Annotated in this window: 50 protein-coding genes (1 of these 50 only partly in view); 11 read left to right on the top strand and 39 right to left on the bottom strand. The window is 65.3% G+C overall.

The features are described 5' to 3' along the window. Together AC1EJR_RS22145 and AC1EJR_RS22140 are read right to left on the bottom strand one after the other, a co-directional pair. Nucleotides 1-1,260, bottom strand: a 1,260-nt coding sequence (locus AC1EJR_RS22145; RefSeq protein WP_441645153.1) for a phospholipase D-like domain-containing protein, incomplete at its 3' end; no start/stop codon positions are given. A gap of 140 nt (nt 1,261-1,400) precedes the next feature. Then, nucleotides 1,401-1,835, bottom strand: a complete 435-nt coding sequence (locus tag AC1EJR_RS22140) for a PaaI family thioesterase (protein ID WP_092297739.1) — start codon at nt 1,833-1,835, stop codon at nt 1,401-1,403. Between the two features lie 188 nt (nt 1,836-2,023). On the opposite strand from AC1EJR_RS22140, the gene AC1EJR_RS22135 reads away from it, so the two are divergent. Beyond that, nucleotides 2,024-2,248: a DUF1289 domain-containing protein gene (locus tag AC1EJR_RS22135; RefSeq protein ID WP_092297733.1), complete on the top strand. Its 225-nt coding sequence runs from the start codon at nt 2,024-2,026 to the stop codon at nt 2,246-2,248. Here AC1EJR_RS22135 and AC1EJR_RS22130 read toward each other — a convergent pair. The 4 genes from AC1EJR_RS22130 to AC1EJR_RS22115 form a co-directional block, all read right to left on the bottom strand. Further along, nucleotides 2,235-2,969, bottom strand: a complete 735-nt coding sequence (locus AC1EJR_RS22130; protein ID WP_477113714.1) for an MOSC domain-containing protein — start codon at nt 2,967-2,969, stop codon at nt 2,235-2,237. The genes AC1EJR_RS22135 and AC1EJR_RS22130 overlap by 14 nt on opposite strands. Then, nucleotides 2,966-3,679 (bottom strand): glutamine amidotransferase, encoded by a 714-nt coding sequence (locus tag AC1EJR_RS22125; protein ID WP_092297728.1) that lies wholly within the window; start codon nt 3,677-3,679, stop codon nt 2,966-2,968. Before AC1EJR_RS22125 ends, AC1EJR_RS22130 begins: the two co-directional genes overlap by 4 nt. A gap of 18 nt (nt 3,680-3,697) precedes the next feature. Beyond that, the gene (locus AC1EJR_RS22120) at nt 3,698-6,160 is read right to left on the bottom strand and encodes a penicillin acylase family protein (RefSeq protein ID WP_477147551.1); all 2,463 of its coding nucleotides are present in this window, start codon (nt 6,158-6,160) and stop codon (nt 3,698-3,700) included. Between the two features lie 132 nt (nt 6,161-6,292). Next, nucleotides 6,293-7,723 (bottom strand): aldehyde dehydrogenase family protein, encoded by a 1,431-nt coding sequence (locus AC1EJR_RS22115; protein WP_092297722.1) that lies wholly within the window; start codon nt 7,721-7,723, stop codon nt 6,293-6,295. Between the two features lie 147 nt (nt 7,724-7,870). On the opposite strand from AC1EJR_RS22115, the gene AC1EJR_RS22110 reads away from it, so the two are divergent. Beyond that, nucleotides 7,871-8,488 (top strand): hypothetical protein, encoded by a 618-nt coding sequence (locus tag AC1EJR_RS22110; RefSeq protein ID WP_477147550.1) that lies wholly within the window; start codon nt 7,871-7,873, stop codon nt 8,486-8,488. Nucleotides 8,489-8,527: 39 nt separating this feature from the next. On the opposite strand, the gene AC1EJR_RS22105 is transcribed toward AC1EJR_RS22110, so the two are convergent. The 6 genes from AC1EJR_RS22105 to AC1EJR_RS22080 all read right to left on the bottom strand — a co-directional run bounded on the left by AC1EJR_RS22105 (nt 8,528) and on the right by AC1EJR_RS22080 (nt 13,959). After that, entirely contained in the window at nt 8,528-10,150 is a 1,623-nt protein-coding gene (locus tag AC1EJR_RS22105) for an ABC-F family ATPase (RefSeq protein WP_092297716.1), read from the bottom strand. A gap of 240 nt (nt 10,151-10,390) precedes the next feature. Continuing rightward, a complete protein-coding gene (ldcA, locus tag AC1EJR_RS22100) occupies nt 10,391-11,314 on the bottom strand; it encodes a muramoyltetrapeptide carboxypeptidase (RefSeq protein WP_092297713.1) in 924 nt (307 codons plus the stop codon). After that, on the bottom strand, nt 11,311-11,862 hold the full coding sequence (gene tadA, locus AC1EJR_RS22095; protein ID WP_441590827.1) for a tRNA adenosine(34) deaminase TadA: 552 nt from the start codon (nt 11,860-11,862) through the stop codon (nt 11,311-11,313). The genes ldcA and tadA overlap by 4 nt, the downstream gene beginning before the upstream one ends. A 9-nt stretch (nt 11,863-11,871) precedes the next feature. Then, a complete protein-coding gene (locus tag AC1EJR_RS22090) occupies nt 11,872-12,348 on the bottom strand; it encodes a 6-pyruvoyl trahydropterin synthase family protein (protein ID WP_092297707.1) in 477 nt (158 codons plus the stop codon). Between the two features lie 3 nt (nt 12,349-12,351). Then, a complete protein-coding gene (queE, locus tag AC1EJR_RS22085) occupies nt 12,352-12,996 on the bottom strand; it encodes a 7-carboxy-7-deazaguanine synthase (RefSeq protein ID WP_441590825.1) in 645 nt (214 codons plus the stop codon). A 75-nt stretch (nt 12,997-13,071) separates the two neighbouring features. Then, nucleotides 13,072-13,959, bottom strand: coding sequence for a LysR substrate-binding domain-containing protein (locus tag AC1EJR_RS22080; RefSeq protein ID WP_092297701.1), 888 nt, complete (start codon nt 13,957-13,959; stop codon nt 13,072-13,074). A 105-nt stretch (nt 13,960-14,064) separates the two neighbouring features. Between AC1EJR_RS22080 and AC1EJR_RS22075 the strand changes: the two genes are divergently transcribed. Together AC1EJR_RS22075 and dkgB are read left to right on the top strand one after the other, a co-directional pair. Beyond that, nucleotides 14,065-15,273, top strand: a complete 1,209-nt coding sequence (locus AC1EJR_RS22075) for an MFS transporter (protein WP_092297947.1) — start codon at nt 14,065-14,067, stop codon at nt 15,271-15,273. Nucleotides 15,274-15,307: 34 nt separating this feature from the next. Beyond that, nucleotides 15,308-16,108 (top strand): 2,5-didehydrogluconate reductase DkgB, encoded by an 801-nt coding sequence (gene dkgB, locus AC1EJR_RS22070; RefSeq protein WP_092297698.1) that lies wholly within the window; start codon nt 15,308-15,310, stop codon nt 16,106-16,108. A gap of 7 nt (nt 16,109-16,115) precedes the next feature. Here dkgB and AC1EJR_RS22065 read toward each other — a convergent pair whose 3' ends face one another. The 6 genes from AC1EJR_RS22065 to guaB all read right to left on the bottom strand — a co-directional run bounded on the left by AC1EJR_RS22065 (nt 16,116) and on the right by guaB (nt 24,200). Beyond that, the gene (locus tag AC1EJR_RS22065) at nt 16,116-16,622 is read right to left on the bottom strand and encodes a DUF1993 domain-containing protein (RefSeq protein ID WP_092297696.1); all 507 of its coding nucleotides are present in this window, start codon (nt 16,620-16,622) and stop codon (nt 16,116-16,118) included. A 145-nt stretch (nt 16,623-16,767) separates the two neighbouring features. Then, nucleotides 16,768-17,811, bottom strand: coding sequence for an endonuclease/exonuclease/phosphatase family protein (locus AC1EJR_RS22060; RefSeq protein WP_092297693.1), 1,044 nt, complete (start codon nt 17,809-17,811; stop codon nt 16,768-16,770). A gap of 142 nt (nt 17,812-17,953) precedes the next feature. Then, nucleotides 17,954-20,122, bottom strand: coding sequence for a TonB-dependent siderophore receptor (locus AC1EJR_RS22055; protein WP_477113711.1), 2,169 nt, complete (start codon nt 20,120-20,122; stop codon nt 17,954-17,956). A gap of 235 nt (nt 20,123-20,357) precedes the next feature. After that, nucleotides 20,358-21,977, bottom strand: coding sequence for a glutamine-hydrolyzing GMP synthase (guaA, locus tag AC1EJR_RS22050; protein WP_441590820.1), 1,620 nt, complete (start codon nt 21,975-21,977; stop codon nt 20,358-20,360). Further along, complete coding sequence (locus AC1EJR_RS22045; protein WP_092297684.1) at nt 21,952-22,629, bottom strand: hypothetical protein; 678 nt, start codon at nt 22,627-22,629, stop codon at nt 21,952-21,954. The genes guaA and AC1EJR_RS22045 overlap by 26 nt, the downstream gene beginning before the upstream one ends. Before the next feature lie 107 nt (nt 22,630-22,736). Next, nucleotides 22,737-24,200, bottom strand: a complete 1,464-nt coding sequence (gene guaB / locus AC1EJR_RS22040; protein ID WP_441590818.1) for an IMP dehydrogenase — start codon at nt 24,198-24,200, stop codon at nt 22,737-22,739. A gap of 115 nt (nt 24,201-24,315) precedes the next feature. On the opposite strand from guaB, the gene AC1EJR_RS22035 reads away from it, so the two are divergent. Further along, nucleotides 24,316-25,275, top strand: a complete 960-nt coding sequence (locus AC1EJR_RS22035; protein WP_477113710.1) for a DMT family transporter — start codon at nt 24,316-24,318, stop codon at nt 25,273-25,275. Nucleotides 25,276-25,380: 105 nt separating this feature from the next. Continuing rightward, nucleotides 25,381-25,941: a DUF4124 domain-containing protein gene (locus AC1EJR_RS22030; protein ID WP_477113709.1), complete on the top strand. Its 561-nt coding sequence runs from the start codon at nt 25,381-25,383 to the stop codon at nt 25,939-25,941. Between the two features lie 36 nt (nt 25,942-25,977). On the opposite strand, the gene AC1EJR_RS22025 is transcribed toward AC1EJR_RS22030, so the two are convergent. Beyond that, nucleotides 25,978-26,337, bottom strand: a complete 360-nt coding sequence (locus AC1EJR_RS22025) for an RnfH family protein (protein WP_454757119.1) — start codon at nt 26,335-26,337, stop codon at nt 25,978-25,980. Then, a complete protein-coding gene (locus AC1EJR_RS22020) occupies nt 26,321-26,761 on the bottom strand; it encodes a type II toxin-antitoxin system RatA family toxin (RefSeq protein WP_092297669.1) in 441 nt (146 codons plus the stop codon). Before AC1EJR_RS22020 ends, AC1EJR_RS22025 begins: the two co-directional genes overlap by 17 nt. Nucleotides 26,762-26,947: 186 nt before the next feature. Here AC1EJR_RS22020 and smpB point away from each other — a divergent pair, with 186 nt between their 5' ends. Then, on the top strand, nt 26,948-27,400 hold the full coding sequence (gene smpB / locus AC1EJR_RS22015; protein ID WP_092297666.1) for an SsrA-binding protein SmpB: 453 nt from the start codon (nt 26,948-26,950) through the stop codon (nt 27,398-27,400). Between the two features lie 60 nt (nt 27,401-27,460). Here the strand turns inward: smpB and AC1EJR_RS22010 are convergent, their stop codons facing one another. From AC1EJR_RS22010 to ppsA, 3 genes are all read right to left on the bottom strand, one after another. After that, entirely contained in the window at nt 27,461-28,390 is a 930-nt protein-coding gene (locus tag AC1EJR_RS22010) for an SPFH domain-containing protein (protein WP_092297664.1), read from the bottom strand. Nucleotides 28,391-28,447: 57 nt separating this feature from the next. Further along, on the bottom strand, nt 28,448-28,873 hold the full coding sequence (locus AC1EJR_RS22005; RefSeq protein WP_477113708.1) for an NfeD family protein: 426 nt from the start codon (nt 28,871-28,873) through the stop codon (nt 28,448-28,450). Nucleotides 28,874-29,025: 152 nt separating this feature from the next. Further along, entirely contained in the window at nt 29,026-31,410 is a 2,385-nt protein-coding gene (gene ppsA / locus AC1EJR_RS22000; protein ID WP_092297658.1) for a phosphoenolpyruvate synthase, read from the bottom strand. A 246-nt stretch (nt 31,411-31,656) separates the two neighbouring features. Between ppsA and ppsR the strand changes: the two genes are divergently transcribed. Beyond that, nucleotides 31,657-32,592, top strand: coding sequence for a posphoenolpyruvate synthetase regulatory kinase/phosphorylase PpsR (ppsR, locus tag AC1EJR_RS21995; RefSeq protein WP_255370907.1), 936 nt, complete (start codon nt 31,657-31,659; stop codon nt 32,590-32,592). 78 nt (nt 32,593-32,670) lie between these two features. Further along, complete coding sequence (locus AC1EJR_RS21990) at nt 32,671-33,153, top strand: hypothetical protein (RefSeq protein ID WP_477113706.1); 483 nt, start codon at nt 32,671-32,673, stop codon at nt 33,151-33,153. Between the two features lie 2 nt (nt 33,154-33,155). Here the strand turns inward: AC1EJR_RS21990 and AC1EJR_RS21985 are convergent, their stop codons facing one another. The 16 genes from AC1EJR_RS21985 to rpsB all read right to left on the bottom strand — a co-directional run bounded on the left by AC1EJR_RS21985 (nt 33,156) and on the right by rpsB (nt 49,318). Further along, nucleotides 33,156-33,944, bottom strand: coding sequence for a TrmH family RNA methyltransferase (locus AC1EJR_RS21985; RefSeq protein ID WP_092297652.1), 789 nt, complete (start codon nt 33,942-33,944; stop codon nt 33,156-33,158). A gap of 9 nt (nt 33,945-33,953) precedes the next feature. Next, nucleotides 33,954-34,616, bottom strand: a complete 663-nt coding sequence (rnhB, locus tag AC1EJR_RS21980; RefSeq protein WP_441590808.1) for a ribonuclease HII — start codon at nt 34,614-34,616, stop codon at nt 33,954-33,956. Beyond that, nucleotides 34,616-35,749 (bottom strand): lipid-A-disaccharide synthase, encoded by a 1,134-nt coding sequence (gene lpxB / locus AC1EJR_RS21975; protein WP_477108109.1) that lies wholly within the window; start codon nt 35,747-35,749, stop codon nt 34,616-34,618. Before lpxB ends, rnhB begins: the two co-directional genes overlap by 1 nt. Before the next feature lie 87 nt (nt 35,750-35,836). Further along, nucleotides 35,837-36,640 carry an acyl-ACP--UDP-N-acetylglucosamine O-acyltransferase gene (lpxA, locus tag AC1EJR_RS21970; protein WP_092297646.1) on the bottom strand — a complete coding sequence of 268 codons (804 nt, stop codon included), beginning with the start codon at nt 36,638-36,640 and terminating at the stop codon, nt 35,837-35,839. An 85-nt stretch (nt 36,641-36,725) separates the two neighbouring features. Then, entirely contained in the window at nt 36,726-37,178 is a 453-nt protein-coding gene (gene fabZ, locus AC1EJR_RS21965; RefSeq protein WP_092297643.1) for a 3-hydroxyacyl-ACP dehydratase FabZ, read from the bottom strand. Then, entirely contained in the window at nt 37,175-38,281 is a 1,107-nt protein-coding gene (gene lpxD / locus AC1EJR_RS21960) for a UDP-3-O-(3-hydroxymyristoyl)glucosamine N-acyltransferase (RefSeq protein WP_092297640.1), read from the bottom strand. Before lpxD ends, fabZ begins: the two co-directional genes overlap by 4 nt. Before the next feature lie 49 nt (nt 38,282-38,330). Continuing rightward, nucleotides 38,331-38,858 carry an OmpH/Skp family outer membrane protein gene (locus AC1EJR_RS21955; protein ID WP_092297637.1) on the bottom strand — a complete coding sequence of 176 codons (528 nt, stop codon included), beginning with the start codon at nt 38,856-38,858 and terminating at the stop codon, nt 38,331-38,333. Nucleotides 38,859-38,879: 21 nt separating this feature from the next. Beyond that, nucleotides 38,880-41,219 carry an outer membrane protein assembly factor BamA gene (gene bamA, locus AC1EJR_RS21950; protein WP_369823500.1) on the bottom strand — a complete coding sequence of 780 codons (2,340 nt, stop codon included), beginning with the start codon at nt 41,217-41,219 and terminating at the stop codon, nt 38,880-38,882. Nucleotides 41,220-41,363: 144 nt separating this feature from the next. Beyond that, on the bottom strand, nt 41,364-42,767 hold the full coding sequence (gene rseP / locus AC1EJR_RS21945) for an RIP metalloprotease RseP (protein ID WP_092297631.1): 1,404 nt from the start codon (nt 42,765-42,767) through the stop codon (nt 41,364-41,366). 54 nt (nt 42,768-42,821) lie between these two features. Continuing rightward, nucleotides 42,822-44,000, bottom strand: coding sequence for a 1-deoxy-D-xylulose-5-phosphate reductoisomerase (ispC, locus tag AC1EJR_RS21940; RefSeq protein WP_092297628.1), 1,179 nt, complete (start codon nt 43,998-44,000; stop codon nt 42,822-42,824). Nucleotides 44,001-44,030: 30 nt separating this feature from the next. Then, nucleotides 44,031-44,852 (bottom strand): phosphatidate cytidylyltransferase, encoded by an 822-nt coding sequence (locus tag AC1EJR_RS21935; protein WP_441590804.1) that lies wholly within the window; start codon nt 44,850-44,852, stop codon nt 44,031-44,033. Between the two features lie 55 nt (nt 44,853-44,907). After that, nucleotides 44,908-45,678: an isoprenyl transferase gene (locus AC1EJR_RS21930; RefSeq protein WP_092297622.1), complete on the bottom strand. Its 771-nt coding sequence runs from the start codon at nt 45,676-45,678 to the stop codon at nt 44,908-44,910. 48 nt (nt 45,679-45,726) lie between these two features. After that, the gene (frr, locus tag AC1EJR_RS21925; RefSeq protein WP_092297619.1) at nt 45,727-46,287 is read right to left on the bottom strand and encodes a ribosome recycling factor; all 561 of its coding nucleotides are present in this window, start codon (nt 46,285-46,287) and stop codon (nt 45,727-45,729) included. 108 nt (nt 46,288-46,395) lie between these two features. Continuing rightward, entirely contained in the window at nt 46,396-47,106 is a 711-nt protein-coding gene (gene pyrH, locus AC1EJR_RS21920; protein ID WP_092297616.1) for a UMP kinase, read from the bottom strand. Nucleotides 47,107-47,442: 336 nt separating this feature from the next. Continuing rightward, on the bottom strand, nt 47,443-48,321 hold the full coding sequence (gene tsf / locus AC1EJR_RS21915) for a translation elongation factor Ts (protein WP_092297613.1): 879 nt from the start codon (nt 48,319-48,321) through the stop codon (nt 47,443-47,445). A gap of 253 nt (nt 48,322-48,574) precedes the next feature. Further along, nucleotides 48,575-49,318 carry a 30S ribosomal protein S2 gene (rpsB, locus tag AC1EJR_RS21910; RefSeq protein ID WP_092297610.1) on the bottom strand — a complete coding sequence of 248 codons (744 nt, stop codon included), beginning with the start codon at nt 49,316-49,318 and terminating at the stop codon, nt 48,575-48,577. A gap of 334 nt (nt 49,319-49,652) precedes the next feature. Here rpsB and map point away from each other — a divergent pair, with 334 nt between their 5' ends. Both map and AC1EJR_RS21900 read left to right on the top strand, forming a co-directional pair. Then, a complete protein-coding gene (gene map, locus AC1EJR_RS21905; protein ID WP_092297607.1) occupies nt 49,653-50,471 on the top strand; it encodes a type I methionyl aminopeptidase in 819 nt (272 codons plus the stop codon). A gap of 79 nt (nt 50,472-50,550) precedes the next feature. Next, nucleotides 50,551-51,719 carry the start of a [protein-PII] uridylyltransferase gene (locus tag AC1EJR_RS21900; RefSeq protein WP_092297604.1) on the top strand. It continues 1,405 nt past the right edge of the window, so only the first 1,169 of its 2,574 coding nucleotides appear in the window; the start codon lies at nt 50,551-50,553; its stop codon lies beyond the right edge, outside the window.

Below are 51,719 nucleotides of genomic sequence, written 5' to 3'. Positions count from 1 at the left end.
GATGCCCTCGTCGCTCGCATTGGTGACGACAAACAGGTGGATGGGGCCATGCTCGCCCGGGTCGCGGCCCCAGGCTATCTGCTTTGCGGCGGCCGCCTTGATTTGCTCGGCCAATGGCGGAAAGCGGAAATACTGATTCTCGATATAGATAAAGCTGCAGGCGTTGTTGACCACCTGCAAATACATTTTCTCGATATCGAACTTGCCGTGTTCCGGCTGAGTGCGCAGCACCTGGGCCATGACCCGCACGCCGGTTTTTGGCAGCATTTTGAGCGCCGTCGCGGCAGGTTTTCGGGTGGTTTGCAGCGCTTCGCCGGTGGCGCGGTCCCATGCCTCGCAGAAGTTCTGGTTCAGATATCGGAGAATCGAGCCGGTGACCCGGCTTGAAATGTCCTGCCGTGGTGTCGCGCCATTCCGACCCTGATCGCCCGTCAGGCGGACCGCGCTGTGGTCGTCCTTGTCCCAGTACGGGTCGAGCATGTTGTGGCCCATGACATAGCCAACTGCCCGGTCAGGCAATTCATAATCGACCAGCACCATTTTCTGGTGGTGCGTCGGCACGATCGCGCCCATGATCGCGCCGGCTTGGGCCTTGTTGCCGGCAGAGCGCGTATCGTCGGTCCCCCACAAGGCGGTGCGAAATGCGATTTCCAGCCGGTTGGACAGGCCAAAATCCCGCACGACAAATTCGACATTGACCAGCTTCGGCAGCCCCAGCAATGCCGGCAACTTTTCCATGATCTGCGATGGAACCGGTCCCTTTAATATCTTGGCGGTGGGTGAGGTGCGTGCGGCCCGCCAATGCCAGTACCGGTTGAAGTCCGTGGGATTGACGCGGGGATTGGGCGGGCGGGAGAACCATGGATGCTGATGCATGCGGTCAGGCAGGTTCGGCTCGTCGCCCATTTCCGTCATGCCGGGAATGCCGAATACTTCGCCGCCCCAACTCAGCAGGCGGACCTTTACCCCGCGCTTTCCCGCTGCTTCGAGCAGGTCGCCAATACAGGGCGTGCCGCGTTCCCGGGCGCCGCGCTTGAAGAACATCGATGGCTGGAAGCCCCAGCAGATAATGTCGACACTCTTCTGCGCGGCGGCAATGGTGTCATGGAGATCGCCGAATGCCTCTTCACCATTCACGAGGGGATGAAAGGTGCAGGGCTGGGGCGCATATTCGACGCGCTGGACGAACCACGGCAGCGTAATGACTGCCGAACTTCTACGCGAAAGCGCGATGGGCGTGGTGATGGTTTGTCGGGTCATGCCTGAGCAGCTCCAGTGCCGGTGCAGCCCTGAAAAAGCTGCGAACTCGGCATACTAGGAGCGGCAATCAGCGCCCAACAATCGTACTAGTTCGAAAATGCGTGGTAATCGTTCACCGCCCGAGGATCTCTCAGACGCTGTCAGAACAGCGCCGTGGTCATCAGCGCCTTGGCCACCAGCGGCCCCTCGTTAGCACCGTCGGCGTAGACCGACACTTCGAGCGACACCTGCCGCTTGCCCCGACGGATCACCTCCGCTACCGCGCGTAACGCCACGCCATCGGCGGGCGCCAGGTACTGGATCGACAGCGCCCCGGTGGCGCCGCCGCGTACCACCTCCAGATCCACGTTCGAGAACGCCGCCGCCGCGCCGGCCACATCGATCAGCGTGGCGATCACCCCGCCATGCACGACCTTCCGCACCGTCACGTTGTTCGGGCTGAACGGCAGCACCAGCTCCACGCGGTCCACCGCCAGCGCATCCAGGCGGATGCCCAGCGTGCGCGCCACCGGCGATTCCATCAGGACGGACGCCACCATCGCGGCCAGGCGCGGGTCCACAGTCGATTCAGGCATAGGAAGGCTCCAGAACATACGGCATGGGACGAATTCGATTCCACCCAGCCTAGCTGGCACCGCCCATTCGCTCAATGACCTGCGGGGTAGTTGAACCTCCTGAGCCTCCTGCGGCACACCAAACCGCCGGGGCGCCGGCCGGTATAATGGCCACCCAAACGTTCCAGCCGTCCCCGCCCCACCCCTGCATGCCTGCCGAACCGTCCGACATTACCGAAGCCCAGGGTCTCAGTGACCGGCCCGACAGCCCCTGCATCGGCATCTGCTCCACCTTGTTCGATGAGATCTGCCAGGGTTGCGGCCGCACCGCCGTCGAGGTCAGTAACTGGGTGTTCTACTCCGATGCCGAAAAGCAGGTGATCTGGGACCGCATCACGCGCGAGGGCACTGCGCGCCGCTTCAGCCAGGGCTGAGGGATCCGGGGATGACCCCGGTCAGCCGCTTCTCCATATCCTCGACTTCGCGCCGCGCCACGCGCTCGCGGGCGAGTTTTCGCCAGCTTTCCGCCAGCGGCGCCAGTTCCGCCATCTCGGCCAGCGCTGCATGGTTGAGGCGGTCGACATAGAGCACGTGCAGCAGCCGCTGCAGGCTCCATTGCGGGTAAGGCCGTGCGGCCAGCACCAGCCGGTCCCCGGCGCGCACCTCGCCTTCCTCGATCACCCGGTAATACCAGCCCGTGCGCTGGCTCTGCTGCACCGCGCGCGACATGCCCGCGTAGCCAAAGCGGTGATTGAGCTTCCAGCATGGCTGGCGCGCCTGCGAGACCTCCACCAGCGCCGAACCGAGCCGGAACTGGTCGCCGATGCACACGTCCGCTTCCGTCAAACCCCGGGTGCTCAGGTTCTCGCCGAAGGCACCGGGGCGCGACAGGACATCGGTCACGCCATCTTCCCGCGCCAGTTCCGCCGCCCAGGCCGGGTAGTGATCGCGCGGATAGTGATGGACGGCCTTTTCCCGGCCGCCGTGATGGCGCGGATCGCCCTGCTCGTCCCCAGCCAGCCCGAGCGTGGTCACACGCAGCGATCCGTCCTGCAACTGCTTGTCGATGCCGCTCGGCACCCCCTTCGGGCCGAACGGGCGCACCTTGCCCGCGAGCAAGGCGTCGATGGCGATATCGATGTCCGGCACGGTCACAGCCCGGCCTCGTCGAGCCAGCGCATGAACATGCGCTCCCCGGCGGCGGCCACGGTGGCGCCGATCTCGGCGGTGCGGCGGCGGATGGTGCGCGGGTCGATGCCGGCCTTGGCCAGTTCCACGGTATGGCCGATCAGCCAGGTCTCGATGTCGCCGGGCAGCACCTCGGGGTGGAATTGCAGCGCCAGCACGTGCTGGCCGATCGCGTACGCCTGATGCGGCGTGCCGGCCGTGGAGGCCAGCAGTTCGGCGCCAGGCGGCAGGTCGAAGGTGTCGCCGTGCCAGTGCAGCACCTGCCAGTCGGCGTCCGCCAGCGCCGCGAGTGGCGAGCGCAGGCCGGCCTCGGTCGGCGTAACTGGCCCCCAGCCAATCTCGCGCGTGCCCGGATAGACGCGCGCGCCAGATGCCGCCGCGATCAGCTGCGCGCCCAGGCAGGCGCCGATCATCGGCCGCCGCGTGCCGAGCCGCTCGCGGATCACCGCGATCTCCGCCTCCAGCCACGGATAGGCCTCGGTTTCATAGACCCCGATCGGCCCGCCCAGCACCACCAGCAAATCTGCCGGATCGGCCGCGACCAGCGTCAGGTCGTCCACGCCGGCCTGGAACACGCGGATCTCGTGCCCGCGGTCGCGCACGGCATTCGCAATCACACCGGCATGCTCGAACGGCACATGCTGGATCACGTCGGTGCGGCGTCGGGTCTCGGTCATCGTCAATTCTCCTGATGCTTAGGGTGCGCCGGCTGGCCGGAGCACCAATGTGTCGAACGCGTCGCCGCCGGGATTGCGGCGTGGCGCGCCAATCGTAATGAACTGTACTGCCGCCCAGCGCTCGGTCCAGTCGCGGTAGTGCGGAGATAAGGCATTGCCCGATTGTCCCGTCGAGGTCATGAAGCGGGAATGGGACAAATCTGAAAGGTCGTAAATCGCGCGCAGGCTGGCCGCGTGCACGCTCTCGAACGGCGCGGCCTCGTCGCGGAGGGCGTGACGGCCGACATCCACCGTATACGTATCACCGCCAGTCGGCACGCGCACGTTGAAAAACCCTGACAAGTACGAAACCTTGCCGAATGGCTTGTGCTCGGCGCGCGCCGTATGGGCCCGGCCCCAGCGCCATTTTTCCGGATTGCTGCCATAGCGGGTGTCCAGGTCGGCGATGGCCCGCTGCCAGGCCAGGCCGATGGTCTCCGCGCAGGTCTCGCGCGTCGGCGTACGAGTGTTGTCGCACCAGAACGCGCCGGCGCCGTTCGGGGCGCGCAGCGCGTTGAGCATCGGCAACTGCACGTTGCGCTGGTCCCAGAGCCGGTTGAACTGGGTTTCGTCCAGCTTGTCCTCGAACAGCAGCCGCGACAGCTCGCGCAGCCACGCGGTGGCGACCAGCGGCTCGGCGCGGTCCGCCGCCATGTTGGCATCCCACTTGCGCAGGGCATCGAACAAGGCGCGCTCGCGGTCCGGGCGCTTGGCGTCGCTGGCCACCGGGGCGGCCAGCAGCAGCGGCAAGGCGTCGCGCACGGCCAGCGAGAGCACGTCCTTCTGGATGGCCGCGAAGGTGTCCGGCGTATGGCGCGGGGTGGCCTCCAGCAGCGCCCGGATGCGGTCGTGGCGGTACGGCACCGTCCACTCGCTGGTGATGAAGTACGGGTAGTCGTCGGCCACGATCTTCTGGTTAGCCGTCACGATCATGCCGTCCGGCGGGTTGAAGCGGCGCGGCAGCGCGTCGAACGGCACGAAGCCGGTCCAGTCGTAGCGCGCATCCCAGCCCGGCGCCGGCGCGAGGCCCTTCAGGTCGTTGTCCGCCCGGCGCAGCGGCACCCGGCCCGGCGCGATATAGCCGATATTCCCGTCCACATCGGCATAGACGATGTTCTGCTGCGGCGCGTGGAGGTCCCGCATCGCCGCCAGGAAGGTGTTCCAGTCGCGCGCGCCGGCCAGCTTCAGGCCGCCTTCGAAGGTCTTGTCGTCCGGGCGTAGCGCGGTCCACTGAAACGCCACCACGTACTGCGCGCCCAGCGGCTTGGCGGCGATGGTCAGCGGCTCGGCCACATCGGAAAGCACCGGGCCGTGGCGCGTGGCCCGGACGGTCAGGTTCACGTCCGGCGCGCCTTTCACGCGGATGGTCTCGGTGCGGGTCTCGAACTCCGCCCAGCCGTCCGGCGTCTGGTAGCGGGTGGGGTGCGCGGGATCGATCCGTTCTATATAGAGGTCCTGCACGTCCGGCGCGGTATTGGTGAAGCCCCAGGCAATGCGCGCGTTGTGGCCGAGCACGACCAGCGGAATGCCGGGCAGCGTGGCGCCCGTTACGTCGAGCCCCGGCGCCTGCATCTGGGCGAAGTACCAGAGCGACGGCGCCTGCAAGCCCAGGTGTGGGTCATTGGCCAGCAAGGGCTTGCCGCTGACCGTGTGGGCGCCCGAGACCACCCAGTTGTTCGATCCCATGCCCTCCACATAACCCGCCGGCGCCCGCTCCACCACGCTCGCCATGGCTGTGGCCACGGGCGCGAGTTGGCGATAGAAGGCCGCGTAGTCCATCGTGCGCAGCGGCACATCGCCCGGATACGGCGCGAGGATCTCGGCGATGCGCGCCGTCGGCAGTTGCTGGGCCAGTCCCATGCGCAGGACCTCCTGCGTCCAGTTGCCGCCCAGGTCCCACGCCATCATGGTCTGCCAGCCGAGCGTGTCGACGGGCTCCCAGCGCTCGGGCTTGGTGCCGAGGATCAGGAACTCGGGGGGGAGCGCGGACTTGCGCGTATCGATAAACGCGTTCACGCCATCGGCATAGGCTTGCAGCGCCGCGCGGGTCTCGGGGGAAGTCTGGGCGAGGATGGCCTCGGCGTTTCGCCGCACCCCGAGCGTGCGCAGGAAGCGGTCGGTGTCCAGCGCGCCAGGGCCGAGGATCTCCGCCAGCCGGCCGGCCACCACGCGCTTGTTCATCTGCATCTGCCAGAGCCGGTCCTGCGCGTGGACGTAGCCGAGCGCGTAATAGGCGTCCAGCACGTGGGCGGCCTGGATGTGCGGCACGGCGTTGCGGTCCCGCACCACGACGACGCGGTCGTGCAGGCCGGGCAGGATCAGCGTGCCGGCCGTGTCCGGCTGCGAGGCCTGGCGATACCAGGCATAGCCGCCCACCGCACCCGTCGCCAGCAGCAACAGGAGCGAGAGCAGCCAGCCGCCGAGCCGTTTCCACCAGCGCATCGTATTCCTCCGAAAATTTCAGATCGATTCAGGTCGATTGGGATCGATCAAAGACCGAAGCATCGCAGATTCCGGCGCCAGAAAAAATGCCCGGACGTGCCGGGCATGCGATGCAACGCCAGGAAGCGCCCGTCAGGCGGGCTTCTTCAGCTGCAGCGACTTGTATTCGAGGAATTCCTCGAGCCCGTACTTGCCAGCCTCGCGCCCGTTGCCGGACTGCTTGAAGCCGCCGAACGGCGCGTTCATGTTGAACGGACCGCCGTTGATGTCCACCTGCCCGGTGCGGATGCGGCGCGCCACGCGGATCGCGCGGGCCTCGTCGCCGGACCAGACCCCGCCGCCCAGCCCGTAGACGCTGTCATTGGCGATGCGCACGGCATCGTCCTCGGTGTCATAGCAGATCACGGTCAGTACCGGGCCGAAGATCTCTTCCTGCGCCACGGTCGCCTTCGGATCGACATTCCCGAGCACCGTCGGCTTGACGAAAAAGCCCTTGTCGAGCCCCTCGGGGGCGTCGGGGCCGCCGGCCAGCAGTTCGGCGCCCTCCTCCAGTCCGCGGCGGATGTAGCCCGTCACGCGCTCCTTCTGCACGGCCGAGATCAGCGGGCCGAGGCGCGTGGTCTCCACCAGCGGGTCGCCAAGCGTGAAGTTCTCCACCACCTTCGCGGCGATGGCCTTGACCTCGTCATAACGGGCGCGCGGCACCAGCATGCGGGTATGGGCCGAGCAGGTCTGGCCCGAATTCAGGAAGCAGGCGTTGATGGTGCCCTTGACGGCCTGCGGCAGGTCCGCGTCGTCCAGGATCACCGAGGCGGACTTGCCGCCCAGTTCCAGCGCCACGCGCTTGACCGACTGCGCGGCCAGCTCGGACACGCGCTTGCCGGCCCGCGTGCTGCCGGTGAACGACACCATGTCCACTTCGGGGTGGCTCGCCAGCACTTCGCCCACGATCGGGCCATAGCCGGTGACGAGGTTGAACACGCCCGGCGGCAGGCCGGCGGCCTCGATCACCTCGGCCAGCACGAAGGCGTTCAGCGGCGCCACCTCGGACGGCTTGAGCACCACCGTGCAGCCGGCGGCCAGCGCCGGCGCCACCTTCAGCGTGATCTGGTTCAGCGGGTAATTCCATGGCGTGATGGCGGCCACTACGCCCACGGGCTCGCGCACCACCAGCGAATTGCCGACCTGTTCCTCGAACTGGAACTGCTCCAGCAGCGAGGCGGCCTGGCCCCAGTTATAGACCGGCCCACCCACCTGGATGGCCCGCGCCAGCTTGATCGGCATGCCCACTTCGGCGGCAATCAGCTGCGCCAGTTCCTCGGTACGGTCCTTGAGCCCCTCGGCGATCTTGCGGATGTAGCCGGCACGCACGGCCGGCGGGGTGTTGGACCAGCCGTCGAAGGCGGCCCGCGCGGCGGCGATGGCGTCCTCGGCGTCCCGGGCGTCGCCCTCGGGAATCTTGCCCATGACCGCCTCGGTGGCGGAATGAACCACATCGATCAGCCCGCTGCCATGGGGCTGAATCCACTTGCCGTTGATGAAAAGTTTGTCTCGTTGTTGCATGGCCACAGTTCTCAATAGGTGAATCGGCGGTTGCAATTTTTTGTTACTTTTAGGGTGCCTCACATTGTAGAGCGGAATGCCAACTCGGATTTTGTTTGATTCCGGGCGCATGACGCCGATCGAAAACAAAGAAAAGAGGAGCGAGACATGGTCGATCCGGTCTTTCAGAAGACGGAGGCAGGTCAGGAGGAGATCCGCACGCGTGCCCGCAAGCTCGATCACAAGCTGCGCGCGCTGCTGCTTATCGTGAATGGCGAACGCCCCAAATCGGCGCTGCTGGCGCAGGTGGGCGGGATGGGGGTCGGGGAGGAAGCGCTGGATACGCTGGTGGAACTGGGGCTGGTGGTCGCAGAAAACTCGGAGGCCGCCAAACCCCTCGCCACGCCGGCGAGCACCACCCCACAGCGCCCGGCCCGCTCCGGCCCGCCGGACACCAACCTGTTTGCGGCGTATTCAGCACTTAGCAAGGGACTGGATGACGTGCTGGCCGATACCGCCATCGCACCTATGCCGGTGACAGTAGGCGGCGCGGACAGCTACAAGCAGCTCTATCACTTCTATACCGATGTGATCGGCAATCATCTGGGATTGCGCGGCTACGTCCTGCAGGTGAAGGTGGAAAAGGCGGGAACGGTGGCCGAACTGGCCGAGTTGCGCGACGCACTGGGCGCGGCCTTGCAGAAGGCCAAGGGCGAGATCACCGCGCGGGCGATTCTTGATCAGCTGGATGCGATGCTGGCGGCGCAGGGGGCGGCCGCCAGGTAAAACCATCGCCCCTCCCCAGAGGAGAGGGGCGTTCCCTGCTTAAGCCGCGATACCCTGCGACTCCAGGTACTCGTCGTACGTGCCGAGGTAGTCGGTGATCTTGCCGTCCGTGCGGACTTCGATCACACGCGTGGCCAGGCCGTTGATCAGTTCGCGGTCGTGCGACACAAAGATCAGGGTCCCGGTGAACTTGTCCAGGGCGATCTGCAGCGACTCGATCGACTCCATGTCCATGTGGTTGGTCGGCTCGTCCATGGCCAGCACGTTGTGGCGGCCCAGCATCAGCTTGCCCCAGATCATGCGGCCCTTCTCGCCACCGGACAGCACCTTGACGTTCTTCTTGATGTCGTCGGCCGAGAACAGCAGCCGGCCCAGCGTGCCGCGCAGCGACTGGTCGTCGTCGCCGGCCTGCGTCCACTGGCTCATCCAGTCCATCACGTCGCGGTCCACCGGGAATTCTTCATAGGTGTCCTGCGGCATGTAGCCGACGTTGGCGTTCTCGGCCCACTTCACCTCGCCGCGATCCACTTCCACGCCGCGCTGCACGCCAGTCTGGACGATATTGTTCAGCAGGCTGCGCAGCAGCGTGGTCTTGCCGGCGCCGTTTTCACCGATGATCGCCACGCGCTCGCCGGCCTGGATCGCCAGCGTCAGGTTGTTGATGATCTTGCGGTCGTAGGTCTTGGTGATGCCCTCCACCTCGACCGCCAGGTTATGCAGCTTCTTCTCGAACTCGAAGCGGACGAACGGGTTCTGGCGCGACGACGGCTTGATGTCTTCCACCTTGATCTTGTCGATCTGCTTCGCGCGCGACGTGGCCTGGCGGGCCTTGGACTTGTTGGCCGAGAAGCGGCGCACGAAGTCCTGCAGTTCCGTGATGCGCTCCTTGGCGCGCGCGTTGGCGGCCACCTGGCGCTCGCGGGCCTGCATCGACGCTTCCATATAGTCGTCGTAGTTGCCCGGGTAGACCTTCAGCGTGCCGTAGTCCATGTCGGCCATGTGCGTGCACACCGAATTCAGGAAATGTCGATCGTGGGAGATGATGATCATCGTGGAATTGCGCTCGTTGAGCACATCTTCCAGCCAGCGGATCGTGTTGATGTCCAGGTTATTGGTCGGTTCGTCGAGCAGCAGCACGTCCGGGTTCGAGAACAGCGCCTGCGCCAGCAGCACACGCAGCTTCCAGCCGGGAGCGATGTCGCTCATCGCGCCCTGGTGCTGGTCGGTGGGAATGCCCACGCCCAGCAGCAGCTCGCCGGCGCGCGCCTCGGCGGTGTAGCCGTCGAACTCGGCATAGCGGGCTTCCAGCTCGGCCGCCTTCATGTAGTCCTCGTCCGTGGCTTCCGGATTGGCGTAGATGGCGTCGCGCTCGGTCGCGGCAGCCCACATCTCGGTATGGCCCATCATCACCACGTCCAGCACGCGGTTGTCTTCATAGCCGAACTGGTCCTGGCGCAGCTTGCCCAGGCGCACGCCCGGCTCCAGCATGACCTGGCCCGACGAGGGCTCCAGGTCGCTGCCGAGAATCTTCATGAAGGTGGACTTGCCGCAGCCGTTCGCGCCGATCAGGCCGTAGCGGTTGCCTTCGCCGAACTTGACCGTGATGTTCTCGAACAGCGGCTTGGGGCCGAACTGCATGGTGATGTTTGCGGTAGAAAGCACGTCTGGAACCTTTGAATGCGTATGGGTGCGTAGAGGGAGGCTGCGCGGGGCGCCTGCGCCGCCCGGGCCGGCCCGGGCTTGCCAAGGCTGGGGGATCGCGTGGAAGACCTGCCCATCAGCGCGTCCGACCTGGCAAAAATGCGGAAATAACCCGAGATTTTACCACTCGCGGGCCGTTAGCGGGGATTGCTGGGGCGATTGCCGGAGCCGCGGCGGGATGTGACGTCTGGTGTGACGCCGTTACAGCGTCGGGTAGCCGGACAGGGCCAGCGTGAAGCCGTCCGCCTGGGCGGTTAGCCGGGCCTGGGCACCCACCGGCAGCGTCAGCTTGCGTGGGCAGTGGCCGAACGGCAGGCCGGTCAGCACCGGAATGCCGACTTCGGCACGCACGTAGTCGAACACGGCGTCCATGTCGTAGCCGTTGTCGTAGTCCGTGGTGCGGTAATTGGAGAAATCCCCCAGCACCAGCGCCTGCTGGCGCGCCAGCACGCCGGCCTGCGCCAGTTGCAGCAGCATCCGTTCGATGCGGTACGGCGGCTCGTTGATGTCCTCGATGAACAGGATGCCGCCATCGATCTTCGGCATGTACGGGGTGCCGAGCAGGCTGCAGAGCATGGCGAGGTTGCCGCCCCAGAGCGTGCCGTCCACGGCCACGGGCCGGCCCAGCGCCTGTGGGGCCTCCACCGTCACCGTGTAGGCCGGGTCGCGCAGGATGGCCTCGAAGTGCTGCCACATGTACGCGTCCACCGGCTCGGCGCCGAAGTCGGCCAGCAGCATCGGGCCGGCAAACGTCACGCCCCCGGTGGCGGCGAGGTAGGCCAATTGAAACCCCGTGAAATCGCTATGTCCGACGATGGGCGTGCCGCTGGCGTGCGCCTGGTCGGCAATCCGCGCGAAATCGATCTTGCCGAGCAGCCGCCCCAGCCCGTAGCCGCCACGCACGGCCAGCGTCAGTTCGCGCTGGGCGCCGGTGCCGATGGCGTGCAGGTCGGCCAGCCGTTCGGCGTCCGTCCCCCCAAAGCGCTGGTAGCGGCGCGCCAGCACATCGGGATTGCCCACGTGATAGCCGTGGTGCTTGAGCCAGGCGCAGCCGCGTGCCGCAATCGCCACATCATGCGGATAACCGGAGGATGCAATCAGACGGACTTCGATCGATTCGCTCATGAATCTGAATTCTCTTCGCCGGAATCTGGAGCCGCGATTTTAACGCGTGCCGACTTCTGCGCACGGCGCCGCGCGCCAAAGAAATCACGCAGCATCTGGCCGCATTCCTCGGCCATCACGCCCCGGGCCACCGTGGTCTGGTGGTTGAGCGTGGCCTGCGCGAACAGGTCCACCACGCTGCCGGCCGCGCCGGTCTTGGGGTCGGTCGCGCCGAAGACCACGTGGCGCAGGCGGGCGTGGAGGATGGCGCCCGAGCACATCGCGCAGGGCTCCAACGTCACATATAGCTCGCACTCGGGCATGCGGTAGTTGCCGAGCACTTGGGCGGCGGCGCGCAGTGCCTGCATTTCGGCGTGGGCGGACGGGTCCATCGAGCGGATCGGCAGGTTGTGGCCGCGCGCGATGATCTTGTCGTTCCAGACCACCACGGCACCCACCGGCACCTCGCCCGCTGCCTCGGCCAGACGCGCCTCTTCCAGCGCGGCGCTCATGTAGAAGCGGTCGCGCGCGTCCGGATCGGGGAAGGTCTGGGGCAGCGGATCGGACATCGGCCCGGATCAGTCCTGGGCAGGCAGGCGCACCGGGGCGCTGACTTCGGCCCAGCAGTTCGGCGTTTCGAACAGCACGAGGCGGGTCAGTTGCAGATGGTGGCCGAAGCAGTCCTTGAACACAGGCGCGAGGATGTCGAACGCCACCTGGGCAAGGTTCTCCACCGTGGGAATGGACTCGAGCACCACGGTCTTGTGGTTGTCCATCGACTGGAGGAAATTCAGCAGCGCCGTGTCGCCCCGGTAGATCAGGAAGGCGTGATCCCATTTCGACACCAGATGCTCGTTGGCGAGCGTCTTGATGTCGCCGAAGTCGAGGATCATGCCGTCGTCGGAGGCGCCTTCCTTGTGCAGGACTTCGCCCGACAGGGTCAGGTCCAGGCGATAGCGATGGCCATGGATGTTGCGGCACTGGCCGCCATGGCTGGGAATACGGTGGCCGGAATCGAACTCCAGGCGACGGGTGATGGAGACTTGTTTGGTCATGGATCAGCGAATGCCCAGCAGCTTGTGGGTCTGCAGCGACAGGCGCCAGCGCGGGTGGCGCTGGCAGAATTCCACCGCCGCGGCCGTATTTTGCCGGGCCAGCGGGCCATCCATGGCCTGCACCATGAAATAGCGGAAATCCAGTTGTTCATATGCTGCGAAGTCCTGGCCGTCCTGCGGGATGACGACCTTGAGTTCGTCGCCGCGCGTCACCACGAGTTCCGCGCCCATCTTGGGGCTCACGCAGACCCAGTCGATGCCGTCCGGCACGGGCAGCGTGCCGTTGGTCTCGATGGCGATCTCGAAGCCCTGCGCGTGCAGCGCGTCGATCAGCGGCGCGTCCAGCTGGAGCAGCGGCTCGCCGCCGGTGCAGACCACGAGCGGCTTGCCGCCGGCGCTGCCCGGACCCTGGGGCCATTCGGAGGCCACCACGGCCGCCAGCTCCTCGGCGGTCTTGTACTTGCCGCCGCGCGTGCCGTCCGTGCCGACGAAATCGGTGTCACAGAACTGGCAGACTGCGCGCGCCCGGTCTTCTTCGCGGCCGGTCCACAGGTTGCAACCCGAGAAACGGCAGAACACCGCGGCGCGGCCGGCGTTGGCGCCTTCGCCCTGCAGCGTGTAGAAGATTTCCTTGACGGCGTAAGTCATTGTGTGGGGTAGCGACGAGCAACCCATTAGTATAGCAAGGGACTAGGGTTTTCGCTAAGACACACCCCGCCCCGCCTATGGCGCCAACCGTTCCTGCAGGAAGTCCAGGAACACGGCGATACGCGCCGAAAGCTGCGTGTTGAGGTAATAAACGGCGTGGATCGGCTGCCGGACCTCGATCGTGCTGGCCTCCAGCACCTGCACCAGCCGGCCCGCGCGCCGGTCCGCATCGGTCATGAAATCGGCCAGACTGACGATGCCCTGCCCGGCTAATGCCAGTTGCCGCAGGGTCTCGCCGCTCGATGCGGAGATTTGTGGACGAATCTCCACTTCCGCACCATTTTCCCCGCGCAGCGGCCAGCGATTCAGCGACTCCGGCTGGGTAAAGCCAAGCAAGGTGTGATCGGCAAGCTCGTCCACGACGGCCGGGGTGCCACGCGCCTTCAGGTAGTCCGGACTGGCCAGCACGCGGATGCGGTTGCTGCCCAACGGCCGCGCGTGCAGCGTGGAATCGCGCAGCGTGCCGATACGGATCGCCACATCGGTGCGATGTTCGAGCAGATCGATGATCTGATCGTTCGTGTTCAGTTCGAGTTCGATTTCCGGGTAGGCTGCGCGGAAGGCGCCGACCAGCGGCACCACCACGTGGAGCATGAACGGGGACGCCGCGTTCACCCGCAGCCGCCCTGCCGGGCGCTGGCGCCGCACCGCCATCTGCTCCTCGGCCAGATCGGCCGCCGCCAGGATCTGGCGCGCGTGGGCGAGCATCGCCGCGCCCTCCTCGGTCAGTTCCAGCCGCCGCGTGGTCCGGCGCAGCAGCGTGGTTTCCAGCTTCTCCTCCAGCCGGGACAGCGCCCGGCTGACCCCGGAGACGGTCTGGTCGAGTTGCTCCGCAGCGGCGGTGATCGAGCCGCTATCCACCACGGTCGCAAAGGCGAGCAATTCTTCGAGCGTCAGCTTCATCCTTGAATTTTAGTCAAATATCTTTGGCTGATCACGGGGTTTTTCTGCAAGAAAGCACGCGGCACACTGCGTCCATCGAAAAAACCCTGCTTGAGGATGTTCGACATGCCTATTGCCTTGCTCGCGCTGACGATCAGCGCCTTTGCCATCGGGACGACGGAATTCGTCATCGTCGGCCTGATTCCGACCATCGCGGCGGATTTGCATATCTCGGTACCCTCCGCCGGCCTGTTGGTGAGCCTGTACGCGCTGGGCGTGGCCGTGGGCGCGCCGGTGCTGACCGCCCTCACCGGCCGCCTGCCGCGCAAGCTGCTGCTGCTCTCGCTGATGGCGCTGTTCACGGCCGGCAACCTGCTCGCGTGGAAGGCGCCGAGCTATGAATCGCTGATCATGGCGCGCATCCTCACCGGCCTTGCGCATGGCGTGTTCTTCTCGATCGGCTCGACCATCGCCACCGGCCTGGTGCCGAAGGAGCGTGCCGCGAGCGCCATCGCCATCATGTTTACCGGGCTGACCGTGGCGCTGGTGACCGGCGTGCCGCTCGGTACCTTCATCGGCCAGCACTTTGGCTGGCGCGAGACCTTCCTGGCCGTGTCCGGCCTCGGCGTGGTCGCCTTTATCGGCAGCCTGCTGTTCGTGCCCTCGCAGATCCGCCATTCGCCGCCTGCCTCGCTGCTGCAGCAGGCGCGGGTGCTGGCCGAGCCGCGGCTGCTGCTGGTCTACGCGAAGACGGCCATCGGCTACGGCGGATCGTTCATTCCGTTCACTTTCCTCGCCCCGATCCTGCAGGACGTCTCGGGCTTCAGCGCCGGCGCCGTGGGCCTGGTGATGCTGGTGTATGGCGTCTCCGTGGCGGTGGGCAATATCTGGGGCGGCCGGCTGGCGGACCGGCATGGCCCGATTCCGGCGCTGCGCATCGTATTTCTCCTACTTGCCGCCGTGCTGTTCGTGCTGACCTTCACCGCGCCGCACCGCTGGCTGGTGGTGGCCACGGTGCTGGCCTGGGGCGCGGTCGCCTTCGGCAACGTGCCGGGCCTGCAGGTCTACGTGGTGAAGCAGGCGGAGCGCCATACGCCGCAGGCCGTGGACGTGGCGTCCGGCCTCAACATCGCCGCGTTCAACCTCGGCATTGCCGGGGCGGCCTGGGCGGGCGGGCTGATCGTCCAGCATCTGGGGCTGATGCATACGCCGTGGATCGGCGCGCTGGTGGTGCTCGTGGCGCTGGGCCTGACCGAATGGAGTGGCCGGCTGGACCGCGCCGCCGGCATCGATCACCGTGCGGGCAATGTGCCGGCCGGGGCGATGTCTCACTGATTGTTCGCCAACCTTCCTTTCATCGGAGAAATTCATGCAGATTCCGCAACTTGGCCTTGGCACCTTCCGACTCAAGGACCAGCAGGTCATCGATTCCGTGACGATGGGGCTGGAGGTGGGTTATCGCCACATCGACACGGCCCAGATCTACGGCAACGAGGCCGAAGTGGGCCGCGCGATTGCCGCCAGCGGCGTGCTGCGCGACGACCTGTTCGTGACGACCAAGATCTGGACCGAACACCTGGGCCGCGACGCCCTGCGCGCCAGCCTTGAGACGAGTCTTGAGAAACTGAAGCTCGATCGGGTCGATCTGACGCTGATCCACTGGCCGTCACCGGGCAACGCGCTACCGGTGGCCGAGTATATGGAGGCGCTGGCGCAGGCCCAGGCCGCCGGGCTGACGCGCGCGATTGGCGTGTCGAATTTCACGATCGGGCATCTGAAGCAGGCCATCGACGCCGTTGGCGCGCCGGCCATCGCCACGAACCAGATCGAACTGCATCCCTTCCTGCAGAACCGCAAGGTGGCGGCGTTCATGCGCGAACAGGGGATCCATCTGACGGCCTACATGCCGCTGGCCTACGGCAAGGTGATGGAGGATGCGGTGCTACGGCGGATTGCCGCCGTGCGTGACGCCACGCCGGCGCAGGTGGCGCTGGCGTGGCTGATGCAACAGGGCTATGCGGTGATTCCGTCGTCCACCCGGCGCGCCAACCTTGAGAGCAATCTTGGCGCGGCGCGGATCACGCTGACGGCGGGCGAGATGGCCGAGATTGCCGCGCTGGACCGGGGCGAGCGGCTGGCCAACCCCGGCTTCGCGCCGCAATGGGATTAACGGCGGCTTACCGCGCGCCGAGGTAGTCCAGCTTGCCGATCTGCACGCCCTTGTGGCGCAGCAGGTCGTAGGCGGTGGTCACGTGGAAGTAGAAGTTCGGCAGCGCAAAGCCCAGCAGGTAGCTCTTGCCGTCGAAGGTGACCGGGCCGTTGCGGAGCTTGAGTTCCACGGTGCGCGTCTCGCTGCCTTCCAGCTGTTCGGGACGGATCGACTTCAGGAAGCCGATGGTCTTGGCGATGCGCTCCTGCAACTCGGGGAACGTCGCCTCCGTATCGGCATAGGACGGAATCTCGATCCCGGCCAGCCGGGCGGCGCAGCCCTTGGCGGCATCGCTGGCGCGCTGCACCTGGGCGGGCAGCGCGTCCATGTCGGCAATCAGACGCGTCTGAATCAGCTCGGATTCATCGATCCCCTGCGCCTTGGCGTGGGCGGCGCCTTTTTCAAGAATCGCCGACAGGTTGTTCAGCGCGCGGATGAACGCCGGGATCGAAACGTCATACATCGAGAGGGCCATTTGGGCTCCTTGGGTGCGGTGTCGTGGGGGTGCGCGGCGGTGCCGCCGTCTGTGCTGCAGACCGGAGGATAGATCGAATCGGCCCGGCTTGCTGAAGGCACCCCGGCACCCCGGGCGGCCCGGGCACCCCGGGCGGCCCGTGCGGCTACGCCAGCAGCCCGTCGAGATAGGCGTCGCCATCGTCGATGCCGAATTCGACCCACATCGGCAGATGGTCGCTCATCCGGTAGGTGCGCCACTCCTTGAAGCCGCGCCCCGGCTTGGCGGCCCGCTGCCGCGCATAGGCGGGCTCGTCCTCGAGCCGGTAGACGTGCTCGTAGAAATCGAACACGCCGGCCTGGCCGGTGGGCGCCAGGTGCGCCAGCTTGCTGAGGTAGGCAATCTGGTCGTAATGCTTGTTCTTGTCGACGTTGGAGCCCGGCACGGCCTGCAGGGCGTCCGGCACCGCGAATCCGGCCCGGGTCATGGCCTCCATGGTCACGTCGTTGCGGTTGAAGATGTTGAAGTCGCCCAGCACGATCAGGTTATCCGCCTCCGGCGGCGTGCCGGGCGCGTATTGCGGGGCGCTGGAGAGCTTTCCCGCGTTTTTGGCCAGCGTGCGGGCGAACGCCGTGATCTCGGCCAGCCGGCGCGGGTCCACGGCCACGCTCTTGCCATAGTAGATGTGGACCGTCGCCAGCGTCAGGTAGGCCCAGCCGGCGCGGAAGCCCGCGATATAAGGCGAGCGCGCCATCTGCACCGGCTCCTCGGGCGCGCCCTTTTCCTTCGCCAGCACCAGCTCGGCGGCCAGCCCGGTGAACGAGACCTTGCGCCGGTCGTACAGGTAGGCCATGCGCTCGGCGTTGCCCGAGGTGCCCAGCGTCACGTCCGTCACGAGGAAATCCCACCAGCTACCCAATATCCGTTGCAGCCGCTGGAGCGGATAGAGCCCGCTGCGCACCTCCTGGATCGCGATCAGGTCGAAGCGGCTCAGGATTTCGGCGATGTAGTAATACGGCTCGTCGTCCCGGTAGCCGTACTTGCCCGAGTCGAACTCGCGGATATTCCAGGTGGCCAGCAGCAGCGTGCGGGTGGCGGTGCGCGCGGGAATGGCGCCGGCCAGCGCGGGCCGCAGGCGTTTCAGCCCGTCGATGGTCCGCTTGCGGATCTCCGCGTCCTCGATCTGTTTCAACCCTGCGTAATACGGCATGTGTCACTCCGGGGTGGATGGTGAGACGCATTGTCACAGCAGACTAAGACAGTTCTGGTCGATCCTGGGAATTGTCTGACGAGGGTCAAAAAAAACGCCGGCTACCCTTGGGCAGCCGGCGTTCGCATTCCTGATTGGGCGATCAGAAGCGGTAGGTCACATTGCCGATGATCGTGCGCTGCGTGCCGAAGAAGCAATCACCGCGTGCGATACAGGTGTTGACGTACTGCTTGTTGAACAGGTTGTTCATGTTCAGCGACACGCGGATCGGGCCGTGATCGTAGGCGAGCACGGCATCGAACAGCGTGAAGCCGCCCACGCGGTTGTTGCCAGTGCCGTCATAGGACGGACCGTTGTAGCGCACACCCGCCCCGGTCACAAAGCCCGGCATGTCGAACAGGCTGAAGCGGTAGTTGGCCCACAGCGACGCCATGTTCGCCGGGATGCTCGCCAGCCGCTGGCCCTGCTCGGCGGCCGTGCCTTCGATGACCTTGGCGTCCAGGTAGGTGTACGTGGCGATCAGGTCCAGCCGGCCCAGCGACACCAGCGCCTCCAGTTCCGCCCCGCGCGTGCGCGCCTCGCCCACCTGCACCGTGCCGGGCAGGCCGTTGACCACGCCGGCTACCTTGCGGTTTTCTTCGCGCATATCGAACAGCGAGGCGGTCAGCGTCATGTTCTTGCCGGGCGGCTGGTACTTGACGCCCACTTCCCACTGCTTGCCGCGCAGCGGCTTGAACGCGCCCCCGTCCACATTGAAGCCGGCCTGGCCCTGGAACGATTCCGCATAGCTGACGTAGGGGTTGAGGCCGAAGTCCGAGCGGTACATCAGGCCGAAGCGCTTGGTCAGCTCGTTGTCGTCACGCGAGCCCGCCGGCGTGTTGTCCTGCGCCGCGCGCGACCAGTCGTAGCGCAGGCCCAGCATCAGCAGCCACTTGTTCCATTCGATCTGGTCCTGCAGGTAGGCGCCGGTCTGGATCTGCTTGGCCGGTGCCAGGTCGCGCGTGGAAGTGGGCGCCTGGTAGTTGCCATAGACCGGGTTGAACACGTTGATCGGCGCGGCAAAGCCGCCCACGCCGGTGCGGCCCGTGATCTCGTTGTTCTGGTAGTCGAAGCCGGACAGCAGCGTGTGGCGCACGGGGCCGGTGCCGAACTTCGACTGCACCTGCGTGTCGACGGCCAGCTGGTTCAGCGTCGGCTGGTTCAGGTAGATGGTGCGGCGCAGCATCGTGTCGCTGCCGGGCACCCATCCATGCGTGGCGCCGGTGTAGCCGGCCGTGTAGATGCTGCGGTAGTCAACCGTGCTGTGCGAATAGCGCAGGTTCTGGCGCACCGTGAAGGTATCGTTGAACTTGTGCTCGAACTGGTAGCCCACGGCGTGCTGCTCGGCCGTGTACTTGTCGAAGCCGGGCTCGCTGATGAAGAAGCTCTGCGGGATCTGGCCGGCCGGGTTCTCGATCTGGGTGCCGCGCCACGGGAAGAAGCCGATCATCGAGCCCGTATCGTCCTTCTGAAAGTTAGCCAGCAGGGTGAAGCTGGTGTCGGACGTCGGCCGATAGGTCAGCGAGGGGGCAATGTAGTAGCGGTTGTCCTTGACGTAGTCCACCGAGGCATCGCTATCGCGCGCCAGGGCCACGAAGCGGTAGAGCCACTTGCCGTCGGCATCGATCGGCCCCGTGAAGTCGGCCTGGATCTGCTTGCGGTTGAAATTACCGAAACTCACGCCGATTTCACGCGCGGCCTCCGCCTGCGGACGCTTCGACACGAGATTGACCACGCCGCCCACCGAGCCCTGGCCGTACAGCATGCCGGACGGCCCTTTCAGGATCTCGATGCGCTCCAGGGCGTATGGATCCGGGCGCGTGTTGTTATAGAACCCGACGGCATTGAGCAGCCCGTCGAGGTACTGCGTGGAATCGGTGCCACGGATCTTGATCGAATCCGTGCGGTTGTCCGTGCCGAACCCCGCCGCCGAGACGCCGGCCGTGTAGCCCGCCGCCTGCGCCACCGACTGGGCGCCCGTGAGTTCGATCCGGTCGCGCGTGATGACGGTGATCGACTGCGGCGTTTCCATGATCGGCGTGTCGGTCTTGGTGGCGGTCACGGCTTGTTTCGCCACGAAGCCGTGTACCGGGCCGGTCGGCGATTCGGGGAGACTGCTGCCTCGGACGGTGATCGTCGGCAACTCCTGGTGGGCGGGAGCAGGTGCCTGCTCCTGGGCCAGCGTGACGCTGGCGGCTTGCATGCTCAAGGCAAAGGTGGTCAGGCGGAAGGCGTGCGAGCCGCGAACGCGGCGCCGGGCGCATACAGACATTGCAAGATCTCTCTACTGATTGGAAATGATAATGCGAATGACTCGCATTTCTTTTGCCATTGTAATGTCATGTAATGGTCTCGATACATTTATCGCCGGTTTGATTGTCAGGCGTCGCGCACGCACCACACTGCTATTGGCTGTCTCGTTTGGGGATCCCGAAAAGAAAACGGCCGGGGCGATGGGCCCCGGCCGTTGATACGTCACTGCTCCGCAGGCCCCGAAGGGCCTGGGTTTATTCCCACTCGATCGTCGCCGGCGGCTTGCCCGAGACGTCGTACACCACTCGATTCAGGCCACGCACCTCGTTGATGATGCGGTTCGAGCAGCGGCCGAGCAGCGCGTACGGCAGGTGCGCCCAGTGAGCGGTCATGAAGTCGGTGGTTTGCACCGCGCGCAGTGCCACGACGTAGTCGTACGTGCGGCCATCGCCCATCACGCCCACGGACTTCACCGGCAGGAACACCGCGAAGGCCTGGCTGGTCAGGTCGTACCAGCTCTTGCCCACCTGCTGCGGCTCGCACAGGCCCGCCGCGGCGTCTTGCTCCGTGGCGATGGTCTTGCGCAGTTCCTCGATGAAGATGGCGTCCGCGCGGCGCAGCAGCTCGGCGTAGTCGCGCTTGACCTCGCCCAGAATCCGCACGCCAAGGCCCGGGCCCGGGAACGGATGGCGGTACACCATCTCGGGCGGCAGGCCCAGCGCCACGCCCAGCTCGCGCACTTCGTCCTTGAACAGGTCGCGCAGCGGCTCCAGCAGCTTCAGGCCCAGCGTCTCGGGCAGGCCGCCGACGTTGTGGTGGCTCTTGATCGTGGTCGCCTTCTTGGTCTTGGTGCCGCCCGATTCCACCACGTCCGGGTAGATCGTGCCCTGCGCCAGCCACTTGGCGTTGGACAGCTTCTTGGCCTCGGCCTGGAAGACTTCGACGAACTCGCGGCCGATGATCTTGCGCTTCTGCTCGGGGTCCGTCACGCCGGCCAGATGGCCCAGGAACTGCTCCGAGGCGTCGATATGGACCACCTTGGCGTGCAGCCGGCCCGCGAACATCTCCATGACCATCTTGCCTTCGTCCAGGCGCAGCAGGCCGTGGTCGACGAACACGCAGGTCAGCTGGTCACCGATGGCGCGATGGATCAGCGCCGCCGCCACCGACGAATCCACGCCGCCGGACAGGCCCAGAATGACTTCCTCGTCACCCACCTGTTCGCGGATCTTGGCCACGGCTTCGGCGATGTGGTCGCGCATCACCCAGTCGGCCTTGGCGCCGGCGATCTTGAGCACGAAGCGCTCAAGCATCTCGCGGCCCTTCGCCGTATGGGTGACTTCCGGGTGGAACTGCACTGCGTAGTAGCCGCGCGCCTCGTCGGCCATGCCGGCGATCGGGCAGCTCGGCGTGGACGCCATCAGCTTGAAGCCCGCCGGCAGTTCGGCCACCTTGTCGCCATGGCTCATCCAGACCTTGAGCATGCCGTGGCCTTCGGGCGTCGAGAAATCCTCGACGCCATCGAGCAGCTTGGTATGCCCATGGGCGCGCACCTCGGCGTAGCCGAATTCGCGATGGTCGCTCCACTCCACCTTGCCGCCCAGCTGCACGGCCATGGTCTGCATGCCGTAGCAGATGCCCAGCACCGGCACGCCGAGGTCCCACACGGCCTGCGGCGCGCGCAGCTGGTGGTCTTCGTAGGTGCTGGCGTGGCTGCCGGACAGGATGACCGCCTTCGGCGCGTACTCGCGGACGAATTCGTCGGTCACATCGTTAGGATGGATCTCGCAGTAGACGTGCGCCTCGCGAACGCGGCGGGCAATCAGCTGCGTGACCTGCGAGCCGAAATCAAGGATGAGGATTTTGTCGTGCATGATGGGCGTTTGGCAGAGCTTCCGGCTCGGGTTCGGGCATGACCTCGGTGCCTGGGCCGTAGCCGGGTGGCGGGGTGATGACCGGTTCGCGCCGGTATTCGGGGGATCCATGCGGGCGTGCCGGGTTGGCGGCGCCGGGTTGTTGGTGCGGGTCGGCGGGGTCGACGGCATCGACCGGCGTGCCGGGGTAGTACACGGGGCCATCGCCATGCCGGGCGGCGCGCAGTTCGGCTTCGCGCTGGGCCAGTTGCTCCCGCTCGCGCAGGCGCACGCGCTTCGCGGCGGGCATCTGCACCACGGCGAAGAACAGCATGACAGCGGCCAGCGTCAGCAGCCAGACCTTGCCGGCGCCCTGTACGGGCATGTCCAGGAACAGCGTCCACGCCACGATCAGCACAGCGCTCACCAGGTTCACCTGGCCCACCGTGCGTGCCACGGGCACGGTCAGCTGGCCGTTAATGGCAGCCTGGAACAGCAGCCACGCCATGCCGATCATCGCCACGCCGAGCAGCTGGCCGAACATGGCCGGCTGCGGCTGCGGCAACTGGAGTGCGGCATACAGCGTCGTGAACGGCGACATCAGCAGCAGGATGCCGAGCAGCAGGTCTAGCAAGGCGTCGAAGAACAGCACGGCTCGCAATAGTACTTTCATGGGCGCTCCTATTTCCTGATGCTTCTTGCGTCGCGGCCGCGCGGCCTCGTCAACCTCGACGTTGCCAGCGCGGCCGTGATGCCCAGGTCGGGCGGGCCATATCGTGATCAGTCGATATGGTAGTTCGGCGCTTCCTTGGTGATCTGCACATCGTGGACGTGCGATTCGCGCATGCCGGCGGCCGTGATCTGCATGAACTCGGCCGTCTCGTGCCAGGTGGCGATGGAGCTACTGCCGCAGTAGCCCATCGACGCACGCACGCCACCGGTCAGCTGGTGGATGATCGCCATGACCGAGCCCTTGTAGGGGACCCGGCCCTCGATACCTTCCGGCACGAGCTTGTCGACGTTGGCGGTGTTGTCTTCCTGGAAGTAGCGGTCGGCGGCGCCGTCCTTCATCGCGCCCACGGAACCCATGCCGCGATAGCTCTTGAACGAGCGGCCCTGATACAGGAACACTTCGCCCGGCGCTTCCTCGGTACCCGAGAACATGCCGCCCATCATCACGGTGTGCGCGCCGGCCGCCAGGGCCTTGGCCACATCGCCCGAATAACGGACGCCGCCATCGGCGATCAGCGGCACGCCGGTGCCCTTGAGCGCCTCGGCCACGTTGGAAACAGCGGTGATCTGGGGCACGCCCACGCCGGCCACGATCCGCGTGGTGCAGATCGAACCGGGGCCGATGCCCACCTTCACGCCGTCCGCGCCATGCTCGACCAGCGCCAGCGCGGCCGCGCCGGTGGCGATGTTGCCGCCCACGACCTGCACCTGCGGGAAGTTCTGCTTGACCCAGCGCACACGGTCCAGCACGCCCTGGCTGTGGCCATGCGCGGTATCCACCACAATCACGTCCACGCCGGCCTTGACCAGCAGTTCCACGCGTTCGTCGTTGTCCGGACCCACGCCCACGGCGGCGCCGACGCGCAGCTGGCCGTGATCGTCCTTGCTGGCCAGCGGGTTGTCCACGGCCTTCTGGATGTCCTTCACGGTGATCAGGCCGCGCAGCTCGAATGCGCTATTGACCACCAGCACGCGCTCCAGGCGGTGACGGTTCATCAGGCGCTTGGCTTCCTCCAGCGGCGCGCCTTCGGCCACGGTGACGAGTTTCTCGCGCGGGGTCATCTTGGCGCGCACGGGGGCGTCGAGTTCTTCCTCGAAGCGCAGGTCGCGATTGGTGATGATGCCGACGACGGTCTTGCCTTCGAGCACGGGGAAGCCGGAAATGCCATGGTGCTGCGACAGCGCGATCACATCGCGGATCTTCATGTCCGGCGAAATGGTGATCGGATCACGCAGCACACCCGATTCGTACCGCTTCACGCGCGCCACTTCACGCGCCTGGTCGGCCGGTTTCAGGTTCTTGTGGACAATGCCGATGCCGCCGGCCTGAGCCATCGCAATGGCAAGCCGGGCTTCCGTCACGGTATCCATGGCGGCGGACACGAGCGGAATGTTCAGTTCGATTGAACGGGTAAGGCGGGTGCGGAGGGAAACATCCCGGGGCAGGACGGCCGAATAGGCCGGTACAAGCAGCACGTCATCGAATGTGAGTGCTTTCTGGACAAGACGCATAGCAAATCCTCTAGGCGCAAAAGCAGATTATACAGGAATGCAGGATTTGCTGATGCGTTCTTGCATCCCCCTTGCTATTCTCGGCCTCCCTTCCACAGATCACAACAGGAGTCCGATGGGCATCGGCGTTTTGTGCGGGCTGCTGGCCGGCGCGTTCTGGGGCATGGTGTTCATCGCGCCGAAGCTGCTGCCGGCGTTTTCGCCCTGGGAACTCGCCATTGGCCGCTACCTGGCCTATGGGCTGGTCGCCTTCGTGGCGGCGCTGCCGCTGATGCGGCGCCTCGCAAAAAAGCTAACTCGGGGCGATTGCGTCGCCTTGCTGCGCCAGGCGTTCACCGGGAACCTGCTCTATTACGTACTGCTGGCGTTTGGCGTGCAGCTGGCCGGAGTCGGGCCGACCTCGCTGATCATCGGCATCCTGCCGGTTTCCATCACCATCATGGGCCGCCGCGACCACGGCGCTGTGCCGCTCTCGCGGCTGGTCTGGCCGCTGCTGGTGGTGGCGGCCGGCATCGCCAGCATCAATATCGACCTGTTTGCCGGGGGCGGCGGTGCGCATGGCGCGGCGGTGGACGCCCTGGCCCGCCCGGCGTGGCAGAAACTGGCTGGCGTGGCCTGCGCGGCGGGCGCGCTGGTCTGCTGGACGCTCTACGCCGTGGACAACGCGCGCTACCTCCAGCGCCATCCGCATTACAGCGGGAACGAGTGGTCGGCCCTGTACGGGCTATCTACCGGGCTGGTTTCCGTGGTGCTGGCCGGCATCGGCTGGCTCGTGGCCGGCGACGCGCTGACCGCCCCGGGCAGCGGGCGCGAATGGCAGTGGTTCTGGATGGTCAACGCCGCCGTGGCGCTCGGGGCGTCGCTAATTGGCAACAACCTCTGGAACATCGCCAGTCGCCGCCTACCCCTGACGCTTTCGGGGCAAATGATCGTTTTTGAGACGCTGTTCGCGCTGGCATACGGGTTTGTGTTCGATCACCGCTGGCCACGGCCGCTGGAGTTGGCCGCCGTCGCCCTGCTGATCGTCGGGGTGGCCTGGTCCGTGCGCTTGCACGCCACGGACAAGTCTGCGTAGACTACCGGCATGACGCGGGGGTCACATGGTTGTCAACCCTCCTACCGTCCGGTTTTCATCGCCAACCTGGCATTTTTCCGCCCAGACGCCACAGACACTCTTGCCATGAACCGTTCGACCGCGCTGTACCTGCTTGTTGCCGCCAGTCTCGCCGTGCCCGCCACGGCCTTTTCCCAATGGCAGTGGAAGGACGGCACCGGCCGCATGGTTTATAGCGATGTACCGCCGCCGCCCTCCGTGCCGGACCGCGCCATCGTCATGGCACCCGGCCGCGCGGCAGGCGCCTATCGCCCGGTGGAAGCCGAAACCGCCGCGAAGGCCGATGGTCAAGCTGACGCCAAGGCCCCCGCGGGCGACGCGCCCCGGGCCCGCCAGGTCAGCGCGCGGGCCAAGGACAAGCCCGCCGTCGACACCGATCCCGATCAGGCCTTCCGCGAGCGCCGCGAGGAGCGCCTCAAGGCCGACCTGGAAGCCGCCACCAAGGAACGTGAACAACTGGCCCGCCAGACGCGCTGCGAAGAGATGTCGAACTACGCCACGGGGCTGCGCGAAGGCATGCGCATCTCGAAGGCCGGCCCGGATGGCGCCGCGCACCGCCTGAACGGCGATGAACGCGCCGCCGAACTCGACAAGGTCAGCCAGTCGATGGCCCAGCACTGCAGCTGAGGCATGGGGTGGGCGCCGGATAGGCCGCCCGCCCAGTCAACTCCCCTGCCCGCCCCCGCCGCGCAGCCATTTCAGGCCCTCGCGCGTCCCGGTAGCCCGGGTCTTCTGCACGCGCTTGCGGCGTGCCTGCTTGGGATCGGCGGTCAGCGGCCGGTAGACCTCTACCCGATCTCCCTCCCGAACCAGTGTTTCCACGGTCTTGAGCTTGCCGTAGATGCCGACCCGTGCCGTCGTCGGGTCCACTTCGGGATACGCCTCGGTCAGGCCGCTGGCGCGAATCGCCCCCTCGACGCTCGTGCCAGCCGGCACCGAGACTTCCTTCAGGAACACCGCCTCAGGCTTGGCGTAGCAGACCGAGAGCCGCACCATGGCGCCAGGATCAGCCGTTGTTGGCATACACCACCTCGGCGCGCTTGACGAAGGCATCGACGAACGTATTGGCAATCATGCTGAACACGGGACCGATGATTTTCTCGAGGATGAAGCTCGAAAACTCGTAATGGAGGTGAAATTCGATCTTGCAGGCGTCGGCGCGCAGCGGCGTAAAGCGCCAGGAGCCATTGAAGGTCTTGAAAGGACCGTCCGCGAACGTCATATCAATGCGTGTAGGACGCTCCTGCACGTTCCGGGTATGGAAATACTGCTTGATGCCGTTGAAATGGATATGGATCTTCGCGTCGAGCAGCGTCTCGGTGTTCTCGAAGATCTCGACGCCACCACACCATGGCAGGAACTTGGGATAGTCCTCCACGCGGGTGACCAGGTCATACATCTGCTCGGCCGAAAAGCCAAGCAGGACGGATTTATGGACGTCTGCCATGTAATCGGATGCGGGCGCCGCCAGGGGCTGGGCCCGAACGGGGCGGGTTTGCTAGAATCCCGATTTTAGCCGACACGCGGGTCGACGGCATCCCCGGCGCACATGGCGCCCCTCGATGACGCCACAACGGTCGCTCCCCTCTTTGCCGCAGCGCGGCAGCCTTGCTCAGGAATCCACCACGTACGCATGACCATCGCTGATAACAAGAAAGCCTTTTTCGACTACTTCATCGAAGAACGCTACGAAGCCGGGATTGTGCTGGAGGGCTGGGAAGTCAAGGCCATCCGGGCCAACCGTGTGCAGATCAAGGAAGGCTACGTCGTGGTGCGCAACGCCGAGATGTACCTAATCGGCGCCCATATCAGCCCGCTGCAGAGCGCCTCCACGCACGTGACGCCGGACCCCGTGCGCACGCGCAAGCTGCTGCTCAAGGCGGACGAGATCAAGAAGCTGATCGGCAAGGTCGAGCAGCGCGGCTATACGCTCGTGCCGTTGAACCTGCACTACACGCGCGGCCGCGTGAAGTGCGAAATCGGCCTCGGCAAGGGCAAGAAGCAGTTCGACAAGCGCGAAACCGAGAAAAATCGGGACTGGCAGCGCGAAAAGGCGCGCCTGATGAAGAGCGATAACAAGGAATAAGAAAAAACGGAGGCCATGGCCTCCGTTCTTGTCTGGCGATGCCGCGTCAGTGCGCGTCGCTCAGGTCTTCTGCTGGGTTTTCACAATTTGCAGTGCCGAGGCGATCATCGAACTCATTTCGCCAAGGTTGCCCGGCACGATCAGGGTGTTGCCCTGCTTGGCGAGGTTGCCAAACGCGGCAACGTATTCCTCGGCCACCTTGAGGTTGACGGCTTCCGCGCCGCCCTCGCCCCGAATCGCGTGGCCGATCTTTTCGATGGCCTGCGCGTTGGCTTCGGCCACGGCCAGGATCGCCGACGCGTCGCCCTGGGCCCTGTTGATCGCCGCCTGCCGCTCGCCCTCGGACTTCTGGATCGCCGCCTCACGGGCGCCGGAGGCCAGATTGATCTGCTCCTGCCGCTTGCCTTCGGAAGCCGCGATCAGCGCCCGCTTCTCGCGCTCGGCCGTGATCTGGGCCTGCATCGCATGCAGGATCTCCTTCGGCGGCGTCAGGTCCTTGATTTCGTAGCGCAGTACCTTCACGCCCCAGTTGGCGGCGGCTTCGTCGAGCGCATTGACCACGCTGTGGTTGATGTACTCGCGCTCCTCGAAGGTCTTGTCCAGTTCCAGCTTGCCGATCACCGACCGCAGCGTGGTCTGCGACAGCTGCGTGATCGCGACCACGAAGTTGCTCGAGCCATAAGACGCCTTCATCGGATCCGTCACCTGGAAGTACAGCACGCCATCCACCTGCAGCTGTGTGTTGTCCTTCGTGATGCAGACCTGGCTCGGCACATCGAGCGGAATCTCCTTGAGGATGTGCTTGTAGGCCACGCGATCCACGAACGGCACCACGATCGTCAGGCCGGGCGTCAGCGTGGCGTGGTAGCGCCCCAGACGCTCAAGCACCCATGCGTGCTGCTGCGGCACGATCTTGATGCCCTTGGCAATCAGCACGATGGCCGCGATGAGCAGAATCAGTGGAAACAGCCCGAGCTGGTAGGCAAGCATGTACAACTCCCGTCAAATAGGAAAACTGCTAGTCATTGGATGGGTGCCGCGCAGGAATCAGCGCGGCGAGACGATCAGCGTGGTACCCCGCACCTCGACAATGCGGAAGCGACCCGGAAGCGGCTCGGTGTTCGGCGCCAGCTCCACGCTCCAGTCAGCGCCGCGATACGGCACGCGGGCACGCCCATTCGGGTCCCAGGCGGAGACATCGAGTTCCTGGCCGATATCGAAGTTTACATCGGGATCCGTCGATGCCGTACCCCGACGCAGCGTGCCATAGCGTGTGCGGCGCAAGGCCGCGATACACGCGATGGCTACCAGGGCCGCCGTGACCGTTTGCGCCGGTACACCGAGGCCGGCAAGCGCGGCCACACCACCGGCCGCCACGCCCACGGCGATCATCAGCAGATAGAAGGTGCCCGTCGCCATCTCGGCAATCACCAGCACCACTGCCGCGGCGAACCATATGTAGTAAGACGACATCCCGCTCCTTTTCCCAATAAAAAACCCCCGCCGCGCCATAGGCGCCTGCGGGGGCTGTTGCAACACCTGCCGCAGGGCCGGTGCCACGCGGCGTCCCGGGTTCAGCCGGGCACCGCTTTGGATGAGTTATCGCTATTGTGACGCCAAATGCCTTACGAAGCCAGTTGCTTCCAGGTTTCGACCACCGAATCAGGATTCAGCGAGATCGACTTGATGCCTTCCTTGGCGAGCCACAGCGCGAAATCCGGATGGTCCGAAGGGCCCTGACCGCAGATACCGACGTACTTGTCGAGGCGTAGCGCCGTGGAAATGGCGCGCTGCAGCATGAAGATCACAGCGGGATCGCGCTCGTCGAAGTCCTTGGCCAGCAGCTCCATGCCGGAATCGCGGTCCAGACCCAGCGTCAGCTGCGTCAGGTCGTTCGAGCCGATCGAGAACCCATCGAAGAACTCCAGGAACTCCTCGGCCAGGATCGCGTTCGACGGCACTTCGCACATCATGATGATGCGCAGGCCGTTTTCGCCGCGCTTCAGGCCGTGCTTGGCCAGCAGCTCGATGACCTTCTTGGCCTGGCCCAGCGTGCGCACGAACGGCACCATGATCTCGACGTTCGTCAGGCCCATTTCGTCGCGCACGCGCTTCATGGCCTTGCATTCCATCTCGAACGCTTCGGCGAAGTCCTCGGCGATGTAGCGCGACGCGCCACGGAAGCCCAACATCGGGTTTTCCTCGTCCGGCTCGTAGCGCGAACCACCGATCAGCTTCTTGTATTCGTTCGACTTGAAGTCGGACAGGCGCACGATCACGGGCTTCGGATAGAACGCCGCGCCGATCGTGGCGATGCCTTCCGCCAGCTTGTCGACGTAGAACGCGCGCGGGCTGGCGTGGCCACGGGCCACCGATTCCACGGCCTTCTTCAGGTCGGCATCGACCTGCGGATAGTCGAGGATGGCCTTCGGGTGAACGCCAATGTTGTTGTTGATGATGAACTCGAGGCGGGCCAGGCCCACACCGTGGTTCGGGATCTGCGCGAAGTCGAACGCGAGCTGCGGATTGCCCACGTTCATCATGATCTTGGTTTCGATCTCAGGCATCTCGCCGCGCTGGACCTCGGTGATCTCGGTCTCGAGCAGGCCGTCGTAGATGCGGCCTTCGTCGCCTTCGGCGCACGACACCGTCACCAGCGTGCCGTCCTTCAGCAGATCGGTGGCATCGCCGCAGCCGACCACGGCCGGCACGCCCAGTTCACGGGCAATGATGGCCGCGTGGCAGGTACGGCCGCCACGGTTGGTGACGATGGCCGAGGCACGCTTCATCACCGGCTCCCAGTTCGGGTCGGTCATGTCTGCCACCAGCACGTCGCCCGGCTGCACGCGTTCCATTTCGGACGGGTCGTTGATCACGCGGACCGGGCCGGTACCAATCTTCTGGCCGATGGCGCGACCGCTGGTCAGCACGGGCGCCGTGCCTTTCAGCTTGAAGCGCAGCTCGGCCTTGCCGGCGGACTGGCTCTTCACCGTCTCCGGGCGCGCCTGGAGGATGTAGATCTTGCCGTCCTTGCCGTCCTTGCCCCACTCGATGTCCATCGGGCGGGCATAGTGCTTCTCGATGATCATCGCGTACTTGGCCAGCTCCGACACATCGGCGTCGGTGATCGAGTAGCGGTTACGCAGTTCGGGCGCCACATCGACGGTCTTCACGCGGCCGGCTTCACCCGGGCCCGTGAATTCCATCTTGATCAGCTTCGAGCCAATCGAGCGGCGGATGATCGGGTACTTGTTCAGCTCTAGGGTCGGCTTGAAGACGTAGAACTCGTCCGGGTTCACGGCGCCTTGCACCACGGTCTCGCCGAGGCCATAGCTCGACGTGATGAAGACCACGTCGGGGAAGCCCGATTCGGTGTCGATGGTGAACATCACGCCCGACGCCGCGAGGTCCGAACGGACCATGCGCTGCACGCCGGCGGACAGTGCCACGACATCGTGGGCAAAGCCCTTGTGCACGCGGTACGAGATGGCGCGGTCGTTGTAGAGCGAGGCGAACACGTGCTTGATCTTGTCGAGCACGTCGTCGATGCCGCTGACGTTGAGGTACGACTCCTGCTGGCCGGCGAACGAGGCGTCCGGCAGGTCTTCGGCCGTGGCCGAGGAACGGACGGCGAACGATGCCTCGGCGCCTTCACGGGCCGACACGCGGGCATAGAATTCGCGGATCTCCTGTTCCAGGCGCGGCTGGAACGGAGCGGCGGCAACCCAGCCGCGGATCTCGGCGCCGGCTTCCGCCAGGGCCTTCACGTCATCGACGTCGAGCGTCTTCAGGCGATCCGAAATGCGGGCGGTCAGGTCGTTGTGTTGCAGGAAGTCGCGGAACGCGAGCGAGGTGGTAGCAAAACCGCCGGGAACACGGACGCCAGCCTCTGCCAGCTGGGAGATCATCTCCCCCAGCGAAGAGTTCTTGCCGCCGACGGTTTCCACGTCATGCATGCGCAACTGCTCGAACGGCAGCACATAGGCGCCGTTATCTGCCTGGTTAGTCATAAAAGCCTCAAAAACAAAGTAAGAAATCGGTGTCACCGACCGGTATGTTGTTGGGGTTCTGTTCCCGGCGGATCGCTTGGCTAAACCATTCCGGAGCGCAGGCGGATGCTGCGGCGCACATTGTCGACAATCGTGCCGCAGATCGTTGCTGCACCGGCGCGTGCGGAATTGCTTAGCCAAAAGATCGCCGCTATTCTACCGTGCCGCACCGCACTTTCGCGTGGCAGCCTCAAAAATTGACCAGACATGTCCCTTCCCGAAGCGCCTGATGCGCCCCAACAGGCGCCTGCGCCCGGCACGGCGGCAAGCCCTGCCACCTCTCCCGCCGCGTCGCCCCCGGCCACCGCCAGCACTGGCGATCGCCCTGCCATCCGTACGGTTTTTATCGTATCGGACGGCACCGGCATCACGGCCGAGACCTTCAGCCACTCCATTCTGGCCCAGTTCGAAATGCGCTTCCGCAAGGTGCGGATGCCGTTCGTGGACACACCGGAAAAGGCACACGTGGCCGTCGGCAAGATCAACGAGGCGTTCTATAACGAGGGCGTGCCGCCCATCGTGTTCACCACGCTGGTCAATGCCGAGGCTAACAAGGCCCTGCGGCGCGCCAAGGCGATGATCCTGGACATGTTCCAGACCTTCATCGAGCCGCTGGAAAAGGAGCTGGGCCTCAAGTCCACACATGCAATCGGCCGCTTCCACCAGAATGCGGACACCGAGGCCTACAAGAACCGGATCGAGGCGATCAACTTCTCGCTGGCCCACGACGACGGCCAGTCGCACAAGAACCTGGAAGAAGCCGACGTGATCCTGGTGGGTGTGTCGCGCAGCGGCAAGACGCCGACGAGCCTGTACCTGGCCATGCAATACGGGCTGAAGGCCGCCAACTATCCGCTGATCCCGGACGATTTCGAGCGCGGCCGCCTGCCGTCGGCGCTCTACGCGTTCAAGCCCAAGATCTTCGGGCTCTCGATCGACCCGCAGCGTCTCACCGAGATCCGCAACGAACGGCGCCCGGGCAGCAAATACGCGGCACTGGAGAACTGCCGCTACGAGGTCAACGAGGCCGAGGCCATGATGCGCCGCGAAGGCATCAAGTGGCTCAGTTCGACGCACAAGTCGATCGAGGAGATTGCCACGACAATCCTCCAGGAAATCAAGATCGACCGCGACAACTATTGAGATTTTGAGAATCGTCCCGTAGCGCTGGAGGCGCTACGGGGTCACCATCGGACGGTCAATCACTCACTGCGAGGAGATATGACCACCATGGTTGCTGGCCACGCCTTCCTACCCCCTCCCGGCAATGACGGGCGCCGCCAGCGCGATCGCCCGCCCCCGCCGCCCGTGCGGCACACGCTTGGCATGCGCATCGCCAGCGTCATCTTCGCAGCCGTTGTCGCATCGCTCGGGGGAATTTTCGGCATCATCGAGCTGAGCGCCCGGCACACGCGTGCCGCCATTGATGGCGAGCTTAAGGCCATTCACGCCCAGCAAGAAGCCCATAGCCAACGGTTGGATCGGTTCGAATCGGCGGTCCTGTATCAGTTCGGCCAGGTCAACGAGCGGTTCGACAAGCTGGACGCACGGATGGACAAATCGGAAGCCCGGATGGATCGCATGGAAGACCGGCACGAGCGGGGATTGGCGCGACTGGAAGGCAAGATCGACAGGATCGCCGAGCACATCGGGATGTACAGCGGCGCGCGGCGGTTGCCGGCCACTCGCCAGCCGAACTCCTGATGTCAGCGCGATGCCGCGCGCCGCTGCCTGACCGTTTCAAACAGGCAGACAGCGGTCGCCGCCGCCACATTCAGCGACTCAAGGCCGCCCGGCTGCGGAATGCCGACGGTCCGCGAGACGCGTGCCATCCATTCCGGACTGACACCTGCGCCTTCGTTGCCGACGACCCAGCCCACCGGCTGGCGGAGATCGGTATCGAATACGGCTGCATCGGCATGCGACGACGTCGCCAGCAACGGCACGGCAAGCCGGCTTTCGAGCATCTCGAGCGTGCAGTGCTCGACGATATTGAGGTGGAAATTCGCACCCATGCCCGCGCGCAGGGTCTTGACCGACCACGCAAACGCGCAGCCCGTGGTCAGGAAGGCGTGCGGAATCCCCGCAGCGGCAGCGCTGCGCAAGATCGATCCGACATTGCCGGCGTCTTGCACGCCGTTCAGGATCACGCAATCCGTGTCGATCGTGGACGGCAGGTGCCCGCCGGGCGTGTCGATCACGAGCATCAGGTCGATGCCGTTCACCACACTCGTAATCTGCGCGAACAGCGCATCCGCCAGCAGGACAACGCGGTCCGGATCAATGCCTTCCAGCAGTGGGCGCACTTCGGCGTGATCGTAGTGCCGCTCTGACACGACGCAACTGGTCGGCTGCCCTCGCGCGGCCACATACGCCTGCGCGAGGTGCACGCCATCGAGCACGGACTGCCCCGCCTTGCGGCGTGCGTGCGTGGACCCAGTAAGGGCCTTCAGGTGCTTGAACAGCGCATTGTCGCGCGAGGTGACGTGCTTCAAGGATGTGTCTCAGAAAGGCAGCGCGTCGCGCTCCAGCACCACCCGCACCGGCGCAAACGAGCGGCGGTGATGCGGTGTCGCACCAAACTGCTGGAGCGCGGCCAGATGCTGGGGCGTGGGATAGCCCACGTGGGCATCGAAGCCGTACTGGGGATATTCCAGGTGCAGCGCGTGAAGCTCGCGATCGCGGGCCACCTTGGCAAGGATCGACGCAGCGGAAATGGCTCGCACCTTGGCGTCGCCCTTCACGATGGCCTCGACCGGATACGGGACCTGCGGACAGCGATTGCCATCGACCTGCACCAGATCGGGCAAGATGCCGCTCGCCGTCAGGCCCGCCACGGCGCGCTGCATCGCCAGCATGGAAGCGTGCAGGATATTCAGCGAGTCGATTTCCTCGACCGAAGCCGACGCGATGTGCCAGCCGATCGCCCGCTCGCAGATGCGTTCGAACAGTACCGCGCGCTTATCGGCGCTCAGGATCTTCGAGTCGGCGAGGCCCCGGATTTGCCGCTCCGGGTTCAGGATCACGGCGGCGGCATAGACCGGCCCCGCCAGCGGACCGCGCCCGGCCTCATCCACGCCACAAAGATGGCGTACGACGGCAACGGTTTGGGTCAACTCCAGCCCCATCTGCGGCGACGGACCCTTGCCGGCTTTCTGGCTGGCCATCAGCGCACACCCCGTTCGTGCATGAGATCCACCACCACGCCGGCGGCGAGGTTGGCCGTGTCGCGCTTCAGCGTCTCGTGCATGGTCGTGAAATGTTCCCGCAAGAAGGCGATATTGCCCTCGTCGTTCAGTTGCAGCAGCGTCTCGCGCGCCAGCGCCTCCGGCGTGGCGTCGTCCTGGAGCAGTTCTGGCACCACGAACCGCCCTGACAGAATATTAGGCAAGCCCACGTAAGGCAGGTAGCCCTGTCGCTTCATGATCTGCGCGGTGAGCCAGGGCACCTTGTACGAGATGACCATCGGCTTCTTGTAGAGCGCTGCCTCGAGCGTAGCCGTACCGCTGGCCAGCAGCACGACGTCGGCGGCTTCCATGGCCAGATGCGACTGGCCATCCACCACGGTCAGGTCGATCTCCGGATAGCGCTCGTGCAGCCCGCGGATAATCTCGTGCAGCGGCGCGCTGGCTGCCGGCAGAACGAATGCCAGGTTGCCGTCCATGCGATGCATGCGTGCCATGGCCGCAAAGAACGTCGCGCCAAGGTTGCGCACCTCGGACTGCCGGCTACCCGGCAGCACCGCGACGATGCGCTTACCTTCGGGCAGGCCAAGCTTTTCCCGCGCGCCCTGGACGTCAGGCACCATCGGAATCACATCGGCCAACGGATGACCGACGTAGGTCGCCGGAATGCCGGCCTTCGCATAGATCTCGGGCTCGAACGGGAACAGGCAGAGGATGTGGTCCACCGCGCGCGCGATGGTACGAATGCGCCCGCCGCGCCACGCCCAGATTGACGGGCTGACGAAATGCACGACAGGGATGCCCGAGCGGCGCAGGGGCACTTCCAATCCGAAATTGAAGTCGGGCGCGTCTACGCCGATGAAACACAGCGGCGGATTGGCCAGCAGCTTCTCGCGAATTGCCCGGCGCGTTGCCAGGATTTCCCGCAGCGAACCGAGCACCTCCACATAGCCGTTGACGGAGAGCGTCTCCATCGGCCAGTGCGAGACGAAGCCCTGCGCCATCATGCGGCGGCCGCCGATGCCCGCGAAGTCCACGGACTCGCCCAGCCGCGCATGAAGCCCTTCAAGCAGGAGCGATGCCAGCAAATCGCCGGAAGCCTCCCCGGCAACCATGGCAATCGTGCCACGCTTGTTGACATTCGCCCGAGCTACGGCGGGCGGATCGGCCTGCACTGCGGCGTGAATCATGTGCGGCGCGGCTTAGCGGACGATGCCGCGCTGCGTCGCGGCCAGGAATTCGACGAAGGCACGCAGTGGCGCGCCGGTAGCCGCATCGGTCTGGCCCAGCAGGGCCGAGATCTCGCTGCGCGCCTCGTCGAAGCCCAAGTCTGACTTGTACAGCAGCTTGTAGGCCTGGCGCAGGGCGGCGATCTGGCCGGCATCAAAGCCCCGGCGACGCAGACCTTCCACGTTGACACCGTGCGGCGTGGCCTTGTTGCCGTTCTTGTCGCTCGCGGCGATCACGAATGGCGGCACATCCTGGACGAGCGCCGACGCGCCGCCCAGCATCGCATGGGCGCCGATGCGCACGAACTGGTGCACGCCGCTCATGCCGCCGAGAATGGCCCAGTCGCCCACTTCCACGTGGCCTGCGATCTGCGCGTTGCTCGAAAACACCGTGTTGTTTCCCACGCGGCAGTCGTGCGCGATGTGCACGTAGGCCATGATCCAGTTGTCGTTGCCGAGGCTGGTCACGCCCTGGTCCTGCACCGTGCCGGTGTGGATCGTCGTAAACTCGCGAATCGTGTTGCGGTCGCCAATCTCGAGCCGGGTGGGCTCGTTGGCGTACTTCATGTCCTGAGGCGTGCCGCCCACCGAGGCGTACGGCCCGATGCGGTTGCCTTCGCCGATGGTGGTATGGCCTTCGACGGTGGTATGCGAGCCGATCCGGGTGCCGCTGCCAATCCGCACGTTCGGACCGATGATGGAAAACGGACCGACGGTCACGTCGGCGGCAAGTTCTGCCTTCGGGTCGACCAGTGCGCTGGGATGGATTTGCGTCATACGTCCTGTCCTGTGGTCTGAATTCGGTTGAGTCCCGCGTGTTGCCACGCGGGACGGGGCCCATGGGTGGGCGCGGCGGCGCCGATCAGCCTTCGGCCTGCTTGACCGTGCACATCAGTTCCGCTTCGCAGGCGATTTCGCCGTCCACGGTGGCGCTGGCCTTGAACTTCCAGATGCCGCGAATGTAGCGCTCGACGGTCACGTTCAGGTGCAGCTGGTCGCCGGGGTAGACCACACGCTTGAAGCGCGCGCCATCGATACCCACGAAGTAGTACAGCGCGCCTTCCTTGCGCTCCATATCGGCGCCGAAGGTCAGCAGGCCGGCCGACTGCGCCAGGGCCTCGAGGATCATCACGCCCGGCATCACGGGTTGATCGGGAAAGTGCCCCATGAAGTACGGCTCGTTGATCGTGACGTTCTTAAGCGTCTTGATCCGCTTCTGCGGCTCGAACTCCAGCACGCGATCGACGAGCAGGATCGGGTACCGATGCGGCAGCAGCTTCAGGATCTTGCGGATGTCGATGTCGGATGCGGTCATGATGATTTCTCTTCGTCTTGTTTGGTATTGGACCCGGCGGACTGGCCGCGCAGGCGGCGTTCCAGCGTGACCACGCGCTCGCGCAGCTTGGACAATCCGCGCACGATGGCCGCATTGCGCTCCCACTCGCCATGCGTCGTGAACGGAAACACGCTGGTGTAATGCCCCCCGGGTTTCGTAATCGATTTGGTAATCGAGGTGCCGCCGGACACCGTCGTCCGGTCGGCGATATTCAAATGGCCCGCGAAATTGGCCGACCCGCCAATCACGCAGAAACGGCCGATGCGGGTGCTGCCGGCCACCGCCGCGCAGCCCGCAATGACCGTATGGGCGCCCACCCGCACGTTGTGCGCGATCTGGACCTGGTTGTCGAGCTTGCAGCCCTCCTCGATGACCGTATCGGCCATCGCGCCGCGGTCGATGGCCGTATTGGCGCCCACTTCCACGTCATTGCCCAGCACGGCACGGCCAACCTGCGGAATTTTGACGTATTCCACCCCGGCCGGACCGATGTCCGGCGCGAAGCCAAAGCCATCCGCGCCCACCACCACGCCGCTGTGCAGGATGTTGCGCGCACCCACCACGCAACGATGATAGACGGAAACGTTCGCGTAAATGAGCGTATCGTCGCCGATCTCCGCGCCTGCGCCGATAAAGGCATTCGCCAGGACCCTTACCCGCTCGCCCAGCCGCGCGCCAGCCTCGATCACCACGTTGGGGCCGATAAAGCAGGACGCCGGCACCACGGCATCGGCGGCCACGCTCGCGCGCGGGTCGATGCCAGTGCGCGGATCGGCATTCGCCTCACGGTCGAAGCGCTGCGCCACGCGGGCAAAGCAGACATACGGGTTGCGGGCGACCAGCCAGTTGCGGCCGTCGGCCTGGCCATCGGCGCGAATACGCTCGAGGTCGGCCGGCGAGACGATGACGGCGCTGGCATTGGAGGCCAGCGCCTGCGGCAGGTACAGCGGATTGGACAGGAAAGACAGGTCGCCGGGGCCGGCCTGGTCGAGCGGCGCCAGGCCGCGCACGGCGAGGTCGGGATCACCCACAACCTGCGCGCCGTTTTCGGTGGCGAGCTGACCCAGTGTGGGTGTCTGCATGGCGGTACTTCCTTGAAGAACGAGACAGCGACGAACGAGCGCGCGCCGCTTACTTGCTGCCGGCGTTGAGCGCCTTCATCACGTCATCGGTAATGTCGATGCGTGGATTGACGTACACCGCTTCCTGCACGATCAGATCGTACTTGCGCTGCTCGGCAATCTGACGGATCACCCGGTTCGCGCGCTCCAGTACCTGGGCCAGTTCCTCGTTACGACGCTGGTTCAGGTCCTCGCGGAACTCGCGTTGCTTGCGCTGGAACTCGCGATCGAGATCGGCCACTTCGCGCTGGCGGCGCTGGCGGTCGGAATCGGCCAGCACAGCCGTGTCCTTGTCGAGCTTGTCGGCCATGCCCTTGATCTTCTGGGCCATGTCCTGCAGTTCGCGATCGCGTTTCGAGAATTCCTGCTCGAGTTTGACCTGGGCAGCCTTGGCCGGCTGCGAGTCACGCAGGATACGTTCCGAGTTGACCGCGGCAATGCGTGCCTCCTGAGCCATCGCCGGGGCGGCTACGCACAGGGCCGCTGCGGCCAGCGCTGCGGCGCTCAGGGATTTCATCAGTGGTGTATGGAGTTTCATGAAACAAATCCTTTTTGGGGATCAGAACGCGGTACCGATCTGGAACTGGAATCGCTGTACGCGATCCGTATCGTCCTTCTTCAGCGGGAAGCCCATGCTGACCTTCAGCGGGCCGATCGGCGACAGCCACGACATGCCGAAGCCGGTCGAGTACTTGAGGTCGCTGAACGTAATCGGTGCACCTTCCTGGTACACGTTACCAAAGTCGAAGAACGTGAACAGGCGCAGCGTGCGGTCAACACCCGAGCCCGGCAGCGGGAACACGAATTCCACGTTACCGATCAGCTTGGACGCACCACCCACCGGGTTGCCGTTCTGGTCCTTCGGACCAAGCGTGCTGGTCTGGTAGCCGCGCACCGAGCCGATACCACCGGCGTAGAAGTACTTGAACACCGGGAACGGCGTGTCGCCGTAGCCGTGGCCGTACGCCACTTCGCCGTTGAAGGCCAGTGTAAAGGCCTTGGAGATCGGATAGAAGTACTGCTGCTGGAAGCTGGCGCGATAGTACTGCGTATCGCCGCCCGGCACGCCCACTTCGAGGTTGGCCTGCGTGTATGGACCCTTGGTCGGGATCAGCGCACTGTCGCGACGGTCACGGGCCCAGCCAATCGTGAACGGGAAGTTGTTGATCGGGTCGCCGCTGCTCTTGCCGATCTTGTTCAGCCACGCGGTGTACTGGGTCGGCGTGTTGACGGAGGTATGCACCTCGGTGCGCTCGTAACCGATACCGAAGAACACCGTGTCATTCTCGGAGAACGGCACGCCGAACTTGAAGCCGCCGCCGGCCGAGACGATCTTGTAGTCCTGGTCGCCGGTGTAGTACAGCGGACGGGAGGTACGGTAGTAGATGTCCGTGGAACGGCTGATGCCATCCACCGTGAAGTACGGGTCGTACTGCGTCAGCGAGATGGTCCGGAACGACTTGGCCGTGTTCACGTCCAGGCCCAGGCTGGTACCGGAGCCGAACACGTTGTCCTGGCGCAAGCCGGCCTGCAGCACGAGCTTGTCAGTCGACGAAAAACCCAGGCCCAGGCTGATCTGGCCGGTCGGCTTCTCGGTCACGTTCACGTTGACATCCACCTGGTCGGGCGCGCCGGCCACGTCCTCGGTGGTGATATTCGTGTCCGTGAAGTAGCCGGTACGGTTGATACGGGCCTGCGACTGCGTGAGCTTCTCGCTGTCGAACCACGAGCTTTCCATCTGGCGCATTTCGCGGCGCACCACTTCGTCGCGGGTCTTGCTGTTGCCCACCACGTTCACGCGGCGTACATACACGCGGCGGCCGGGGTCGACCATCAGCGTCAGCGCCACTTCGCGCGTTTCCTGGTTGACCTGGGGCTGCGGATTGATAGTCGTGAACGCGTAGCCGTAGGTACCCAGCAGATCCGTGATGGACTTGGTGCTGGCCGTCAGCTTTTCGGACGAGAAGATATCGCCCTTCTTCAGCTGCAGCAGCTTTTCCATCTCGGCCTGCTTGCCGAGCAGTTCGCCGGCCAGGCGAATGTCGGACACCTTGTACTGATCGCCTTCCTTGATGTTCAGCGTCAGGAAGATGTCCTTCTTGTCCGGCGTGATCGAGACCTGCGTGGACTCGATCTGGAACTCCAGGTAGCCGCGGTTCAGGTAGTACGAGCGCAGCGCTTCCAGGTCGGCCGTGAGCTTCTGCTTCGAGTACAGGTCGTTCTTGGTGTACCAGGACAGCCAGTTCGGCGTGGAGAGCTGCATCTCGTCGCGCAGCGTGCTTTCCTTGAAAGCCTTGTTGCCGACGATATTGATCTGGCGGATCTTGGCGACCGGGCCTTCTTCCACGTTGAACACCACGGACACGCGATTGCGGTCCACCGGCGTCACCGTGGTCTGCACGTCGGCAGCGTAGTAGCCGCGCGCCACGTACTGGCGCTTCAGCTCCTGCTCGGCCTTGTCGATCAGGGCCTTGTCGTAGTAGCGCGCTTCAGCCACGCCCACCGCGCGCAGCGAACGGCGCAGCGTGTCCTTGTCGAATTCCTTGATGCCGACGAACTCGAGCTGCGAGATGGCCGGGCGCTCTTCCACCTGGACCACGAGCACGCCCTCTTCGGCGCGGATCTGCACGTCCTTGAAGAAACCGGTATTGTAGAGTGCGCGAATCGCATCGGCGCCCTTGTCGTCGGTGAAGGTCTCCCCGACGCGCACAGGCAGATAGCCGAACACAGTGCCCGGCTCCACGCGCTGCAGGCCTTCCACGCGGATGTCCCTGACCACAAACGGGTCGGCGGCCCAGCCCGCCGGGCTCCAGGCCGCGATAATGGCACTCGTCAGCACGCCCAGCGAGATGCGCTTATGTCTGATCAACGTGAATCCCCTATTCCTCTTCGATTTCATGCAGGGTATTGGCTCCGATGCCGTCCCGACGCCGTCCATGATGACGCCTGGCTTTGCTGACAAGGCCGTCCCCTCCCGACGGGTTCGACGACACCGCCGGGACGCGACCTTCTTCGGCCGACGGCCGGTTTCGGCTACGCGGATCTAGCCGCGCGCAAGAAACAGTCGGCTGACGTCATTGAACAAAGCGAGTGAGGTCAGGAGCAAGATGCACGCGATGCCGACCTTCTGCAGCATCGCCTGCCAGTGATCTGGTACGGGCCTGCCAGTCAAAAATTCCACGCAATAATACAGCAAATGCCCCCCATCCAGAACCGGAATGGGTAACAAATTGAGCACACCGAGGCTGACGCTGACCAGCGCCAGGAAGCTGATAAACGGCTGCCAACCCATGTTGGCGGCACGGCCGGCGTAGTCCGCCACCGTGAGCGGGCCGCTCAGATTCTGCAATGACGCCTGCCCCACCAGCATCTTGCCGAGCAGTTTCAGGGACAGCGTGCTGGTGCTCCAGACCTGGTCGGCTGCCCGCACCACGGCCTGCCACGGTGCGTAGCGGACGATCTCGGTCTGCACCGCCTGGTTCAGCGCGGCGCCCAGCTTGCCCGTGGGGCCTGCCGCCGCCCCGCTGGCGTCCTTCGCACCGTCCGGGGCCGGGGCTGCGTCCAGCTTGACCGGCACATCCAGCCGCTGCCCATTACGTTCTATGCCCAGCGTGACCTGCTCGCCCGGCCGCGCCCGTACCGCGCGGATCAGCTCGCTCGCCTGCGTCAGGGGCTGGCCCTGCCAGGCCACCACACGGTCGCCGGCCTTCAGCCCAGCCCGCTGCGCCGCCGAATCCGGCACGATTTCCGTAATCGTAACCGGCCCGCCCTTCAGGTACAGGCCGAGCGTGGCCAGCGGGTCCTGTTCGGGATTGCCGCCGGTATTGGGCAGGCGAGGCAGCCGGATGTCGCGCTCGGCCCCATCGGTGCCGCGCACGCGCAGCACGGCGCTGGCGTCGCCAAAACCTTCGGCGAACACGGCCATGCGGAGGTCATTCCAGGACTGGACCGGCTCGGTCCGGTCGTTGGCGGTCAGCGATAAAACGCGGTCGCCGTCCCGCACACCGGCCTGGGCAGCGACGGTGCCGGCCGCGGGGGTTGCCACCAGGGGTACCGGCTCGCGCATGCCGCCGGCGAACAGCACTATATATAGAAGGATGGCCAGCGCAAAGTTGGCCACCGGCCCGGCTGCGACGATCACGAAGCGCTTGCCCACCGGCTGCCGGTTGAACGCGCGCGGCAGGTCTTCCGGGGGGATGGGGGGATCGGTCTCGGGGTCCCGCTCGCGCTCGTCGAGCATCTTGACGTAGCCGCCCAGGGGGATCGCAGCGAGCGTCCACTCGGTGCGGTCAGGCCCCTTGCTGGTCCAGCGCGCCAACGACCGGCCGAAGCCGATCGAGAACCGCAACACCTTGACGCCGCACGCGCGAGCGGCCAGGTAGTGCCCCATCTCGTGCACGAAAATCAGAATGCACAGGGCGACGACGAACGCAATTACGGTCTGCATGACAAATCACCCTCTCCAGAGCTAGCCGCGCCGAGGCGCGACGGCGCTACCTACTTAGCGGCTGGCCAGCCGCGTCAGCAATGCCTGCGCGGCACGCCGTGCCGCAGCATCGGCCGCCAGCACGCCTTCGAGTGTCTCGGCCGAGCCAGACTGCGGCTGCTCGAGCACGCCGGCTACCACGCGGGCAATATCGGTAAATCGGATCGCCCCGCCGAGGAAGGCCTCCACGGCCACCTCGTTCGCGGCGTTCAGCACGGCGGGGGCTAGCCCGCCCGCGCGCAATGCATCAAAGGCTAGCCCCAGGCAGGGGAAGCGATCAAGGTCAGGAATCTCAAAATGCAGGCCGCCGGCGACGGTCAGGTCGAGCGGGCTCACCCCGGAGTCGATCCGCTCCGGGTACGCCATGCCATAGGCGATGGGCGTGCGCATGTCGGGGTTGCCAAGCTGGGCGAGCACCGAACCATCGGCGTACGCCACCATCGAATGAACGATGCTTTGCGGGTGGATCAGCACCTCGATCTTGTCCGCCGGAGCGCCGAACAGCCAATGGGCCTCGATGACCTCGAGCCCCTTGTTCATCATCGTGGCGGAATCCACCGAGATCTTGCGGCCCATCACCCATTTGGGGTGGGCGCAGGCCTGATCGGGCGTGATGTCGTGCAAGGTGGACGGATCACGCGTCCGGAACGGGCCACCCGACGCGGTTAGCAGCACCTTGGACACGCCCGCGCCGTAGCGCGGGTCGCTGGTCGGCAGGCACTGGAAGATCGCGTTGTGTTCACTGTCGATGGGCAGCAGCGTGGCGCCGTGCTCGCGCACCGCGTCCATGAAGATGGCGCCCGACATGACCAGCGATTCCTTGTTGGCCAGCAGCACGCGCTTGCCCGCCCGTGCGGCGGCGAGCGAGGAACGGAGCCCGGCCGCGCCGACGATGGCGGCCATCACGGCATCGGTGCCGTCATCGGCGGCGATCGACTCCAGCGCGGCTTCGCCGTAGCTGACCTCGGTCTTTACGCCGGCATCGCGCAGCAGCGTCTCGAGCTGGCGTGCCGCATCGGCGGAGCCCACCACGGCACGCGCCGGGCGGAATTCCACGCAGGCCGCTGCCAGCTTCTCCACCTGACGGTGGGCGCTCAACGCATGCACGGTGTAGCGGTCCGGATGCCGACGCACTACGTCGAGTGTGCTTTCGCCGATGGAGCCCGTGGCGCCCAGGATGGTAATGCGTTGCATAGGAACCAGATAACCAAATTCAGATTGTGATCACATCCAGGCCAGCAGCAGCGCCGCCAGCGGGAACACCGGAATGAGCGCGTCGATGCGATCGAGTACGCCGCCGTGCCCGGGCAGCAGCCGGCTGCTGTCCTTCTTGCCGATCTGACGCTTGAGCAGCGACTCGAACAGGTCGCCGATAACGCTGGCCGCCACGAGCAGCGTGGAGAGGCCGATCATCAGCCCCAGCCCACCCTGATCGGCGACGCGCGAAAACCAGGTCGGTGCGAAGGCATGGGTGGTGCCAAGCGCCACGGCCACGATCATCACCAGCAGCCAGCCGCCAATCGCACCCTCCCAGGACTTGCCCGGGCTGATGGTCGGCGCCAGTTTGCGCTTGCCGATGGCCTTGCCGACGAAATAGGCGCCGATATCGGCCGCCCAGACCAGCACGGCCGCCGACAGCAGTACCGCGATGCCTTCGGCCCGCAGCACCATCACGGCGTGACCGAACGCTGGCAGCATGATCAGCCCAAGGATGGCGCCAAGCACCGTGAACCCCGGCGTCGCCTTGCGCACGCCCCGTGCCAGCAGCACCAGCGCCACGCCCCAGGCCACCAACGCGGCGGCCAGCAGGAAATGGATGGCACGGCGTTCGGGCGCGTCATGGAAGTAAATCAGCACCAGCAGGCAGGCCACCGCGTAGACGTAGGGCCAGAAACGGCGCAGCCCGATCAGTCGCCCGAACTCCCATCCGGCCAGCAGCACGATCACGGCGATCAGCCCCGCCAGCCACATCACGGGCGCCAGGAACAGGATCGGCAGGATCAACAGCAACAGGCACAGGGCGGTGATGACGCGGGTGATGAGCATGCGCTGCGGTTTCCTTTGAAGGTGGGATCAGGACAGGCCGGTCGCGGCGAGCCGCTCAGGCCGTACCAGACAGACCGGGCGCCACCAGTTGGGCGCTGGTCCGGCCAAAGCGCCGCTCGCGCTGCCGGTACGAGGCGAAAGCCTTGTCCAGCTCGGCGGCGTCGAAATCGGGCCAGTAGGTATCGGTGAAGTACAGCTCGGAATACGCGAGCTGCCATAGCAGGAAATTGCTGATGCGCTGCTCGCCGCCGGTGCGAATGAACAGGTCCGGCTCGGGCGCATAGGACATCGCCAGGTGCGGCGCCAGCACAGCCTCGTCGATGGCATCCGGGTCGAGCATCGGCGAGCGGGCCAGCATCTTGCGCATGGCCTGAAGCAGGTCCCAGCGGCCGCCGTAGTTCGCGGCGATGGTCACCGTCAGGCCGGTATTGCCGGCGGTGCGGGCCTCCGCATCGCGGATCAGCTGCTGGATGCGCGGGCTGAAGCGCCCGAGGTCGCCCACCACGCGCACGCGGATGTCATTGGCATGCATCTTGACCACCTCGCGGCGCAAGGCGGTCATGAACAGGCGCATCAGGAACGACACCTCATCCGCCGGACGGCGCCAGTTCTCCGAACTGAACGCGAACAGCGTGAGGAACTGCACGCCGCGGGTGGCACAGGCCTCCACCACCGCGCGTACCGCGTCCAGGCCACGGCTGTGGCCTGCCACGCGGGGCAGATGACGCTGGGTCGCCCAACGGCCGTTGCCATCCATGATGATGGCAACGTGGCGGGGCACGTAAGTGGTATCGGGAACGCCGAGCGTCGAACTGATGTGCTGCATGGATTCGCGGACGGGGACGGGGCCGGCGGGGTTCCCGCCGGGCGGCCGTCAGACCGTCATGATCTCCTTTTCTTTTTCGGCCACGAGCTTGTCGATCTCGGCCACGAACTTGTCCGTCAGCTTCTGGACTTCATCCTGGCCGCGGCGCTCGTCGTCCTCGGAAATGGTCTTGTCCTTGACGAGCTTCTTGAACTGCTCCATGGCGTCGCGGCGCAGGTTGCGCACGGCCACCTTGGCACCTTCGGCCTCGCCCTTGACCACCTTCGTCAGCTCCTTGCGGCGCTCTTCGGTCAGTGCGGGCATCGGCACACGGATGGTTTCACCCATGGTGGCCGGGTTCAGGCCCAGGTCGGCGTCGCGGATGGCTTTTTCCACCGCGCCCACCATCTTCTTCTCCCAGGGCTGCACGCTGATCGTGCGCGCATCGGCCAGGCCGACATTGGCCACCTGGCTGATCGGCACCATCGAGCCGTAGTAGTCCACCTGGACGTGATCGAGCAGACCGGTGTGGGCACGACCGGTACGAATTTTCGCCAGATCGGCCCTGAAGGCTTCGATCGACTTCTGCATCTTCTGCTCGGCGCTCTTCTTTGTGTCGGCGACGCTCATGTTTACCTCCGGAAATCAGCCAGACAGGATCCCGCCGGACGGGATCGAAAATGAATCATTCTACTCTCAGGCCGGGCCGAATCCGCATTGTGACGCGGCCCGCCGTCGTCATACGTGCACCAGCGTACCTTCGTCTTCGCCGAGGATCACGCGCTTCAGCGCACCCGGCTTGACGATGGAGAACACCTTGATCGGCAGCTTCTGGTCGCGGCACAGCGCGAAGGCCGTGGCGTCCATGACCTGCAGGTTGCGCGAGATGGCCTCGTCGAACGTGATGGTGGTGTAGCGCGTGGCGCTGGGGTCCTTCTTGGGGTCGGCCGTGTACACGCCGTCCACCTTGGTGGCCTTGAGCACGACTTCCGCGCCGATTTCCGCGCCGCGCAGCGCGGCGGCGGTGTCGGTGGTGAAGAACGGGTTGCCGGTGCCGGCCGCGAAAATCACGACCTTGCCCTCTTCCAGCTGGCGGATGGCGCGCGGGCGGATATAAGGCTCGACCACCTGGTCCATGCGCAGCGCCGATTGCACGCGGCCTTCGATATTCGCGTGGCGCATGGCGTCCTGCAGGGCCAGCGCGTTCATCATGGTGGCCAGCATGCCCATGTAGTCGGCCGTGGCACGGTCCATGCCGGCGGCGCCGCCGGCCACGCCACGGAAGATGTTGCCGCCGCCGATGACCACGGCGACCTGGACGCCCAGCTTCACGATCTCGGCAATGTCGTTGACCATGCCCTCGATGGTGGCGCGGTTGATGCCGAAGGCATCGTCGCCCATCAGGGCCTCACCGGAAAGTTTAAGTAGGACGCGCTTGTAGGCTGGCATGTTCACCCTCGGGCTGGTTCTTGATCGCTCGTTCGAACGGATGGATTGGCGCGCGCGAGCCGGGCTGCCGGGGCTTGTGACCCCGGCTTGGCTCAGGGCCGCGCGGAAATACGGAATTGCGGGACAGCTCGAAGCCGGTTTTCGCTGTCATCTGCCGGCATCGTTACGCGAACCTCGCCCAACATGCAGGTGACTGCGGAAATCGACTGATACAGCCGCGGCGCCCGGCATTCTGCCTGACGCGCTTGTGCAGAGGGGCACCTTGCGGCGCCCCTCGGCATTATACGGTGGCGGAATCGGCCCTTAACGAAAAAGGCCGCTCCCCCACCCTGACGATCAGCCCTTCTGGGCGGCAGCCACCTGGGCGGCCACTTCAGCAGCGAAGTCGTCCTGCTTCTTCTCGATGCCCTCGCCCACCACGTACAGGGTGAAACCCTTCACCGTGGTGTTGACGGCCTTCAGCATCTGCTCGACGGTCTGCTTGTCGTTCTTCACGAACGGCTGGTTGAACAGCGAGACTTCCTTCAGGTACTTCTGGACCGAGCCTTCGACCATCTTGGCGACGATCTCGGCCGGCTTGCCCGACTCGGCAGCCTTCTGCTCGGCGATGCTGCGCTCCTTGGCGATCAGCTCGGCGGGCACCTGGTCCGACGACAGCGACACCGGCTTCATGGCGGCCACGTGCATGGCCACGTCCTTGGCGGCGGTTTCGTCGCCGTCGAACTCGACCATCACGCCGATGCGCGTGCCGTGCAGGTACGACACCAGCTTGCCGCCATTGGCGTAGCGGGTGAAGCGGCGGATCGTCAGGTTCTCGCCGATCTTGCCGATCAGCGCGGCACGGGTGGTTTCCACCGACACGCCGTCGATTTCCAGCGCCGACAGGGCAGCCACGTCAGCCGGGTTCTGCTTGGCGATCAGTTCGGCGACCTTGGCCGAGAAAGCCAGGAAGTCGTCGTTCTTCGACACGAAGTCGGTTTCGCAGTTCAGCTCGACCAGGACGCCGGTCGTGCCGTCGATGTACGAGGCCACCACGCCTTCGGCGGTCACGCGCGACGCAGCCTTGCTGGCCTTGTTGCCCAGCTTGACGCGCAGCAGCTCTTCAGCCTTGTCCAGGTCGCCATTGGCTTCCGTCAGGGCCTTCTTGCATTCCATCATCGGCGCGTCGGTCTTCGCGCGCAGTTCTGCAACCATGCTTGCGGTAATTGCCGCCATTTGTCACTCCTTGATTGGTTCGGGCCGATGTCCCGCCTGCTTCCGGGACACCCGCCGGTGTCTGATCAACTTGGGTCCGGCTCACCCGCGGCGAATCGTATTCGCGGCGGATGACAACAAAGTCAGTTTCAGCTTGCGGCGCACTGCGTTTCGCAGTTTGCAAAAAGGGGGCGCCAGAAGTGCCCCCTTTTCCATGTGCCGCAAGGCGGGCGCCGGCGGCCGGTGTACCCCGGCCTCAGGCGCCAGCGGGCAATCAGCCTTCCTGGACTTCGACGAATTCGTCGCCGCCACGTGCAGCTTCCACCACTTCCTGAACCGCATTGGCGCGGCCTTCCAGGATGGCGTCGGCCACGCCGCGCACGTACAGGGCCACGGCCTTGCTCGAGTCGTCGTTACCCGGGATCACGTAATCGATGCCTTCCGGCGAGTGGTTCGTGTCAACCACGCCGATCACGGGGATGCCCAGCTTGGCGGCTTCCGTCACGGCGATCTTGTGGTAGCCCACGTCCACCACGAAGATGGCGTCAGGCACGCCGCCCATGTCCTTGATGCCGCCGATGGACTTTTCCAGCTTGGCCATCTCGCGCTCGAACATCAGCGCTTCCTTCTTGCTCATGGTGTCCAGCGCGCCGGCTTCCTTGGCGGCTTCCATGTCCTTCAGGCGCTTGATCGAGATCTTGACGGTCTTGAAGTTCGTCAGCATGCCGCCGAGCCAGCGGGCGTCGACGTAGGGCATGCCAGCGCGGCCAGCTTCTTCAGCCAGGATTTCGCGCGATTGACGCTTGGTACCTACGAAAAGCACGCTACCGCGGTTTGCTGCCAGTTGACGCACGTACTTCATCGCGTCCTGGAACATCGGCAGGGTCTTTTCGAGGTTGATAATGTGGATCTTGTTGCGATGACCGAAGATGAAGGGGGCCATCTTCGGGTTCCAGAAGCGGGTTTGGTGGCCAAAGTGGCAACCGGCTTCCAGCATTTCGCGCATAGTCACGGACATGAGAGGTACTCCAATAGGGTTAGGTCTGAAGTCCGCCCCGACATTCCTGAAAAGGAACACCCCGGATGGGCGGACCAGCGATTTACTAATAAAATTTGCTTCCCGACCCGCCACCGGCATCAGCCAGCAGCAAGTCAGCCCGCGATTGTAGCAACAAAATGGCGTCGGGCTCAAGCCCTGTCTGGCCCCTCGCGCACCCGCCAGCCCGCCAATTCTTGGCCCGGGCGCCGCCAAATCCCTGCTTTCGGGGCGCGATGGTGCGATAATCCCACTTTGCGAATCGATTACCGGCGCGGCCCGCGGCCCCGCCGTCACTTATTTCTGGCGAAGCAGCATGAGCATCCACCTGAATACCGCCGAAGACATCGCCCAAATGCGCGTGGCTTGCCGCCTTGCCTCCGAGGTCCTCGACTACATCACGCCCCATATCGTCCCCGGAGTGACCACGGGCGAACTCGACAAGCTCTGCCACGCCTATATGCGTGACGTGCAAGGCACCGTGCCGGCGCCGCTGAACTACGCGCCGCCGGGCTACCCGCCCTTCCCCGGCGCGATCTGCACCTCGGTCAACGACGTGATCTGCCACGGCATTCCGGGCGACCGCGTGCTCAAGAGCGGCGACGCGGTGAATCTCGATATCACCGTAATCACGAAGGAAGGCTATTACGGCGACACCAGCCGCATGTTCATCGTGGGCGAGGGTTCGATCCTGGCCAAGCGCCTGGCGCAGGTTACCTACGAGTGCATGTGGAAGGGTATCCAGCAAGTGCGCAATGGCGCACGCCTGGGCGATATCGGCCATGCCATCCAGGTGCACGCCGAAGCTTCCGGCTACAGCGTGGTGCGCGAGTACTGCGGCCACGGCATCGGCAAGGTGTTCCACTCGGACCCGCAGGTGCTGCACTATGGCCGCCCCAACACGGGCACCGAGATCAAGTCCGGCATGATCTTCACCGTCGAGCCGATGATCAACGCCGGCAAGCGCGACATCCGCACCATGCCCGACCAGTGGACCGTGAAGACGCGTGACCGCAGCCTGTCCGCGCAGTGGGAGCACACCGTGCTGGTGACGGACACCGGCTTCGAGGTGCTGACGCTGTCGGCCGGCTCGCCCGTGCCGCCGGCCTTCATTACCGAACCCGTCGCGGCCTGACGCCGCGTTGACCGCCAGGGCGCCGACCGCGGCGCCCTTTCTACTTCCAGCCGTGCCCGCGACCCACACCGCCCCCACCATGGACACCACGCCGGAACTCCTGCTTTGCCAGCGCATCCGCGACAAGCTGCGCGCCGACAAGCAAGCGCTCTTCGCCGAATTCGACGCGCACAATCAGGTCAATCCGCTGGTCACGCGGCTGCGCCGTGCCGTGGATGCCGCGTTGATCGATGCCTGGACCGGCCTGGAGTTGCCCGCCAGCGCCGCGCTGGTGGCGGTGGGTGGCTATGGCCGTGGCGAGCTGTTCCCGCATTCCGACGTGGACGTGCTGCTCCTGCTGCCGGCCGAGCCGGACGCGGAGATGGCGGGCAAGCTGGAGCGCTTCATCGGCCTGTGCTGGGACCTGGGACTCGAGATCGGCTCGTCGGTACGTACCGTCGACGACTGCCTGCGCGAGGCGGCGGGCGACATCACCATCCGCACCTCGCTGCTCGAAGCGCGCCTGCTGATCGGCAACAAAGCACTGTTCGCCGACATGCACCGGCGCTATCTGGCGGACCTCGACGCCGCCGACTTCTTCCAGGCCAAGCTGCTGGAAATGCGCCAGCGCCACGCCAAGTACCAGGACACGCCCTACGCGCTGGAGCCCAACTGCAAGGAAAGCCCGGGCGGCCTGCGCGACCTGCAGGTCATCCTGTGGATGACGCAGGCGGCGGGCCTCGGCGACAGCTGGAAGGAATTGTTCGAGCGCGGCCTGCTGACCGAGCGCGAGGCGCAGGAACTCACCCGCAACGAGCGCCTGTTGCGCACGATTCGCGCACGGCTGCACCTGCTGGCCGGCCGCCGCCAGGACGTGCTGGTGTTCGACCTGCAAACCGCGCTGGCCGAGTCCTTCGGCTATCGGCAGACCACGCACAAGCGCGCCAGCGAACAGTTGATGCGCCGCTTCTACTGGGCCGCCAAGGCGGTGACGCAGCTCAACAGCGTACTGCTGCTCAATATCGAGGCGATGCTGTTTCCGAGTGAATCGAAGGTCACACGCGTGATCAACGACCGCTTCGTGGAACGCCAGGGCATGCTGGAAATCACCAGCGACGACCTGTACGAGCGCGATCCGCACGCAATCCTGGAGACCTTCCTGCTCTACGAGCGCACGCCGGGCGTGAAAGGCATCTCCCCCCGTACGCTGCGCGGGCTCTACAACGCGCGCACGGTCATGGACGCGAGCTGGCGCAACGATCCCGAGAA

The sequence above is a fragment of the Cupriavidus sp. 05T42 genome, assembly GCF_056396345.1.
Note: the sequence above shows the minus strand (reverse complement) of the source record. Positions and strands in the feature narration are given on the sequence as shown.

Coding starts and splice junctions, on each gene's coding strand:
- AC1EJR_RS22140 (WP_092297739.1), bottom strand. CDS start 1,835: ATGCCTGAATCGACTGTGGACCCGCGCCTGGCCGCGATGGTGGCGTCC.
- AC1EJR_RS22135 (WP_092297733.1), top strand. CDS start 2,024: ATGCCTGCCGAACCGTCCGACATTACCGAAGCCCAGGGTCTCAGTGAC.
- AC1EJR_RS22125 (WP_092297728.1), bottom strand. CDS start 3,679: ATGACCGAGACCCGACGCCGCACCGACGTGATCCAGCATGTGCCGTTC.
- AC1EJR_RS22120 (WP_477147551.1), bottom strand. CDS start 6,160: ATGCGCTGGTGGAAACGGCTCGGCGGCTGGCTGCTCTCGCTCCTGTTG.
- AC1EJR_RS22115 (WP_092297722.1), bottom strand. CDS start 7,723: ATGCAACAACGAGACAAACTTTTCATCAACGGCAAGTGGATTCAGCCC.
- AC1EJR_RS22110 (WP_477147550.1), top strand. CDS start 7,871: ATGGTCGATCCGGTCTTTCAGAAGACGGAGGCAGGTCAGGAGGAGATC.
- ldcA (WP_092297713.1), bottom strand. CDS start 11,314: ATGAGCGAATCGATCGAAGTCCGTCTGATTGCATCCTCCGGTTATCCG.
- tadA (WP_441590827.1), bottom strand. CDS start 11,862: ATGTCCGATCCGCTGCCCCAGACCTTCCCCGATCCGGACGCGCGCGAC.
- AC1EJR_RS22090 (WP_092297707.1), bottom strand. CDS start 12,348: ATGACCAAACAAGTCTCCATCACCCGTCGCCTGGAGTTCGATTCCGGC.
- queE (WP_441590825.1), bottom strand. CDS start 12,996: ATGACTTACGCCGTCAAGGAAATCTTCTACACGCTGCAGGGCGAAGGC.
- AC1EJR_RS22080 (WP_092297701.1), bottom strand. CDS start 13,959: ATGAAGCTGACGCTCGAAGAATTGCTCGCCTTTGCGACCGTGGTGGAT.
- AC1EJR_RS22075 (WP_092297947.1), top strand. CDS start 14,065: ATGCCTATTGCCTTGCTCGCGCTGACGATCAGCGCCTTTGCCATCGGG.
- dkgB (WP_092297698.1), top strand. CDS start 15,308: ATGCAGATTCCGCAACTTGGCCTTGGCACCTTCCGACTCAAGGACCAG.
- AC1EJR_RS22065 (WP_092297696.1), bottom strand. CDS start 16,622: ATGGCCCTCTCGATGTATGACGTTTCGATCCCGGCGTTCATCCGCGCG.
- AC1EJR_RS22060 (WP_092297693.1), bottom strand. CDS start 17,811: ATGCCGTATTACGCAGGGTTGAAACAGATCGAGGACGCGGAGATCCGC.
- AC1EJR_RS22055 (WP_477113711.1), bottom strand. CDS start 20,122: ATGTCTGTATGCGCCCGGCGCCGCGTTCGCGGCTCGCACGCCTTCCGC.
- guaA (WP_441590820.1), bottom strand. CDS start 21,977: ATGCACGACAAAATCCTCATCCTTGATTTCGGCTCGCAGGTCACGCAG.
- AC1EJR_RS22045 (WP_092297684.1), bottom strand. CDS start 22,629: ATGAAAGTACTATTGCGAGCCGTGCTGTTCTTCGACGCCTTGCTAGAC.
- guaB (WP_441590818.1), bottom strand. CDS start 24,200: ATGCGTCTTGTCCAGAAAGCACTCACATTCGATGACGTGCTGCTTGTA.
- AC1EJR_RS22035 (WP_477113710.1), top strand. CDS start 24,316: ATGGGCATCGGCGTTTTGTGCGGGCTGCTGGCCGGCGCGTTCTGGGGC.
- AC1EJR_RS22030 (WP_477113709.1), top strand. CDS start 25,381: ATGAACCGTTCGACCGCGCTGTACCTGCTTGTTGCCGCCAGTCTCGCC.
- AC1EJR_RS22025 (WP_454757119.1), bottom strand. CDS start 26,337: ATGCCAACAACGGCTGATCCTGGCGCCATGGTGCGGCTCTCGGTCTGC.
- AC1EJR_RS22020 (WP_092297669.1), bottom strand. CDS start 26,761: ATGGCAGACGTCCATAAATCCGTCCTGCTTGGCTTTTCGGCCGAGCAG.
- smpB (WP_092297666.1), top strand. CDS start 26,948: ATGACCATCGCTGATAACAAGAAAGCCTTTTTCGACTACTTCATCGAA.
- AC1EJR_RS22010 (WP_092297664.1), bottom strand. CDS start 28,390: ATGCTTGCCTACCAGCTCGGGCTGTTTCCACTGATTCTGCTCATCGCG.
- AC1EJR_RS22005 (WP_477113708.1), bottom strand. CDS start 28,873: ATGTCGTCTTACTACATATGGTTCGCCGCGGCAGTGGTGCTGGTGATT.
- ppsA (WP_092297658.1), bottom strand. CDS start 31,410: ATGACTAACCAGGCAGATAACGGCGCCTATGTGCTGCCGTTCGAGCAG.
- ppsR (WP_255370907.1), top strand. CDS start 31,657: ATGTCCCTTCCCGAAGCGCCTGATGCGCCCCAACAGGCGCCTGCGCCC.
- AC1EJR_RS21990 (WP_477113706.1), top strand. CDS start 32,671: ATGACCACCATGGTTGCTGGCCACGCCTTCCTACCCCCTCCCGGCAAT.
- rnhB (WP_441590808.1), bottom strand. CDS start 34,616: ATGGCCAGCCAGAAAGCCGGCAAGGGTCCGTCGCCGCAGATGGGGCTG.
- lpxB (WP_477108109.1), bottom strand. CDS start 35,749: ATGGTTGCCGGGGAGGCTTCCGGCGATTTGCTGGCATCGCTCCTGCTT.
- lpxA (WP_092297646.1), bottom strand. CDS start 36,640: ATGACGCAAATCCATCCCAGCGCACTGGTCGACCCGAAGGCAGAACTT.
- fabZ (WP_092297643.1), bottom strand. CDS start 37,178: ATGACCGCATCCGACATCGACATCCGCAAGATCCTGAAGCTGCTGCCG.
- lpxD (WP_092297640.1), bottom strand. CDS start 38,281: ATGCAGACACCCACACTGGGTCAGCTCGCCACCGAAAACGGCGCGCAG.
- AC1EJR_RS21955 (WP_092297637.1), bottom strand. CDS start 38,858: ATGAAACTCCATACACCACTGATGAAATCCCTGAGCGCCGCAGCGCTG.
- bamA (WP_369823500.1), bottom strand. CDS start 41,219: ATGAAATCGAAGAGGAATAGGGGATTCACGTTGATCAGACATAAGCGC.
- rseP (WP_092297631.1), bottom strand. CDS start 42,767: ATGCAGACCGTAATTGCGTTCGTCGTCGCCCTGTGCATTCTGATTTTC.
- ispC (WP_092297628.1), bottom strand. CDS start 44,000: ATGCAACGCATTACCATCCTGGGCGCCACGGGCTCCATCGGCGAAAGC.
- AC1EJR_RS21935 (WP_441590804.1), bottom strand. CDS start 44,852: ATGCTCATCACCCGCGTCATCACCGCCCTGTGCCTGTTGCTGTTGATC.
- AC1EJR_RS21930 (WP_092297622.1), bottom strand. CDS start 45,678: ATGCAGCACATCAGTTCGACGCTCGGCGTTCCCGATACCACTTACGTG.
- frr (WP_092297619.1), bottom strand. CDS start 46,287: ATGAGCGTCGCCGACACAAAGAAGAGCGCCGAGCAGAAGATGCAGAAG.
- pyrH (WP_092297616.1), bottom strand. CDS start 47,106: ATGCCAGCCTACAAGCGCGTCCTACTTAAACTTTCCGGTGAGGCCCTG.
- tsf (WP_092297613.1), bottom strand. CDS start 48,321: ATGGCGGCAATTACCGCAAGCATGGTTGCAGAACTGCGCGCGAAGACC.
- rpsB (WP_092297610.1), bottom strand. CDS start 49,318: ATGTCCGTGACTATGCGCGAAATGCTGGAAGCCGGTTGCCACTTTGGC.
- map (WP_092297607.1), top strand. CDS start 49,653: ATGAGCATCCACCTGAATACCGCCGAAGACATCGCCCAAATGCGCGTG.